Source organism: Pseudomonas cichorii (assembly GCF_003700275.1).
GTDB lineage: Bacteria > Pseudomonadota > Gammaproteobacteria > Pseudomonadales > Pseudomonadaceae > Aquipseudomonas > Aquipseudomonas cichorii_B.
Genome location: NZ_RBRE01000028.1, coordinates 55,773 through 112,426 on the forward strand (window position 1 = coordinate 55,773; position 56,654 = coordinate 112,426).

Genomic DNA, 56,654 nt, shown 5'->3' on the forward strand with positions numbered 1-56,654 from the left:
GCACAGCAAGAGCATGGCCGAAGCCATCGCCAAATGGGACATCACCCAGACTGACGACGAAGCCGTGCACACCTTCTTCAAGGCCGGTCCGGCAGGCATCCCGACGCAGACGGCCTTCAGCCAGTCGACCCGCTGGTCGAGCCTCGATGACGACCGTGAGAATGGTTGCATCCGCAGCTTCGAGCATGCGTATTCACAGGAAGGCGGTCTGGCCGTGCTCTACGGCAACATCGCCCTGGACGGCTGCGTAGTGAAAACCGCAGGCGTGGATGAGTCGATCCATGTCTTCGAGGGCAACGCCAAGATCTTTGAAAGCCAGGACAGCGCCGTGCGCGGCATCCTCGCTGACGAAGTGAAGGCCGGCGACATCGTGATCATCCGTTACGAAGGCCCGAAAGGCGGTCCGGGCATGCAGGAAATGCTGTACCCGACTTCGTACCTGAAATCCAAAGGCCTGGGCAAGGACTGTGCACTGCTCACCGACGGGCGCTTCTCGGGCGGCACATCGGGCCTGTCCATCGGCCACGCTTCGCCGGAAGCGGCTGCCGGTGGTGCAATCGGTCTGGTGCGCGATGGCGACAAGGTGCTGATCGACATTCCGAATCGCTCGATCAACCTGCTGATCGACGACGCCGAAATGGCTGCACGCCGTGCCGAACAGGACAAGAAAGGCTGGAAGCCGGTCGAAGTCCGCCCACGCAAGGTGACAACAGCACTCAAGGCCTACGCCCTGCTGGCGACCAGCGCCGACAAGGGTGCGGTACGCGACAAGGAACTGCTGGAAAAGCTGGTGCCATAAAAGCCAACCCGTAGGAGCGGATTTATCCGCGAAAGCTTCGCGAATGAATTCGCTCCTACAGGCTTTTCTTACTGAATCTCGTCCGGTTTGACGATCACCCAGTTCTTGTCGGCCGTGACCGGCAATCCTTCCTTGGCCTGCGCCTCAGCATTGGCCTTGATCATGCCGTCAAGCTGCTTCATGTACTTGTCCTTGCGGTTGATCCACAAATGCACGCCGCCCTTGTTGACGTCAACGCCGTGGAACAGCATGTAGCCATCGCTGGTGGGTGTGTCACCTGCAACCAGAACCGGCTTTCTCCACTGGTCGATGTAGGTCAGGATCGCCGCATGCTTGCCTGCCATCCAGGTTGCCGGTGTCCACAGGTAAGGCGTCAGTTCCAGGTCGAGATTGCTCTTCTGGTCATATTTGCCAGCCGTGATCTGCTTGCGGGCCGTGGTCAACTCGCCGCTCTTCCTGTCCTTGAGCAGCATGCTCACGCCAATCACGTTCTGCGGTTTGACGTTGTAGCCGTACTTGGGATCTGAAGCGACCATCCGCACCAGTTCTTCGGAAGCGGCGGTCATTACATAGACCTCGATGCCGTTTTCCATCAGCTTGTTGAACAGCTCTTTCTGGCCGGTGAAGATGCGTGGCGGCTCGACGTCGAGCTTCTTGACCACATCCCCTTCGTAGTAAGTCGCCGGTATGGTTTTGCCCGAAGCCATCAACTCGTCGACGTAACCTTTCAGCTCCTTGAGCGTAAAGCCCGAGAACACTTGCGCCACCCATGGGTAGCAGACCATGTCATCCAGCTCGCAGAGCCGGTAGTAGTAACTGAACAGGCTTTCCTTGTGCTCGGCGGTGTCCTTGAACGGTATCAGCTTCAGGGAAGGGTCCAGCTTCTCGCGGGTAATCAGGCCCTTGTTTTCCATGAACGGCAGCAGCGACTCTTCGAGATCGAAGCGGTAACTGGTGTTATCCATGTCAAAGACGGCGTAATTACCCTTGTTGGCGTTGGCCGCAATCATGCTGTCCAGGGCCTTGGCAGCAGGCTCTGGCCAGTGTTTCAGATCGGTAGCGAAAGCCTGGCTGGCAAGACCCAGGCACAACGCGGCGGCCAACAATTTTGGTGCGAACTTCATTAGTGGTTTCCCCCGAAAAATGTATGGGGTCGACCGTAACAAAATGATGTGACTGTTATCGTGCGTCAGCGACCCCGCATGTTCTGAGGGCGTCGTGCCAGGAATGGTTCGCGACAAGGCGATTTAATTGCGACATTTTCATGACATTTTCGCGAATGAGCGGGACGCCGCCGATTCGCGAAAACCGCTATCAGCGCCGCTCCCAGACCTCGAAGTGATAGGCAGGTTTTCCATCAGCGGCAGGGTTTTCCACAGTCGACACCAGCGCCCAGTGCTCGACATCGAACTCCGGAAACCATGCATCGCCCTCAGGGCTCAGTTCCACGCGAGTCAGGTAAAGACGGTCCGCCTGCTCCAGGCCCTGGGCATAAAGCTGCGCGCCGCCAATCAGCATGACTTCATCGACGCCCTGCTCCTGCGCCCACTGTTCGGCACGCACCACGGCGGCTTCCAGGGAAGAGAAGACTTCCGCACCTTCAAGCTGCAGATCGGCCTGGCGACTGACCACCAGGTTCAACCGACCGGGCAATGGCCGGCCCAGTGAATCCCAGGTCTTGCGACCCATGATGATCGGCTTGCCAAGGGTCGTGGCCTTGAAATATTTGAAATCCCCCGGCAAATGCCAGGGCATGGAATTGTCGACGCCGATCACCCGGTTTTCACCGAGGGCGGCAATCAGGCTCAAAGGGAGATGTTTTTTCATGGGCGCGAGAATAGCAGAGCAACGGAACTGATAGACACCGTGCAGACCCTAAGCATCACCGCAACGGTTATGCTTCCCGCTGAATTCATCGAAGAGACGCTGTGTGACTGCTCTTACCCCACTCGACACCCTGTGGCTGACCGAAGCCGTGCGCCTGCGCGAAGAACAGGCCGGTCAGCTTGACGATCTGGAAGCCAATCGCCGCGCCCGCGCCTCGGAAGGCGACCTGGGCAGCCGTATCAAGCTGCGCGCCTTGTGGCTGGCCGAACGTGACGGCATGCTCGGTGCCCTGCAGCACTGGAAGCAAGGGGCGCGTCTGGCGTTGATCGCGCTGGCCGTGATGGCGATAGTCAGCGGTGCCGGCCTGGCTTTCGCGGCCATGGGCAACGGTCAGGCTCCGGTCAACGTGTTCTGGGCACTGGGCAGCCTGCTGGGCCTGAATCTGTTGCTGTTGCTGAGCTGGGCACTGGGGCTGCTCTTCACCGGGCGCAGCGCCACAGGGCTGGGTCGGCTGTGGTTATGGGCAAGCGAAAAGCTCGCCCGCGATGCCCAGGCCGCGCAACTGGCACCCGCGCTGATTCTGCTGCTGCAACGCCAACGCCTCAATCGCTGGGTCTTGGGCCTGCTGGTCAACGGGCTGTGGCTGCTGGCCTTGCTCAGTGCGCTGCTCCTGCTATTGATGCTGATGGCGACACGACGTTACGGCTTTGTCTGGGAAACCACCATTCTGGGCAGCGAAACCTTCGTCAACCTGACCCAGACGCTGGGCATCATCCCGGCGCTGCTGGGTTTCAGCACCCCGGACGAACTGATGATCCGTGCCAGCGGCAATGGTGTATTGAGCCTGGAAAACGCCCGTCAGGCCTGGGCGTCCTGGCTGGTGGGCATCCTGCTGGTATTCGGCATCGTACCGCGCATGCTGTTGGCGCTGTTCTGCCTGTGGCGCTGGCAGCGTGGCCGGGCCGCCTTGAAGCTGGATCTGCAATTGCCCGGCTACCTTCAGTTGCGCGAACGCCTGATGCCCAGCAGCGAGCGCCTGGGAGTCAGTGATGCCGCGCCAGCGCAACTGCATCAGGTGCAACCCAATCCCGGCGCAACCAGCAGTGAAGGCGCCGTGCTGGTCGCCATCGAACTGGACGATCAGCATCCGTGGCCTCCGCAACGGCCGACCAGCGTGGCTGACGCGGGCGTGCTCGACAGCCGGGAATCGCGACAAAAACTGCTGGAACAATTGACCCACTATCCACCTGCCCGGCTACTTATCGCTTGCGATCCGCGCCGCTCGCCAGATCGCGGCAGCCTGGCACTGATCGCAGAACTGGCGCGATGTGCAGGAATGACGCGCATCTGGCTGCTGCCTGCGCCTGACGGCCAGGCACTGGACCCGCAACGCCTCGATGACTGGCAACTCGCCCTGCAACAGCTGGAACTGAGCTGGAGCGATAAACTGCCCGTGAACTGGCTGGAGACAGGCCATGACTGAATCGCCCAGGACTCGCCCACTCAAACTGGCTGTCGTCGGCCATACCAACGTTGGCAAGACGTCGCTGTTGCGCACCCTTACCCGGGATGTCGGTTTTGGCGAAGTCTCGCATCGCCCCAGCACCACACGCCATGTCGAAGGTGCGCGCCTGTCGGTAGACGGCCAGGCCCTGCTGGAACTGTACGACACACCCGGTCTGGAAGACGCCATCGCCCTGCTCGACTATCTGGAACGCCTGGATCGCCCCGGCGAACGCCTCGACGGCCCGGCCCGCCTGGCGCGTTTTCTGGACAGCAGCGAAGCCCGCCAGCGCTTCGAGCAGGAAGCCAAGGTCTTGCGCCAGTTGCTCGACTCGGACGCCGGCCTGTACGTGATCGATGCCCGTGAACCGATTCTGTCCAAATACCGCGACGAGCTGGCAGTGCTGGCCAGCTGCGGCAAACCATTGCTGCCAGTGCTGAATTTCGTCAGCAGCCCCCAGCAGCGGGAAGCCGACTGGCGTGAAGCGCTGTCGCGCCTCGGGCTGCATGCGCTGGTCCGTTTCGACAGCGTGGCGCCACCGGAAGATGGCGAACGCCGACTCTATGAAAGCCTCGCGCTACTGCTGGAAAGCGCTCGCCCACTACTGGAGCGGCTGATCCAGGACCAACAGGCGCAACGTCAGGCCAGACGCCACAGCGCTGCGCGCTTGATTGCCGAATTGCTCATCGATTGCGCAGCCTGTCGGCGCAGCGTGGAGACCAGCGCCGAGCAGGAGCAGCAAGCAATCGAGGAACTGCGCAAGGCCATTCGGCAACGCGAACAGAAGTGTGTCGAAGCGCTGCTCAAGCTGTATGCCTTTCGCGTGCAGGATGCCAGTGCCGCCGACTTGCCATTGCTCGATGGCCGTTGGGGCGATGATCTGTTCAACCCCGAAACCCTCAAGCAACTGGGCGTCCGGGTCGGCGGCGGTGTGGCAGCCGGTGCTGCAGCCGGCGCGGGTGTCGACCTGCTGGTGGGCGGAATCACTCTTGGCGCGGCGGCGCTGGTCGGTGCGATTGCCGGTGGTGCGCTGCAAACGGCGCGCAGTTATGGCGGGCGCTTGCTGGGCAAGCTCAAGGGGCAACGCGAACTGACAGTGGACGATGCCGTACTGCGCCTGCTCGCCATCCGCCAACAGCATTTGTTGCAGGCACTGGAGCTCAGAGGCCATGCTGCAATCGGCAATATCGAACTGCCTGCGCCACAGGACAAGACCTGGCGTGAAGGCAAACTCCCGGACGCCTTGCACAAGGCGCGAGCCCACCCGCAGTGGTCATCGCTCAATCCCGGTGCGAAATTGAACCAGACCGAACGCCAGGAGCAGATAGAAAGCCTGGCAAACTCCAGACTGTAGGAGCCAATTCATTCGCGAAGACGGCCTTCCAGGCGACTGATCATTGTTGAATGTGTTCGCGAATGAATTCGCTACGCGCGCCGACAGTCGCTTTGCTCATTTTTGCCTACGCTAAACCGGCCGGCCCCGGTATGATCGCGCGCCCGATACACCCGGAAACCTGAAGAAAATGAAATCCACCTTGATCGCAGCCGCAGAGATCGATCGTCTCGATACCTGGGCCAAATACTCCAGCCACATGTGCGGGGGCTGCATTTCCAGCTGCTGTACCTTGCCGGTAGAAGTGAAGATCAAGGATCTGATCCGCATCGGCATCGTCGACGAGTTCGAGCAGGGCGAACCGGCCAAGAACATCGCCAAGCGTCTGCAGAAAGAAGGGATTGTCGAGCGCTTCAACCAGAAATCGGGGATCTTCACCCTGCAGCGCATGAGCAACAACGACTGCCTGTATCTGGATCGCAAGAGCCGCCTGTGCACCATCTATGAAAAGCGCCCGGACACCTGCCGCAACCATCCGAAGATCGGCCCGCGCCCGGGCTATTGCGCGTACAAGCCCAAGGCTGTCGAGCGCCAGGGCAGTAGCACGTTGAACTCGAATTCCGGCCGGGTGCCTCTCAAGTTCTGATTGTTGCAGAAGATCGCCCGCCTTCCAGAAGCCGCGCTGTCGCGTAGCAAACCGGGTGTGCGTCTGGCGTTGAAGTATGCGCGGGGCAGAGGCTGCGCAGGAGAGAGCTGTGTGGAAGCGAATTCATTCGCTCCCACACAGTGAACCGCTATCAGAACAGAACGCGGCTACGGATGGTGCCTTTGATGTGTTGCAGCTTCTCTTGGGCAAGATCCGAGTAATCGGCGTCTACGTCGATGACCACGTAGCCGACTTTCTCGTTGGTCTGCAGGAACTGGCCGGAGATGTTGATGCCGTTTTCTGCAAAAACCTTGTTGATCTCGCTCAGCACGCCCGGAATGTTCTCGTGGATGTGCAGCAGGCGATGCTTGCCAGGGTGAGCAGGCAATGCAACTTCCGGGAAGTTGACCGACGACACCGAAGTACCGTTGTCGCTGTACTTGACCAGCTTTTCCGCGACTTCCAGACCGATGTTGGCCTGGGCTTCGGCAGTGGAACCGCCGATGTGCGGAGTCAGGATCACATTGTCCAGGCCGCGCAGCGGGCTCTCGAAGATGTCATCGTTGGAACGTGGCTCGACCGGGAATACGTCGATGGCCGCGCCGATCAGGTGCTTGTCCTTGATCGCGTCTGCCAGGGCATCCAGCTCGACCACGGTGCCGCGAGCGGCGTTGATCAGGATGCTGCCCTTTTTCATCGCACGGATTTCTTTCTCGCCGATCATCCACTGGGTTTCAGTGGTTTCCGGAACGTGCAGGGTCACGATGTCGGACATGCCCAGCAGCTCGGTCAGGCTGGCAACCTGAGTGGCGTTGCCCAGCGGCAGCTTGGTCAGCGTGTCGTAGAAGTAGACCTGCATGCCCAGGCCTTCGGCGAGTACCGACAGTTGGGTGCCGATCGAGCCGTAGCCGATGATGCCCAGTTTCTTGCCGCGAATCTCGAAGGAGTTGGCCGCGCTCTTGATCCAGCCGCCACGGTGGCAGGAAGCGTTCTTTTCGGGAATGCCGCGCAGCAGCAGGATGGCTTCGGCCAATACCAGTTCCGCGACGGAACGGGTGTTGGAGTACGGCGCGTTGAAGACCGCGATGCCGCGCTCACGGGCTGCGTCGAGGTCGACCTGGTTGGTACCGATGCAGAAGCAGCCGACCGCAACCAGCTTTTTCGCGTGGTCGAACAGCTCTTCAGTCAGTTGGGTACGCGAGCGGATGCCAATGAAATGGGCGTCGGCAATCTTTTCCTTCAGCTCGGCTTCCGGCAGAGACTTGGTGTGGTACTCGATGCTGGTGTAGCCGGCGGCCTTGAGGACGTCAACGGCGGATTGGTGGACGCCTTCGAGAAGAAGGAACTTGATCTTGCTCTTGTCGAGGGAAGTCTTGCTCATCTGCGTAAACCTGTGTCCCGAAGAAAAATGGCAGGGGGCCGGATCGGCGCGTAGGCTCGATTCACGGGGGGCGTATGCTAGCATATGCACCCCGCTAAACCCCATTCCAGAACGTGAACCGTTCTCAGGATGCCCATGAATTCTTCGAGAGTTGCGTCGATGTCCCATCCCGCTTTGATTGATGAGCTCAAGACCCTGGTAGAACCAGGCAAGGTACTGACCGACAGCGGTTCTCTGGAGGCCTACGGCAAGGACTGGACCAAGCAGTTCGCTCCCGCCCCCACGGCCATCGTGTTTCCCAAGACTATAGAGCAGGTTCAGGCCATCGTGCGCTGGGCCAACGAGCGTCTGGTGGCGCTTGTGCCTTCGGGTGGCCGGACCGGACTTTCCGCCGCAGCGGTAGCCGCCAATGGCGAGGTGGTGGTTTCGTTCGACTATATGAACCAGGTGCTGGAACTCAACCTGACCGAGCGCACCGCCGTCTGTCAGCCCGGCGTGATCACCCGGCAGTTGCAGACACTGGCGCAGGATAACGGCCTGTATTACCCGGTGGACTTCGCGTCTTCGGGTTCCAGCCAGATTGGCGGCAATATCGGCACCAATGCCGGCGGAATCAAGGTCATTCGCTACGGCATGACTCGTAACTGGGTGGCCGGCCTCAAGGTCGTCACCGGCAAGGGCGATCTGCTGGAGCTGAACAAGGACCTGATCAAGAACGCCACCGGCTACGACATGCGCCAATTGTTCATTGGTGCCGAGGGCACGCTGGGTTTCGTGGTCGAGGCCACCATGCGCCTGGACCGTGCGCCGCGCAACCTGACCGCCATGGTGCTGGGCACCAGCGATTTCAATTCGATCATGCCTGTGCTGCATGCCTTCCACGGCAAGCTGGACCTGACCGCGTTCGAGTTCTTCTCCGACAAGTCGTTTGCCCGGGTCATGGCCCGTGGCGATGTACCTTCGCCGTTCGACACGCCGTGCCCGTTTTATGTACTGCTGGAATTTGAAGCGACCACGGAAGACGTGGCCAACGATGCCCTGGCGACCTTCGAGCACTGTGTCGAGCAGGGCTGGGTGCTCGATGGCGTGATGAGCCAGAGCGAACAGCAGTTGCAGAACCTGTGGAAGCTGCGCGAGTACATTTCCGAAACCATCTCCCACTTCACGCCCTACAAGAACGACATTTCGGTCACGGTTTCCAGGGTGCCGGCGTTCCTGAGCGAGATCGATGCGATCGTTGCCGAGCATTACCCCGATTTCGAGGTGCTCTGGTACGGCCATATCGGCGATGGCAACCTGCACCTGAACATCCTCAAGCCCGAGCACCTCGACAAGAACGAGTTCTTCCAGACCTGCGCCAAGGTCAACAAATGGGTGTTCGAGACCGTGCAGAAGTACAACGGCTCGATTTCCGCCGAGCACGGTGTGGGGATGACCAAGCGTGACTATCTGACGTACAGTCGCTCACCCGCCGAAATCGAGTACATGAAAGCATTGAAGGCGGTCTTCGACCCTAACGGCATCATGAACCCGGGCAAGATATTCGCTGTTTGATCAGCCGAACCACCTATTCAACGAAGCCAGTATTACCAGACCCAGGAGACGTCATGAGCTACCAGCACAAATATGTCGATGGAACGAGCATCCACTTCCCGCTGGGCAAAGTGGTCTGTATCGGTCGTAACTATGCCGAACACGCCAAGGAACTGGGCAACCCGGTGCCGACCGAGCCGTTGCTGTTCATGAAACCCGGCAGTTCCGTGGTGGCCCTGGAAGGCGGATTCAGCATTCCGGCCGACCGTGGCTCGGTGCATTACGAAGCCGAAATCGTGGTACTGATCGGCAAGCCGCTGAGCAAGAACCCGTCCCGTGAAGAAGTGCTGGACGCCATCAGCGGCTTTGCTCCGGGCCTGGACCTGACCCTGCGTGACGTGCAATCGCGTCTGCGCGAGAAAGGCCTGCCGTGGGAACTGGCCAAGTGTTTCGACGGTGCTGCGGTCATCGCACCTTTCGTTCCGGCCGAAACCTATCCGGACCTGACCGACATCGGCATTCGCCTGACCATCAACGGCAAGGTTGTGCAGGACGGCAACAGCAGCCTGATGCTCAACCCGATCGTACCGATGATTCAGCACATGGCCGCCAACTTCTCGTTGCAGGCAGGCGACATCATCATGACCGGTACTCCGGCAGGCGTCGGCCCGTTCGAGGCCGGTGACGAAATCGTGCTGGAACTGAGCGGCCAGACCCCGTTTGCCAGCAGTGTCCGCTAAGCCTTAACGGGTTCAGAAAAACCGCCCGAGAGATCTTCTCTGGCGGTTTTTTCGTTTTATGGCAGCTATTCCCGCTCAGTTAGCGATTTTTTCACAACTGATCTGGATAATCCGCCTGCCTCTCGTCCGAGGGCTTTATGTCTGCTTGCGTCCTATCAGCTCAGGAACTCTTGAATGGCTAAGCTACCTCCGTCTCAAAGTCGCCGTTTCCGTCTGCCGGTCATGCGCTGGTATGCCTGGCTGCTGCTGATTCTGGTCATGGGCTACGGCCTGGCTTTTCTGATGCACTGGGATGATCGTGCGCGGCTCTGGGTTCAGGAGCGTTTCGAGAGCAAGGCGTCCCGCAACGCCAGCATCTGGCTGCCGGACTACAAGGTCGATATCGATGCCAGAAAATTGCCCGGCATGGAGAAGGACGAAGCTTCCGACCTGTCTTACGACCCGGTGAGCAAGACGCTGTTCTCGGTCATGGGCAAGAATCCGTTTCTGGTCGAACTGACCCTCAAGGGCGATGTATTGCGCAAGATCCCGCTGGTGGGCTGGAGCAATCCCGAAGGTGTTGCAGTGATGAAGGACGGTCTGATCGCGATTACCGACGAGCGCCGACATATGTTGAGCATCGTCAAGGTGACGGCAGAAACCACGACGCTGAACCTGGCCGACTTCCCGCAATATGATCTTGGCCCATCGAAAAACCAGAACAAGGGGTTCGAGGGCATTGCCTGGGACCCGACTCGCCAACAGTTGCTGCTCGGCGAAGAACGTCCGCCAGCGTTGTTCACCTGGAAAAGTGACGGCAGTGACGTATTGCAAGGCGAGAAGCAGAGAGTGCCCAATGTCTCGCTGGATGCGCGCAATCTCTCTTCCTTGAGTGTCGACCCGCGCACCGGACATACGTTGATGCTGTCCGCAGACTCGCACCTGTTGCTGGAGCTGGACGAGCACGGCGAGCAGGTCAGCTTCATGACCCTGCTCGGCGGCATGAACGGCCTGAAAGACACCATCCCCCGCGCAGAAGGTGTTGCGCTGGACGAGAACGGCACCCTGTATATGGTCAGCGAACCGAACCTGTTCTACTCGTTTCGCAAGCACTAAAAGGATAATGCCGCCTTTGTGCAGGAGCAGATTCATCCGCGAAAGCGCCGTTTGTGCCCGTTTCGCGAATGAACTTACTCCTGCCATGGCATTGCGCTATTAAGGGTAAATTCATATTCCCGTGATATTCATGCTGCCCCGATCAATCCTTGAGTCATCCCGATGCGTCGCCCTATCCGATCTGCCCTTCTGTTCTCCTTGATGATTGCACTGGCTGCCTTGTTGTTTTTTGCTGATCGGGAGTTTCGCTTTGTAAAACGCGCCTCGTTTGCCTGGCAGATGTACTGGCAACCGGATTCGATCAAAACCGTTGGCCTTGATCGCTACCGCGTGGTGATCGAAGGGCAGGTCATCGAAGGGCTTGAGGACGATGTCTCGGCCCTGAGCTTCGACCCGGACCGTAAAACCCTGTTCACGGTCACCAACCAGAAGAATGAAATGGTCGAGCTGAGCCTCGATGGCCATATCCTGCGTCGCATTCCCCTGACCGGTTTCGGCGATTCGGAAGCGATCGAGTACATCAGCCCGGGTGTCTACGTCATCAGCGATGAACGTCAGCAACGGCTGCTCAAGGTCAAGGTCGACGACACTACCCGCTCACTGAATGCCGCAGATGCCGAGCTGCTGACGGTGAGCGTCGATGTGGGCCGTAACAAGGGCTTTGAAGGCCTGGCCTACGACGTCAAGGGCCAGCGGCTGTTTATCGCCAAGGAAAGCGAGCCGGTACAGATCATCGAAGTGCGCGGGTTCCCCCAGAGCAACAGCAACCTGGGGATCATCTTTGACGGCAAGCGCGATGCCGGCCTGTTTGTACGCGACCTGTCCAGCCTGTACTTCGATGCGCCCACAGGCCACTTGATGGCCATGTCGGATGAGTCGAAAAAGATTCTGGAGCTCAACGATGAGGGGCGCCCGATTGCCAGCGCTTCGCTGAAAAAGGGCCAGATGGGCTTGAGCAAGAGCGTGCCGCAGGCCGAAGGGTTCACCATGGATGACGAAGGGACGCTTTACGTCGTGAGCGAACCGAACCTGTTCTACAAGTTTCGCAAACCGTAAGCCTTGCAACAGTCTGGGTTCCCATGACGCGTGGGAACCCAGTGCCGGGTCCGCTGCTTAGCGGGCCAGGGTTTTCACGCCTTCGGCGGTGCCCAGCAACAACAGGTCTGCCGGACGCGCCGCGAACAGGCCGTTGGTGACCACACCGACGATATTGTTGATCTGCGCTTCCAGCTCCACCGGGTTGCTGATGCTCATGTTGTGGACATCAATAATGATATTGCCGTTGTCGGTCAGGACGCCTTCACGATAGACCGGGTCGCCGCCCAGCTTGACCAGTTGGCGGGCAACATGGCTGCGCGCCATCGGGATGACTTCGACCGGCAGCGGGAAAGCGCCCAGTACTGGCACCAGCTTGCTGCCGTCGGCAATGCAGATGAAGGTCTTGGCCACGGCGGCGACGATCTTCTCGCGCGTCAGGGCAGCGCCGCCGCCCTTGATCAGGTTCAGGTGTTCGTCGCTTTCGTCGGCGCCGTCGATATAGAATTCCAGGTCGCTGACCGTATTGAGTTCATAGACCGGAATACCGTGGCTTTTGAGGCGCGCTGCGGTGGCTTCGGAGCTGGCGACCGCGCCGTCGAAGGCGGCCTTGTGCCTGGCCAGCGCATCGATAAAGCAGTTGGCCGTGGAGCCGGTGCCAACACCGATGATGCTCTTGTCGTCGATCTTGGGAAGAATGAAATCGACAGCGGCTTGAGCCACGGCCTGTTTGAGTTGATCCTGGGTCATGCTGGCTCCACGGTGCCAAAGATGCAAAAAGGGGCCGCATTATAGCGATGACTGCGCAGCAAAGCCCCGTCATTCGTATGGTCGTTGATCGGAGTGCGGGGTAGACTTCTCGACCTTGCCCTCTTCGCCAGTGATATCGCCCCGATGCTTGAACAGTACGTCAAGAAAATCCTCACCTCCCGCGTCTACGATGTCGCTGTCGAAACCCCGTTGCAGAGCGCTCGCCAGCTTTCCGAGCGGCTGGAAAACCAGGTACTGCTCAAGCGTGAAGACCTGCAGCCGGTGTTTTCCTTCAAGATTCGTGGCGCCTATAACAAACTGGCGCAGTTGAGCCCCGAAGAACTGGCGCGTGGCGTGGTCACCGCCTCGGCAGGCAACCATGCACAAGGCCTGGCGCTGGCAGCCAGGGTGCTGGGTATCAAGGCGACTATCGTCATGCCCAAGACCACGCCTGAAATCAAGGTCGAGGGCGTGCGTTCGCGGGGCGCTCAGGTGGTGCTGCACGGCGATTCGTTTCCCGAAGCGCTGGCCTACTCGCTGAAGCTGGTGGATGAACAAGGCTTCGTCTACATCCACCCGTACGATGATCCCGACACCATCGCCGGCCAGGGCACCGTGGCCATGGAAATCCTGCGCCAGCAGCCGGGCCAGCTGGACGCGATCTTCGTGCCAGTGGGTGGCGGCGGCCTGATTGCCGGGATTGCCGCCTACGTCAAATACCTGCGCCCGGATATCAAGGTAATCGGCGTCGAGCCGGACGACTCCAACTGCCTGCAGGCCGCCATGGCTGCCGGTGAGCGTGTGGTTTTGAGTCAGGTCGGGCTGTTTGCCGATGGCGTGGCGGTGGCGCAGATTGGTCATCACACCTTTGAAGTGTGCCGTCAGTACGTCGATGAAGTGATCACGGTCAGTACCGATGAAATCTGTGCAGCCATCAAGGACATCTACGACGACACCCGTTCCATCACCGAGCCGGCAGGTGCGCTGGGTGTGGCCGGGATCAAGAAGTACGTCGAGCAGCGCGGCATCAGCGGCCAGACGCTGGTGGCCATCGACTCCGGCGCCAACGTCAACTTCGACCGCCTGCGCCATGTCGCCGAGCGTGCCGAACTGGGTGAAGGCCGTGAAGCCATCATCGCGGTAACCATTCCCGAGCAGCCGGGTAGCTTCAAGGCGTTCTGCCAGGCCATCGGCAAGCGCCAGATCACCGAATTCAACTACCGCTACCACACCGACCGCGAAGCGCACATCTTCGTCGGTGTGCAGACCCACCCGGAAAACGACCCGCGCAGCGCCTTGATCGGCAGCCTGACGGAGCAAGGCTTCCCGGTGCTGGACCTGACCGACAACGAACTGGCCAAACTGCACATCCGGCATATGGTCGGCGGGCATGCCGAGCGGGTCAGCGACGAAGTGGTGCTGCGCTTCGAGTTCCCGGAACGGCCCGGCGCACTGTTCAACTTCCTGAATAAACTGGGCGGCCGCTGGACCATCTCGATGTTCCACTACCGCAACCACGGCGCCGCGGATGGCCGCGTAGTGGCCGGGCTGGTGGTGCCGGAGGAAGAGCGGCATCTGGTCGGCGCAGCGCTGGACGAGATTGGCTACCCGTACTGGGATGAGAGCCAGAATCCGGCTTACAAACTGTTTTTGGGATAAGCCCCGCGCCGCGCAACCTGTGCACATCATGTGGGAGCGAATTCATTCGCGAAGGGCCAGAACATCCGACATAAATATGTCGTTTTTTTCGCGAATGAATTTGCCCCTACTGTGGCTGTTCCGCTTCGGCAGGCTCGACCGGCTCGGCGCTGAAGGTCGCCGGTTCTACTGGTGCTGCCACAGGTTCACTGCCCGCTGCCGGGATTGGAGTTTCCGGGACTGCCTCGACTTTCGGTGCCTCCTCAACCGGCTTGGGCGCTACAGCGGCTGGAGCAACTGGAGCCGCAACCGGAGCCGGAGCGGCTTCAGGCACACCCAGGTCAGCCTTGGGTTTCTCGACGATATGCGCCGCCTGCTTCACTTCCGGAGGCAGGAAGTTTTCTACCAATCCGAAAAAGCGCTCATAGAACTTGGCCGAGGCAACCGTCTCACTGGCAACCTTGACCATCGAATCATCGGTAGAACCGATCGGCATCGATACCGACCCCAGCACACCTACCCCCAGGCTGGCCGAGTTATTGGTCTTCTTCAGCGCATAACGGTCCTGCAGGGCGTTGGCGAACATGGTCGAACCGGCCCCACCGACATCGGCGGCACAGACCAGATTGAAGCTGATCTCGATATGTGTCTCACCCGTCTGCTGGAAGCTCTTGCGACCGCTGATCATTTTCGGATCATTGCTGGTAATGATGTAGCCCTGGCTGAGCAAGGCACGTCGCCCGGCTTCACAGGACGAATCATCGCTGGCCGGATAGCTTCTGGAGAAAGTCCCTGCATCATCGAAATGCTCATGATCGTAAACGGCCTGCTTGGGCGACGAACAGCCAGCAGCGAGCAGCAGGACGGACGTCCAGCATGCAGTACGAAAGTTCAGTAACTTAAACATCGAGGATCCTGGGGAAGATAACTGTCAGCAGAACTGCAGACCGGGAAAACGTCGGTAAGTCTGCAACAAGGGCAGCGCAGGATCAACGCAGACAGTGAAAAGATGCTGATACAAATGGCGAAATATTCGTGTCCAGGCTTTGCAATGAGCAACCAGCGCTGTAATCCGCCCTATCTCAACCCCGATCCCACAGCGGCTCGGGGGCAAAGCGCTCAGCCAGGAAGTCCAGCAGCGCCCGCAAGGCCGAGGACATGTGTTTGCGGGAGGTGTAGACCGCATGGATGCTCAGTTCCAGTGGCTGGTACTGGCTCAGCAGCGGCAGCAACTGCCCGCTCTTGATGAGCGGAGCAGCCAGATACGTGGGTAATAGCGCAATACCTGCACCGCACAGCGCAGCTTGCAGGGACGTGATCGCGTCATTGGTGCTGAGGTTGCCCTTGACCGCGACGCTGCATGGCACTCCCTTATGGGTGAAATGCCAAAGGCTGCTGCTGTGATAGGAATGGGTCAGGCAATTATGCAGGGCCAGGTCTTCAATGCGCCTGGGCGTCGAGTGCGCCTGCAGATAAGACGGCGAAGCACAGACCACGGATCGGCATGTGGTCAGGCGTCGTGCAATCAGGTTGGGGTCCAGGTCGTTGGTGATGCGAATGGCCAGATCCAGGCGTTCGTCGACCAGGTTCACGGTCCGGTCCAGCAACATCATGTCGACACGCACCTGTGAATAACGGCCGACGAACTCGGTGATCGCCTGGGTCAGTTGAGCCTGGCCAAACGACGTGCTGGAGGTGATGCGCAACAATCCTTTCGGCTCATCTTCGGGGGCGGAAACGACTGCGCGCATGTCGTCCGCCAGATCCAGCATCCGCCGACACAACGGCAGGACCTCGGCACCTGCGGCAGTCAGGTTCAGGCGCCGCGTGGTGCGGTGCATGAGCCGCGCACCGGTCCACTCCTCCAGCTCGGCCAGAAACCGGGAGATGGCCGGCCGTGACACACCGAGTTTATCCGCAGCAGCGGTCTGGCTGCCGCAGTCGACAACGGTGACGAACGCCTGCATGGCCTGCAACTTGTCCATATTCGACCGATTTCAGAAACAAACATGGGCCTAATCTAGCGTTTTTCAGCTCATAAATCTCAACTAACCTGCTGACTCCCAACACAGTCCAATGGAGTCTTTCATGCTACCGCTACGTGCACGACGCTTGTTTGCCAGTATCGCCCTGCTCGGTTTCGCCAGCACCAGCCTGGCGGCCCAGCCTTTGAAACTGGACGTCTACAATCCCGGGACCGAGGCGATTTTTCCGGTGTCGTCGGTGCTGGTCAGCGCCGAGAAGGATGCCATCCTGGTCGATGCCCAGTTTGCCAAACCGCAGGCCGAACAAATCGTGGAGAAGATCCGCAAGAGCGGCAAGAACCTGACCACCATCTACATCAGCCATGGTGACCCGGATTACTATTTCGGCCTGCAAACCATTACCGAGGCCTACCCTGCAGCCAAAGTCGTCGCCAGCGCCAAAACCGTTGCCCATATCAAGCAGACCATGGACGGCAAGCTGGCCTACTGGGGACCGAAACTGGGTGACGGCGCGCCGAGCCGAATCATCGTCCCGGAAGTGCTCAAGGGCAGCCATCTGCAGCTTGAGGGGCATGAGTTACAGATCATTGGCCTTGATGGCCCGCAGCCTGACCGGACCTTCGTGTGGATACCGTCCATCAAGGCCGTGGTTGGCGGCGTAGTGCTGGCCAGCAACATTCATGTGTGGATGGCCGACACCCAGAGTGCCAAGTCGCATCAAGACTGGCTGGCAACCCTGGCCAGCATCGAAAAGCTCAGGCCTGCGATCATCGTGCCGGGCCATTTCCTGACCGGCGAACAGAAGCCGGAACAATCCCCCGCCTTTACCGCTGCCTATATCAAGACCTTTGATGCAGAAACCGCCAAGGCCAGGGACTCCGCAGAATTGATCAAGGCAATGAAAGCGCATTATCCAAAACTGGCGGAAGAGTCTTCGCTGGAACTGAGCGCCAAGGTAGCCAAGGGCGAGATGAAGTGGTGAGCATGCAGTGAACGGCGCCTGTCGAGAGGCAGGCTGCGTTCCTGAATCGCAGGCAAAAAAAAGCGACCGGTTAAGGTCGCTTTTTCTTTTGCTTCAAGGAGTTCAAGGCCTTGAAGCTTTGTATGGCGCAGCGGACGGGATCATGACTCATCCTCTAACTCATTGAACGCTCTAAATTTTTAAAAATTTTCGAATCAACGATGGACTTGATTGTGTACTTATAATGAGCGTCTGGCAATCTAAGAATTCTTTTTTGGGCAGGACGACTCAAACTCTCTCCCAGGGCAGTGGTAGTAGAGGACTTGCACCTCCAAGTTTAGAAGGGATCTAGCATGACGTGCGTGTTGTCGGTCTGCACCCAGGTGCTACCAAGACCGAACGTAAAATCTCTCAACCCCAAGCACGTGTGGCGAAAGAGCTTGGGGATGCTGGTCGTTTGGGAGGAGTACGTCGCCAAGTAGTCATAAGGTCGACTGGTTGAATCACAGGAGATTGCCAATACTGCGGTGGTTCTCTGCTCCCCTACCCGACCTCTTCCCACATCAATGCTTTACCGTGGACGGGAGTTCTACTGACGGAATGGTGTAACCAGTAGATCCAACCAAGCCCCAGACTCGGGTTGAATCGGCGCCAAGGGAACAGCACTCACCGATGCGCTGAACCACAGCGCTCGAGCCCTTCGCTCAACGGGTGATCTGGCGTACGCCAAGTCCGATAAGAAGCACACCACAAATGCGGTCGACAGTTCTCTTGGCGTTTTGGTAGGCCTTGGCAATGGTCGCATGCGACAGGACGAGCGCGACCAGTCCGTACCAGCACAGAGCCGTGGCGCCGACTGCCGCAAGCATCGCCAAAAAAGTAGCCGTCGATACATGCGCAGGTGCCGCTGAGGAAAATATAGCGGCGAAGAATGCTATAGATTTTGGGTTCATGGTATTCATGGCGGCACCTTGAAAAAAGGCAGCACGAAGGCCGGTTGATTTAGGCTTCATCTGTGGTTTAGCACCCGCGGTACGCGAAGCAATGATGAGCCTCAATCCAAACCATACCAGGTAGGCGCCGCCGGCGATCTTTACTGCCGCTGCGAGCCATGGGAAGAGCTTGAACACCATGCCGATGCCGAAAATCGCACAAGTGGCCCAAATCAGGTTGACCGCGACGATGCCCATTACGAATGCGATTGCATCAGTACGGCAGCCCGACACAGCCTTATGAACAACGGCAACGAAACTCGGGCCAGGAATCATCACACCTACTGCAGAAACCGTTAACACCGTTACGACAGCCGAAATATCAAACATCGCCATCTCCATCGAAGAAAGCTTCACCCAAGCCAGCTGGTATCTAAACATCCAAGTGTATCGCTGCCAATGATCGTGTCGACCTTCTGCGATTCAACCTCCCCCAGAAGCGATGCTAACACTCCCGGCTGCACGACAGCCATGCTGCCCCACGCGAGACAGCTCCTAGAAGCTGGACAGTCTGTTGATCTCATTGCAGCCCCCCCCGAGGCGGGATCGTCACTTGGCAGCTTCTCATCTGCTGGAACAAAAAAGCTCGGTTACATGGCTTTCACCTTGGCCATCTCACCGTTCCACTCACCGGCGATCACTTCCGTACTGGCTTCCTTCTCGAACGGCGTGTAGACAGCCGTGATCTGAGCATCCTTACTCGCCCCGCCGTACGAGATAACGGTGACGCTTTGTGCCATCGCATTCCCCGCGATTAGCCGCAGCACAGGACACTGGGTTGTTACCGAAGGTATTGAGGTAGCGAGCGGTACGGCCGAACTCTTCGACGACATCAGAGCGCATGACCGCGGCGGCGATCGGCTGACCATTACCCATGGTCACGATATCGGGATCGACGCCGTTGCGCTGGAAGCCCCGAAGATGGGAGCCAGTGCGCCCGAAGCCGGATTGGACTTCGTCGGCGATGTACAGCAGGCCTCCACATCGCAGTCACCGTTATTCCTAAAGGCATCGTCCGGGAAATGATTCGTCGTGCACCAGAATTTGTGCCTAACCCTGAGAGGCTCTTACCAGCTTTATGCAACCGTCGATGATGAACTTCTGGTGCTGGGGTACGGAGGCATCAACGATGCCAGATTGCCCCGACGGTTCAGCGCCTGAGCCAGCTCTACGACTCGATAACAACAGGATAACCGCGAATGCCCCCTAGCCCTTCCAACTCACGAACACGTTGTTGGCATGGGCTCTCACTCAAGCGCACAAGTGAGGCGAGTTTTTAGGATACTAGGCACAAATTCAGGGCCGCATGGCTTCAGCCTCATTCCAGGCTTGAGATTTTTCCAAGGCAAGTCAGCGGGATCCGCCAACATTGGCCCAGGGGCCTTAGCCACTAATACCGCTCGTGCGATCCCTTGGAAGTCAGCCCGGAAATGCACTGAGCTTTTGTTGACCAAAATATCCATTGATTCTGGCTGCACACCCGCAATCCTGTAGAGGTTTCGCTCCAGCATCTGAGCTTTTGTAGAGCTCACTACGACAGTGATTTCGCCAATTCGCAGCGCCGCGACAGGGCCTAATTGAGCGATCATTCCATGCTTCATCGGGCCATCGTAGCGGCATGCGCCATCTGAGAGTGATACGACCTCAAACAATCCGGTCAAGGCATCATCACCTTGCACTCCGCTTTTCCCTCCGAATGACAACTCCAGCTTGGCCCCCACCCCTGCTTGGTGGGCTTGCATCGCAATATCCGGCTCGTACATCAGACCGATGGCTGCATTTTTTGCTCCTGCGCTTATCAGCGCACGCAACATCCCCGCTGTATTTGAATCAGCACCAGCCCCGGGATTGTCCTGAGTGTCAGCAATGACCACAGGCCCGTCCCCACCTCCAACGTCAAGAATACGCATAGCCTCCAGGACTGCTTCCTCGGGCTCCATAAACGGAACCTGCCAGTGAGCTTCATTCATGAGCATCTCGGCATACAATGCCTCCACAGCGCTCGATGCTTGCCTACCATACCCCCAGATAACGGGCCCACATTCACAGAAGTCCGCTGCAGGAAAACCTGCCGCGAAGGAGACTGAATGCACCTGTCCTGACTCATAGTGTGCCACCCGCTCGTACATAGATTTCGCCGGATCAAGCAGCGTGCACATACTATTGATCGGAATCAGGAAAGGAAGGCGGCACACGGTCAAATCGCACTCAGCCTTGGAAAAAAGCTTTTCCAAAAGGTCAGCGCATCGCTCACCAGTTTCGGCCATATCAACGTGTGGATAGGTTCTGAATGCAACAAGCGCATTTGCGGACTCAAGCATCTGTTCGGTGACGTTGGCATGGAGGTCTAGAGATGCAACGACCGGAATACAAGCGCCCACTACCTTGCGGATTCTGGCGAGAAGCTCCCCTTCCCCATCGTCGAAATGCTCAGTGACCATTGCGCCATGCAAATCTAGGTACACAGCATCAAATCCGCCGAGCGATACAGCCTCTAAGATTTCGTTTGCAATGCGCTCGAATGCATCCTCAGTGACATGAGCCGATGGGCTTGCTCCAGCCCACACTACGGGTATTACCGTCCAGCCTCGCTCCTCGGCGGACTTGATGAAACCTCCTGCAGGAATATTTACATCACGAAGCGCAAGAAACTCTTCACCGCGCGGTAACGCAGGGTGACCCTCTCCCCGCTCAAAATTCAGAAATGCAGCTTTAGAAGGCGCGAAGGTATTCGTCTCGTGTTGAAACCCGGCCACTAAAACTTTCTTAGGCTCAGCTGCACTAGTAGTCATGTGACCTCCACAGATAAAATCTTTGAGCGGTATATACAATAAGGTGAAAGTAGCGATCGCATTGAGCGCCACCTTACTTACACCAAGAGTGGTGCGCTGCCACTAAGCAATCACTTGCTTAGGGATGGGAGCTTAATCAGAGAGAGCAAAAGTGCTCCAACAGCTAACAGTCCGACCATCACGTAAAGCCCAGCATGAAGGCTTCCAGTCACTGAAGTTGCCCACCCTATAATCGTCGGGCTGAAAAAGCCGCCCAACAAACCGATGGTATTAACCAGTGCGATTCCACCAGCCGCCACATCCCCTTTTAGGTATTTGGACGGGATAGACCAGAATACTGTGTATGCTGCGTACATCATCATCGTCGCAACAATCATGAAGAGTACTGACGCGACGATGCTGCTAGATAAATAGGTCGCCACACCCAAGCAAATTGCCGCTACTACGGCAGGCACTGCGCTATGCCATCGCCGCTCTTGATGCTTATCGGAGCTTTTACCGACCAAGAACATGCTCGCGATCGCGCCCAAGTAAGGAATGCTGGTCAGCAGACCGATGTGCATGGTATTAGAGACACCATTTTCTTTCAAAATACTTGGCAGCCAGAAGTTGACAGTGTAGATACCACAGATAAGACAGAAGTAGGCGCCTGCCATTACATAGATTCGTGGATCACCAAGTACGTGTTTAAATGAGTGATGCTTCGCCCCTGGCTGGCGAGTATGAGTTTCAAGCAAATCTTTCTCGCTTGGGGAAAGCCATTTGGCAGTATCGGGGCGATCAGCAAGTACATTCCAAACTACGAAGCCCAAGAATACGCAAGGAATACCTTCATAGAAGAACATCCACTGCCACCCGCTGAGGCCCATCATTCCATCGCAAGCAGTCATCAGCAAAGCAGACAAAGGCCCTCCGAGTACGCCTGAAATCGGGCCGGCCATGAGAACAAGTGCCAAGGCTCGTGCCATACGAGCCTCACCATACCAGTAGGTGAGATAGAAAATCATGCCAGGAGCAAAGCCTGCTTCGAAGACGCCAAGCAAAAAACGCAAGCAGTAGAACATTCCAATGCTGTTTACAAACATCATTGCCGCAGAGGTCAACCCCCACAGTATGAGTATTCGAGCAATTGTTTTTCTTGCGCCAACTCTGGGTAACAGTAAATTGCTAGGAATCTCAAACAGTACGTAACCGATAAAAAATATTCCCGCCCCCAGACCGTAAACAGCATCCGAGATGGATAGATCAACTTGCATTTGAAGCTTAGCAAAACTAATATTTTGTCTGTCTAGGCATGCAAAGAAGTAGCAAGCCATCAAAAGAGGGATGATTCGCCAGCTAACCTTACGGTAAAGCTGTTCAGAGGGTATATTGCCTACCGCTATTTTGGCATCGGAGAGAATTGTCATGAAGCTATTCCCGTATGTTCTCCAGCAATGATCGACTGCCGGAAAATACTAATTGTTGTTGTGCCCGATCGTGCTCGGGATGCTTCCATCATGTTTCCCAATGCCCTTACCAGCAAGAGCAACTGCGAGCCGAGACCGTTGCCCAGAAGGCAACACGAGGTTGAAAATGCGTGAGATCAATCAGCGACGTTTGCGTTATTTCTATGAAGTCCTGACACAGGGATCGATTCGTGGCGCAGCGGACAGCTTGAACACCGCAGCGTCCGTCATCACGCGGCAGATCAAGCTCCTGGAGAGTGAGGTCGGAGCAGCATTGTTCGAACGCGTGGCACGAGGTGTCGTTCCGACTGACGCGGCGCAGCACTTGCTGGAGTACTGGCAGGCCTGCCAAGGCGAGCAAGAGCAATTCGAGATGAAGATCCAAGCATTGCAGGGTCTCGAGCACGGCGGTGTGAGAATCGCTGCGAGTGAGGGTTACATCGAGAGCCTTATAGGCGATGTGGTGAGTGATTTTTCTACCGATTACCCACGCTTGGACGTGTGGGTCGATATTCTTCCCGTTAACAGCGTTGTGAGTGATGTAATCGATGGACGCGCTCATATCGGGCTTGCTTACAATCCTCCGGCTCATCCCGACATCGAATATTGTGCAACCGCGCCGCGACCGTTATCAGTCGTTGTACATCCTACACATGAATTGGCCAGCCTCAACCGCCCACTAAAGGCGAAAGACCTTGTCAATCACAGACTGGCTACAATGCCGTCTTCGTACGGCCTTCGGCAACTGGTTCAAATGTTGGAATATTCGGAAAATATAAAATTGAAAACAGGACTCACCACAAACTCTTTGGCGGTACTTAAACAGTTCGTGAAGAAAAGTAATGAGTTCACGTTATTAGGTAAGTTTTCCGTTCAAACAGAGATATCTAATGGCGAACTCATCGCAATACCTATCGAAAATCACCTACTACAGTCTACAAAGGCGCGCATGATGGTGCGTCATGGCCGTCCTCTTACCGCTGCAGCTAACGAATTGAAGAAACGCATGATCGAACGCATGCGGATCTTCGCCTAGTAATGCAGAATGAATCGCCCCGGACTCTCTAAACACCTTGCAAGCTCATTGTGTAAAGCTTTTAAAACTCTATCGGTGAAAGCTGATTGTTAAAATCATGGCGGCGTTTTACGTTGTAGAACATCTCAATGTAAACGAACATATCGCTACGAGCATCTTTTCGCGTGCTATAGATTTTTCGCTTGATCCGTTCCCGCTTAAGAAGCTGAAAAAAAAATGTTGGGTTCATGGAGCGCTTATGAAGAAAGGTCGCGCAGGCAACAGCACTTTCGGTTGGCCAGTTCACTTTGCCGGCGCCGCGCGGGTACTGGATTTCAACGCAGATATTTGATGATGCTGCGTGCGAATTTGCTACGGCCAGCTGCATGGGTAACTGAATGAATGCAGGTAGCAGCGCCGTGCTTTTCTGCACTTTCCTACGAATCCATTTGTGTACGAAGTTTGCGTTGAGGCTATGGCTGAGCGCGATGCTGGCAATTGAAGCTCCGGGCTCAACACACTCTTGAATGACCTGGGCTTTTAAGAACTTGGAGTAGAAACGGCGTTGTGGAATGCATGAAATACCCGCTTAAAAGGCTAGAACTGGTGTCCACTTAATTTTAAGTGCACACCATGTCCTGGCCTTGCGGGGCTGGGTAGATGACTTGGCCGGACGCATACATCAAAACGACAAACCAAGCTATTCAAAACAAGCAAACCTTAGGAACTTACCCATTAATCGCTTCAGAGCCGACACTTAAGCTAGCGGACTTGCGCCGATTTCGAGAGTAAAGACCCGCTAAAAGCAAGAACCAAATTGGCATTATAGATAGAGCCTGAGCCGTATCTGGTTCAAGCGCTAATAAGATTAGGATGAAGACGAAGAACAACAGGCACAACCAACTCATGACAATTCCGCAGGGCATCTTAAAATCAGAGCTTTTGTGCAGCTCAGGATTACGCTTACGGTAGATGAGGTACGCAACTACGATCATAGACCATACAAAAATAAACAAGATCGCGGAAATTGTAGTAAGGATAGTGAATGCGGTCATCACTTCAGGGATGATGAACAATAAGCCTAAACCGATGAGCATACACAGGCAGGAAAAAATCAAACCGAAGACAGGCACTGAAGACTTGGAAAGCTTCTGGAATAACTTTGCACCTCGCCCGTTAGCTGACAGACTAAAGAGCATACGGCTTGTGGCGAAAACACCGCTATTTGCCGCTGACATAGCTGACGTGATCACAACCAGATTTATGATCCCAGCAGCTGCTGGAAGACCAGCAAGTATAAACAGCTGAACAAATGGACTTTTATCTGCGGCAATTTCCCCCCAGGACGAGACTGATATAATGCAAGTGAGAGAAAGCACATAGAAGAACAAGACTCGCGCGGGTACCGAGTTGATCGCACGAGGCAGGGTGACCTTCGGATTTTTTGTTTCTGCAGCAGTGGTTCCGATCAACTCAATACCAGCGAATGAAAATACTGCAATTTGAAAACCTGCAAAAAATCCAGTTATCCCATGAGGGAATACAGCACCTTCTTCTAACAAGTGAGAGAGCGATGCGGTAACACCGACGGGTGATACGAAAGATATACTGACCATGATAAAGCCGGTTACGATTAACGCACCGATTGCGACAACTTTAATCAGCGCAAACCAAAACTCCATTTCGCCAAAAAGTCGAACTGCAACCAAATTGATTGACAGTAGGACGGCTAATACACCGAGCGCTGGTATCCAGGTTGGGAGTTCAGGATACCAAAAGCGAAGGTAACCGCCGATAACGGTGCAGTCTGCAATAGCGACGACCACCCAGGTCAACCAATACGACCAACCAATAAAATAACCTGCCCATGGGCCAATGTAGTCGCTACAAAAATCAGTGAACGAGTTGTATTTTAGATTTGAGAGTAGCAACTCCCCCATAGCTCTCATCACAAAAAATAGAAAAAAACCGATAACCGTATACGTCAGTATGATCGAAGTCCCTGAAACACCAATAGTCTTTCCGGAACCCATAAACAGTCCTGTCCCGATAGCGCCGCCTATCGATATTAACTGTATATGACGGTTGCTCAGCCCACGTCGAAGTTCGTCGCCACCTTCAATTTCTACAGTTTTCATAGCTTCGCCTTACGATAGTTGTATTTGTTAGAATTCAGCTTGGCAGTCTTATGCTTTCTTGTGCCCAGACACATGAGTGCCGAGCACGACTCTAATCCGTGAGCTCCATGGCGCTTCAATATTTATAGCAATAACAACATCAAGAGAACCAACTGCTCCTTGGATCATAAAAAAAGCACTGGACGGGGTGACCAAACCATATCCAATGCTAAAGACCTAACCAGATTATATTTACCCGCTCAATTAAGCTTATTTATACAAATCACCTTTGGTTGCGTCATATCTTCATATGCGAAGCGGACACCCTCTCGCCCTAAGCTCCCATATTTGAAACCACCAAAAGGCATTGCATCAAATCGATAGTCGGATGAGTCGTTAATCATGATTCCACCCGCCTCAATTCGGCGAGCAGCGGACAAGGCTTTGTTCAGGTCGTTGGTGAAAATTCCTGCATGCAAACTGTAGTCTGGCTCATTTGCAAATGCGATGGCTTCATCTAAACCTGTAACAGGCTCCAAAACTACTACCGGAGCAAAAACTTCGTTACACCACAGTAGCGAATTGTGACTTACATTTTCAAGCACTGTAGCAGCGTAACAGGCACCTTCCCGAAGATGTCCACACAACAGTTTTGCACCCTGCTGTAAAGCTTCACCTACTACTTTTTCTGCGTTCATCGCGGCTTGAGCACTGATCATTGGGCCAACATCTGTACTCTCCAACGCTGGGTTGCCAACTACCAGTTTCGAAGATAACGCAACGAAACGTTCGCGAAACTCTTCATAAATGGTCTCCTGGATCAGCAACCTCTGTGCGCCAATGCAGTTTTGTCCAGCAGCCCAGAAGGCACCCGAGACGCATGATTCGACTGCTGCCTCAAGATCGCAATCCTCCAATACGATCACTGGCGCGTTACCGCCCAGATCCATTGCTAGTTTCTTCAAACCGGCACCACGCGCAATGTGCTCGCCTGTTACGAAACCGCCAGTAAAAGAGATCATCCGAACCTCACGGGAGGCAACCAGTGCTTTCCCCAGTTCAGCGCCACCTGTTGCTACTGTGACCACCGATTGTGGCAGCCCGGCCTCAAACAAGTAATCCACCAACTTGATCGCAGATAATGGGGCAAGCTCAGACGGTTTTAGAATCACGGCATTCCCACCCGCGATTGCGGGGCCCAGCTTATGTGCGACCAGGTTCAGCGGATCGTTGTAGGGTGTAATTGCGACAATCAATCCCAACGGTTCCCTGGAAAACCAGCCTTGACGGGATTCGGAACCTTCGTATGCGTCAAAAGGCAGCACCTCACCAGCGTTGCGCCTAGCCTCGTCAGCAGAGAGCCTGAGAGTGTTGACGCATCTTTTGACTTCTTTTTCTGCCTGTTTAACTGTCTTGCCAGCTTCTTGAGTAATCAACTTGGCAAACGATTTTGCATCTCGCTCAATATTTTGCGCAGCCAGCTCAAGTATTTGCGAACGACGATAACGAGGCAGGGCTGCACAGATCTGCACGCCGATTCTGGCCTGTTCAAGAAGCATTTTTACGTCTGCTGCGTGAACCTCTTTTACTGTACCTATAATGCTTCCATCAAAAGGATTGAATACTTCAATTTGGTCACAGACATTTGCAATAGCAAGGTTTGAATTAGCCATCTCTAGTCCTTCCTATTTCTTGTAAGCTGTATGAATGTTGATGATATCGGAAAGGAGTGCAAACGCTGTTTCGATTCTTCCTGCGCCTGGCCCCGAGACAGTGACTGCACCCAAGAGCTCGGTATTGAACGAAATTGCGTTAGTGGCACCAGAAATTCCAGCTAGTGGATGTTCGCTGCTCAAAAGCTTCGGCTCAACGGTGCCAGAAACCGAGCCATCAGCGTTGCGTTTAGCAGAGCCAATAAGTTTCCAGTGCGAATTATTTTGACGTGCGTCATCAATATCGTTGGCAGTCAGACCGGAGATTCCGACGCAGCTAACGTCACTAATACTTAGTTTTGCACCAAGCAGTTCGTTCGCGAGAATTACCACCTTCAAACGAACATCGTAGCCTTCAACATCTGCCGTAGGATCCGCTTCGGCATATCCCAGTTTTTGGGCTTCAGCTACAGCTTCAGAAAATGCTAGCCCACTTTCCATACGCGTCAGAACGTAATTAGAGGTGCCGTTGAGAATGCCTTCGAAGCCTACGATTTCACTTCCAGCCAACGACTGCTTAGCGAGCCGAATGACAGGAGTACCGCTCATTACTGATCCTTCATACTCAAAGGCCATATTATTCTTAAGCGATAGCTCTTTGATTGTGGCAGCATGAATGGCGATTGGCCCTTTGTTAGTGGTTACGACATGTTTGCCACCCTCCAGTGCCCAGCGACAGAAGGTGGTCGCAGGCTCACCATCGATAGGGTTGGTAAAAGTCGCTTCCGCAATGATGTCTGCACCCGAATTTTTGATGACCGTTTCGTTAAACGCTTCGACGGTACCACCTGGGATTTGCGCTAGTGCTCCTTTAGTTGCTGGCAAGCTCACCAGCGCACCAGCGTCCAACCCGTCGCGATTGATTACAGAGCCGAGGAAAAGGTCAGTGACACCGACAATTTTCAGGGTAAAACCCAGACTCTCTTTCCAAGACGTATTGCGCTCTGAAATGAGTTGAGCCAAAGCCCGGTTAACACCACCAAAACCTACCAGTGCTATTTTGTATTCCGTCATTTCTTGTTATCTCCGATCCGTTAGGTTAGCTATGGCCCCTAGCTTAGGACGGAGGTGCCGGCAGTAAAATATGCCGAAAAGCATTATTTTTTGAGCGTTTTGACTGTTCCGTCGCCAAAATGGCCAGCCGCAAAGAGCCAGATCCATCGGCTCTTTAGGGTATTCACATCCTTAGATAACGTTCAGCAGAACGAAAGAAGTTATTGTGTTTTCCACGCCTGGCATCGCAGAAATTTCGTTCCAAACTTTGTGTACGCGCTCTGGGCTGGAAGCACCGACACGTACCATCAAGTCATACTCACCACTCATGACTTCACACTGAAGGACTTCCGGCATTTTTCTCAATGCTTCCAGTACTTCTGTCCCACGCATGCGGTCATAGCGATAGACAAACATGACAGCGTTTATGAGTGAAGATGGTGTCTGCCCCTCCGGTCTACGTAAGGTATATCCTTGTATCGCGCCGTCGCGCTCCAGCCTTTCAATGCGTTGGCGTACAGCATTTCTCGATAGGTTAACTTTTATAGCAAGCTCTGCATGGGTAGCCCTGCCATTCAGAGTCAGCTCTGCGATTATGCGTTCATCGAGTGAGTCAAGAACTCGTTTCACTTATTCACCCGCTTATCTACTTTGTTATTTTTCAGATGCTGCTGAGCACTTGATTTATAGTGCCAACGTCGTCTGGGTTTATTCGATACAATCTTAGTGAGCAGCTACTCTGTACAGGCGTTACCTTCGGTATAGGTACGATGCCAAGCTTAGCAAGTAGTATAGCCGACTTTATTGGTGAAACCTCCCCGAGAGTGACCATCGGAGCCACCATGCTGCGTCTATAGAGTCTAGCGGCGAGCACCCCCGTCGCCGTGTGCGGGTCAATTATATAGCCAGTATCGTGATGCATGCTCTTTATCTCCGCTAAGGTTTCTTCATCGCTTACGGAGTAAGAGTCAATAATCATTCGTGCTTGCAGCCATAGCTTATTGTCTATGACCATTTCTCCGTTTTCCTCAAACTCCTCCATCAGCTTACTCACAGCAACGGAATCCTTACCATAGAGCTCCCATAGTAATCGTTCCAGATTTGAAAAAACCGAAAGATCCATTGCAGGAGATAAACTCCTATCAGACTTGATTCTGGAATAATGATTTTTCAAAAACAATTGATGCAAAGCATCATTACGATTGGTAGCAACAATCATTTGAGTGATCGGCAACCCCATTTTCTGCGCAATGTACCCTGCATAAACTTCAGAAAAGCTTGATGCCGGAACACTGAACCCAATAGTTCTTTGCCCCCCACTGAGTTGAAGTGTGGCATAGAAGTAGAAAACCAACTGCGCCATGACATTAACCCAATTACTCGAATTAAAGCTAACTGCCGTGTAATTTGACTGCCAATTTCTAAACAGTTTCGAGACAATCATTTGACAGTCATCAAAGCTCCCATTTACTGCGAAGCGATAAAGGTTAGGATGGTCTGACGCATGCAATCGCATAATCTGCTCATCTGGAGAACCCGATTCTGGAAAAAATGCAACAACAACCGAACTTTGACTATTCTTAAAAGCTTCAATGGCGGCAAGTCCAGTGTCTCCATTCGTCGCCCCTACAATCAGTGCCCGGCGCTTCCGTTTTGCAAGGAAGTACTCCACAAAACGGACTTGCAACTGGGCTGAAAAATCTTTCGAAGAGCGAGTCGGCCCGTGAAACAACTCAAGTACCCATTCATTCCTATCGACCTGTTGTAAGGGCGCAATAGTGCGATGATCGAATTCACTATAAGCATCTTTAAGAAGCTGCTTTAGATCCTCTTCTGGGATCGTCTGACCAACGAATGGCTTTATAACTCGAAAAGCCAGTTCGTCATAGGTGAGCATCGACCAATTCGCTATCTCCTGAGCACTAAACTCCGGTGGAGCACTTGGCATATACAATCCACCATCCTCAGCGACTCCAGATAGTACAACCGTTTCAAAGTCAGCCTTGGTAGCAGAATTGCGGCTACTTACGTATTGCATTATTAACTCCACCTACTGTTTTTGAATGCTAACCTATCTGATTTTGGGCTTATCTTGAGGGAGCATTTCGTCCGCTTCGATCGCCTTAGCCGACCCGCTGCTAGTAGCTTACCCCAACGTTCCAAAGACTCACTACGATGCAGGGAAGATGCTGGACAGAAGCGATTCCTCCGCACTGTACCCTTTGGAACCTGGCGCTTGAATACTAGATTAGGACGTGTCTCAAACTTAACAAATATAGCGCTTCGCTTTATTTTATGGTCGATCTGACCAATTTTGATCGATTTGACATAAAAAACTTCAAATACTAGTGCAAATTGTAATTATCGGATTAGCTGTCTGATCCAATATATCTCATTTATCAGCACCAGCTCGTAAGCTTAGCCAGCTGGTCATGCTGGCAGCCATGTAATGAAAAAAATCCCTTGAACAGACTGTGTGAAAACGCACTGGAGACCAGCACAACAAACGCCCCTACTAGTGCGGGGCGTTTGTTTTTGTGCGGACGACAAACGAAAACGCCCTTCAGTCTATTAGCGCCATCAATTGGCGGGCCCCGATTACACTAATTGCACGTTTTAGGTTGTAGGCATTCACTGCCAAGGCGATTTCCGCTCTCGCTCCCTCCAGTTGACGCAACAGGAAGCGAGAGTCGCCAAACACCCATTCAGGTTGCCGAAGGGGTGCTCAACGTTGGATCTTCGGTTGGCCATTATATGCGGCTGGGCCAGCACTATTGCTCCATTCGCTCAACGCTTCCTCATTGGCATGGTGTGAGACGTAGCTGCGCTGAGCGCCAGTGATTGAGATTTGAGTGGGCAGGTAGCACAGTCGTTGCATCTGCCTGTTAGATCCGATCGCCCTTGTCGCGCTGTTTGAGCTATCACCACTTGCACTGCGGTAAAACCGGACGAAGGCCCGGCACGTCGCCTCAAAGGCGAGTTTATTGTTTTTACGAAAGTCGGCGATGTTCTTGACGTCGGGCTTAAGCCGGTTAATCAATCACATCACTTCGATGTTGCGCAGGCACTCGGCTTTGAGACGCTGCGATGAGCGAATCCGGCGAAACTAGCCGTAGAGGCAGAGTTTGAGCTGGTCGGCACGATCATAAGAGGGGTGCCCCGTGCTTTTGGCCAGCGTTTTATCAAAGCCCAGTTGAACCAGATCCAACTTTGATGTGTAGATCGTTTGGCGTCTGCCGTGAAGCGGTGCTGGCTCAGCAGGTCATCCACGCCGATGAACGCCGGTGCAGATGCTGGCACCTGGCAAGCAGAAAACGCTGAGAGCTTGTGTCTTTGCCTACTGCAACATGCCGCTCTCGGCGTTCAAAGCCGTGGTCTATGACTTCAGCCCCAGCCTTGCTGGTGAGCACGCGCCCAATTATATAGGCTTGTGGAACGGCAAGTTGGTGTGAGACGACCATCGGGGCTCTACTTGCCAAGCTGCGAGAGTTGATCAAGACCAACAAAACAATACGGCAGGCTAACTTGATAGGTTTGCTCAACCCGGTTCTACGAGGCTGGGCGAACTATCACAGTCATGTCGTCACCAAGAAGATCTTCAACCCTGGGGCTTGGGACTAGTAGCCGGCGCACTGATCGCACGACAGGTCGCAAAGCGGCTGCCCAAGGTTCATTTTGGCTACCTCATCGCCTCCGGATACATGGGCTACTTGTTATGGACCCAGGGCTTGTCCAGCTCCATCGCCCTGGCTAACACCGATACCAACAGCCCTATTAACGTCATTTATCAACTGACCGGCATGACGTTCCCTTTCAGCCTCACGATTTTCCAGCCCTACAGCTGGATTTCCGCTGCTTCACGCATTGCGGAGTGTCTAAACATTATCACGGCGCCCACGCCCGAGCTAAAACCATGAGGCATGAACCAGCGCCTCGCCTGATAAGAAACCAGGAAGATTCGCAACGTTAGGTTACAATATCGGCTCCAGCCTGCCCCCCAGGGGCCGATATCACTGTTGGCAAGGAACTTTTCGCGTGTCTGCTTGCGTCTGTTGGATGCTGCGGCAGTGTTGTTCGACAAGGCGTTCCGATATCTGACCCGTATCCCGGCTCAACGCGTTCATCAACAGATCTGCGAATATTTCTCTGTCCCTTCCGCTGAAGACTGTCCCGGTATCCGAATCCCATGGGGTGATGAATTTGGTCCGATGATTGAGGACGGCGTTCGTTGTGCGGAGAGCTGGCTTGACGATTCATCACTACCGCTATGGTGGGCACTGGCGCAGAACCGAAAACGTCATTGTCTAGGGGACTCTCTGGAAGCTTTTGAGGCCGGTTTTCTGCTGTGTTTGCAGCAGAGTCTGATCAACTTTCGTGAAGCCGCTGCATCCCGACCAACCAGTTTTGATGCTTAAGGTTGTATTTGACGTTTGAGATCTGAATTAACCGCTCAGGCCACTAGACGTTGATTGTTCGGGTGTATGCATCGCGGGATGCCACCTGCAGATTTAACAGCAGGCACCAAGGCCGAAAACACTGGGCATCTCGCCCGCAGCGGCCGGAAAGGCGAGAAACATCGGTGCTCAGCGAGCTACCATCCCAGCGGCTTGTTCGGTAGCCTCCGTAGTACGCGTTGCGAGTTTACGAACCTCGTCAGCCACGACAGCGAAACCGCGCCCAGCCTCTCCTGCGCGCGCAGCCTCAATAGCCGCATTTAGGGCCAGGAGATTTGTCTGACTTGCGATGCCCTGTATCGTACCTACAATTTGCGACAACTGGGCGATGTTGGTTTCCAAAGTCCGCTGATGCCTAACCTCTGCGTCTCTCAACTCTTTCTGCTCGTGCTGCAGATGGACGTCCACGAGAGCGCCAACCACGTGAAGTGGAGAGCCAAGCGGATCGCGCCGGGTCTGACCGCGACCCCTGAACCAACGATAATCGCCACTTTTCATCTTCAACCGATACTCGATGTCGAATGGAGTCTTTCCTGACTTATCATTCAAGTGAGCAACGAAAGCGTTGAGGCTTCGGTCTTTATCATCCGGATGCAGCCTAGAAACCCAGCTATCCAAAACATCTGGAAACTCTTCAACAGTTTCAAAGCCGAGCAGTCTTCGGAACTGAGGCGACCACCAGAAGGGGTTTTGTGCATTCACAGGATCTCCGGCGATCACTTCCATATCCCACAATCCATCGGAGAGCATTTCTCTAGCAAGTTCAAACCTGGTGATGATGACGTCGTGTTCCTGATCACGTTCCAACTGATCATGAATATCCCTTAGCGAGCCAGCTACTCGGATCGGAGTTCCTCGCTCGTCACGAAGTGTTTCACCTTGAGCGTGGAACCATCGATAGGAACCGTTCTTCATTGCGAGCCGGTACCTTATCTTATATGGCGTGTTCCCGGACTTGTCGTTGAGATGACGAGCAAAGGCGTCGAGTGTACCCTGCTTGTCCTGTGGATGAATGCGATCCGCCCAACTGGCCAAGACATTTGGGAAATCACGTTCGTCACTAAACCCCAAAAGGTTTCGAAATTGCGACGACCACCAAAAGCTGTTCTTCGGATTAACGGGGTCGCCAGCAACAACATCCATGTCCCAAAGGCCCTCACTAGCAGCCCGATTCACTAAGTCGAATCTGATTTCATGGGCTAAGGCAGAAGCTGTTGACTCGCGAAGTAATTCACGAGCAGCTTCAAGCTCGTATTCAAGTTGGCTAATGCGCGATTGGGACTCACGATTTGATGATTCGAGAAACTCCCAGGCATCAAGGATTGATGGGGCCTCTTTGCAACCGTTGACCTGAGGTACCTTCCCGCTCCTGATAGCAGCTATTAACTGCTGAAGGGCAAAACGGTCACGACGCAAGAATGGAAAAGGGGGCATGGTATGAGACTCAATAAACGTTACGGGCACATTGATAAGGGGCAAGGTAAAACAAAACGATCGCAGCCTATGGCTGTTCCTACGTTGGAACGCGTACGCCTGAGGCTGCCGAAGGCTGCGATCTTTTCAGGGTTTAGAAGTAATACCCAATGTTCATGTACAACTGGTTTTCCCACTGGTTGCTGCCACCTGCCCCCAGACTCTGGGTGTAGCTGCTGCCACCGATGTACGGATCGTTCTTACCGTATAGCCACTCCGTGGCGATCCACAGTTTGCTGACGGAGAACGATGTGCCGAAAATCATCCGCTGCGAGGTCTTGAAGTCGTCGTCGGATTTGTCGAAGGCGCTGTAGTTGGCGTACAGCTTCACGCCGCTGATCTGATCGAACAGGTACTTGCCGCCAACGTCGTAGCTCACGTCCGCCACGTAAAGGTTGCCGCGACTGGCGACGTTGAAGGTGCCGTCGAAGCCGCCGAGGGTCACCAGTTCATCGGTGCCGGGATTGCGCGGGGACATCTGCTGCCGCGCCGCTTGCAGTTGCACGCCCCATGGACCGTTCTTGCCGATGTAGTGCACGGCCACGGCATTGCGCCGGCCGTCGTTGTTGGTGTCCTGGTTCTCCAGGGTCGAGGTCAGGCCGGAGATCCCGACTTCGGATTTCCACGGCCCCAGGTCCAGCGCCTTGGCCACCCGCAGCACCACCGTATTGCGCTCCTGGTTGTTGCTGCCATCGGCGACGTAGCTGTCGGCTTCAGACACCACGCTGGAGTAAGTATCACCCTTGCTGGTGCCTTTACCCTGCCATGCAGGGCGCAGGTAGTAGCCGGCCTGGATGTTCCAGTCGCCACTTTGCTGAATGTACTTGGCACCGATTTCTGACAGGTCTTCCAAGCCCACGACGTTGCCGAGGGTCTCGAAGAAGGTGCTGCCGAAGTATGGCTGCAAACCGAACGGCACCTGATTCAGGCCGACCTGGACCTGCTGGTCGGGGTTGAACTTGTAGCCGATCCACGCCGATTCGGCGAACTGGATGTCACCGACATTCTTTGTGTACTGATAAGGATAGGCCCGCCCATAGAAGCGATATTTGGCCGCTCCGATCCAGGTGTCAGAATTAAACTTGGCGCTGAGAAACGCGGTGTCGAAGTTGAACTTCTGGATGTCACGATCCGGGTCATAATCCCAGCGCGCACGGACCGCGCCGCCGAGGTCAAGGTTGTCGGTCACCTGAACCGCCATGGCCGGTGCCGCAAAAGCGCCGAGCAGCGGAATTAGAGCAATGGAACGGATAGCACGAGGGGTGGTTGTGCGCACAGTGATACTCCCGATTTTCTGATTATTGTTGGGAACAGCAGCCCGGGCCGCAGCGAACGCTGCGACATGAGTAAAGGGTTATAGAGTCATTTGGCTTGAGGTCGGATCAGCCTTCCAATGCCCGCCTTCCATTGTTGGAGCCGGTTGGTCTGGAAGGTATTACTGCAAAATCCTACTCTGCCGACTTCAACCGTAACCGGCTTCGATGGGACAAGCCTGCCTGCAATGCAAATGCAACGATCACAGTCGAGGGTGCGGAAAAGCTGCTCAGGCCAGGGCCGGAGAACATCAGTGCCAGTCCCAATGCGGTGGCGCCAAACCAGGCGCTCAAGCCCGCCGAATTGAACGCTTTCACCCGTTCGAGCGCCGCCACTTCACTGCGTCCGTAAAGAATCTGCGCCAACGCCACACCCACCCAGGCCACCACGAAAATCCCCTGATAGGCCAACGCTTTAAGTAAGTAAGTAAACACGTCCGCGAGCATCAGGCCGTACACGATCACCCCAACCGTCAGCGCCCACATCAAGTACGAACCGCGGATGCCAAAGCGGGCAAAGAACGCCTGCATGTTCATCGTCGCCAGATAGTAATTGGCCGTGTTGATCCGGGTTTGCGTGGCCCAGACAAACAGCAACCCCCACAAGCCCATCAACTGTAAAATTGCCATCACCACCGAGACTTCGTTCAGCGCGCCTTCGTGGGGAATGCTGCTGACCAGGTAGATGCCCGCCGCGCCGTTAAGTAGAAACGTCACCGCGTAGAACGGCATGCCGAAGTTCCAGCGGCCGTGATACTCGGCGTCTTTAGGCTTGCCGAAACGGGCGTAGTCGAAGGTGAACAGCATCAACACCCAGATGCCCATGTACGCAACAAAGCAATCCCACCAACCGAAGGCACTGGGGGTTGCCGGGCCGAAATCCAGCCATTGCGGCTGGTAGCCATAACGACTGATCGACAGCCCCACCGCCACCAGCAAGCCACCCAGGTACACCGGCAGCAACACGCCGTTGAGCTTGTCCAGCCAGTGCTGCACGCTGCCCAGGATCATCGGCACGCTGTACAGCACCACCAGCAACGCGGCCAGCGGGAAGACCAACTGCGGATACAGGTGATTGAGCGCCACGGCGATCACCGAGCCTTCGAATACTGCGTAATAGATGGCCGTCGAGAAGAAGATCAAAGTCGCCAGGCACGCCCCGGTGCTGCCGAACAGCAACCGTGAAAACAACGCCACCGACAAACCGCTGCGGATGGCGAAGCGACTGAGCACCGAGTTGACCAGGCCGTAGCTGATCACCGACAGCACCATGCCGATCAGGGCATTGCGGGCGCCGTACGACAACGCCAGCGATGCGCCGACCACGATGTAGAACATTGCACTGCAGACCGCCCACCAGGCCATGGTCAGGGACAGCCGCCCCATGCGTGCGTCGGCGGGAACGGGGTGATTGGCCGGGTCTTGCCCGGTTTGACTCGATTGCGATAAAGCAGCCATATGCGTGAACTCCAAAACCAGTCAAAGGTTGAAGCGCGGGCAGCCGTCACCGCACTGAAGTGCGACGTTGGCTTGCCGTTTAGCATTACCCGCGCGATGCGGCGGGCAGAATCAGGAAGGGAACAGCTTGCTCAGGCAGCTGAGTTTTTTCTTATAGGAACGTCGCGCTTCCAGCGCCTCTTCGAGGGTCACCGCGACAAAGCGGGCCTTCTGGTTGGGTTGCATCTGGCCGATCAGGTCGAGGTCGGCGCTGATCACCGTGCCAATCATCGCGTAGCCGCCACCGGACACGGCGTCGCGGTGCAACACAATCGGTTCGAGCCCGGCCGGGACCTGAATCGAGCCGATCGGGTAGCAACTGTCGACGATGTTCGATGGATCGGAACCGGCGCCGAACGGTTGCTCTCGCGGCTTAAAATTCAGCGCGCTGCCGCCCTTGAAGCGATAGCCGATACGGTCGGCTTCAGAGCCGACCGTCCACGGCTCGGCGAAAAAGCTTTTCGCCGCCGATTCGGTCAAGCGGTGGTAGTACAGACCGGGCACCACCCGCAGGGTGATTTCGCCACCCAGCGCCTGGCGCAATGCCATGGGCAAACTGGCCCCTGCGCGGCTCTTGCCCCTGGCGATACCGATCGGCAATTCGTCGCCCGCGATCAACCGACGCCCCTGAAAACCGCCCAGCGCGCCGAGCGCATAGGTCGAGCGACTGCCAAGTACGATCGGCACATCAATGCCACCGGCCACCGCCAAATAAGCTCGGGCACCGGCCTTCGGAAAGTCAAAGCGCAACACTTGCCCGGCCTTCACCGCGAACGCGGTGTCGTGGTGCATTTCCACGCCATCGACCCGTGCCGTCATGAGCGCGCCGCAGACCGCCACCAGTGCATCCTGCTGAAACTCCAGCTCCGGTCCAAGCAACGTGCATTCCAGCGCCGCCGAACCAGCCGGGTTACCAACCAGTTGATTGGCCGCGCTCAAGGCGTATTGATCGAGCGCACCGGAAGGTGGAATGCCCAAGTGGTAATAACCTTCGCGGCCCAGGTCCTGCACCGAAGTCGCGAGGCCGGGTTTGAGGATCTTGATCATGCCAACACCTCCTGTAGCGACTTGGGATAGCCGACGGGATCGGCCAGAAAGGCATCCAGGGAAAATTCTACCGGCCGGATCCGCAGATCGAAGCGCCCGGCTTCCACGTCGGCCACCGCCTGGTCATAGGCCTCACGGTCCATCGGTTTGAATTGCACGATGTCGCCCGGACGGAAAAACACCATGTGCTCCTTGAGGTACGCCAGGTTCTGCTGCGGGTCGTAGATCGGTGCCGGCGTGACGCCGAACATCTGGTAGCCGCCGGCACCGCGCACCGAGTAGATGCAGCCGAAGCAACCGCCATGCCCCAGGGTCAACTTCGGCGTGTCGGTGCGCGGTCGCAGGTATTTGGGCACCTGTAACTGACGCTCGCGCTCGACCATCTGGAACATGAACGGCAGACCCGCGACGAAGCCGACCATAGAGACAAACCACGGCGCACCACTGTGGGCGGCGATGAACGCATCGACGTCTGCCAGGCCGTTAATTCGCGCGGCGTATTCCAGGTCCGTGGCGCTCGGGTCTTGATGACGGTCGCGAAAACGCATCAAGATTTCGTGGGTCCAGGGGTCGTTATAGAGCACCGGAATCTCGATGATCCGCGTCTGCAACGTGCGCTCGGCGACGGCCCCGGCCTCGGCGATTTTTACCGCTTCGAGCAAGCTGTGTGGGGCGATGCGATCCGGGTCAAAACGGATCTGAAATGACGCGTTGGCCAAACACACATCGAGCACACCATCGAGCGCCAGACGTTCGACTGCGCGGGTAACCGCCATGCCTTTGAAGAAGGCTTCAAGGGACATGCTGTCGCTGACTTCGGCAAACAAATGTTCATCGGCGCCGAAGCTGTAGCGGATTGGAGTGCTCATGCTTGACCTCCACGGCCACGCTCGGCCAACCAGGTTTCCAGGGTGCCGGTGTGGAAGTCGGCGCTGTGCAACCACGGTTGTTCCAGCAATTCGCCGTGCAGCGACAAGGTGGTGGCCATGCCGGAGAGCGTGGTGTGCTTCACTGCCAGCCGTGCGCGAGTCAAGGCCTCGGCACGATCACGACCATGGACAATCAGCTTGGCCAGCAGCGAGTCATAGTACGGCGGCACGCGGTAGCCTTGATAGAGATGGGTGTCGACCCGAACGCCCTCGCCTTGCGGCCAGATCAACGATTCGACCAGACCGGGGCTGGGGAAGAAATCCCGCTCCGGGTCTTCGGCGTTCAGGCGCATTTGCAGGGCGGCACCATTGAGCTGGATGTCGCTTTGCTTGAAGCCCAGCGGCTCGCCACCGGCAATGCGCAACATCGCCTGAACTAGGTCGATGCCGGTTATCAGTTCACTGACCGGATGCTCGACCTGAATCCGCGTGTTCATCTCGATAAAAAAGAACTCGCCGGTCACGTCATCATATAGGTATTCCAGTGTGCCGGCGCCCTTGTAGCCCAGGGACTCGGTGAGGCGCACGGCGCTGGTGCAGAGCGTCTCGCGTTGCTGCGGGTTGAGGGCCGGCGATGGCGCTTCCTCGAAAATCTTCTGCCGACGACGTTGCAACGAACACTCACGCTCAAACAAGTGCACCGCGTGCTGACCGTCGCCCAACACTTGAACTTCGATGTGCCGTGCGCGGCTGATGAAGCGCTCCAGGTACACCGCGCCGTTGCCGAACGCAGCCTGGGCTTCGCGCTGGGATCGGGGGAACTCTTCAGCCAGTTGTTCGGCGTTTTCCGCCAGGCGAATACCCCGCCCGCCACCGCCGGCCGAGGCTTTGATCAACAGTGGAAAGCCAACGGCTTCGGCGGCCTTGAGCGCCGATTCGACATCGAACAGTTCACCGGGCGAACCGGGCACCACGGGCACGCCCGCTTCCTGCGCGGTGCGCCGGGCTTCGGCCTTGTCGCCCATGCGCCGGATCGTCTCCGGGCTCGGGCCGACGAAAATGGCCCCGGCCGCCAGCACCGCCTCGGCGAAGTCGGCGTTTTCCGAGAGAAAGCCATAACCCGGATGGACCGCGTTGGCGCCCGTGGCTTTCAGGGCGCCGAGCAATGCCTCGACGTTCAGGTAACTCTTGTCAGCGCGGGCCGGACCGAGAAGGTGCACCTCGTCGGCCATGCGCGCCGCCCGGGAATCGACGTCCGCTTCGCTGCACGCGGCAACCGTGGGAATCCCCAGTGCTTTGGCAGCACGGATAATCCGCACAGCGATCTCGCCACGGTTGGCGACCAGCAATTTTTGAATGGCTTGCGTCATGATCGCGCCCTCACTCGTCGTCGAGTGTTGCGACGACTTGACCCGGTTCCACCGGATCACCGTCTTCCGCCAGGAATGCGCTGAGGCGACCGGCCGTCCCGGCGGTCAGTTCGGAAAACTGCTTCATAACCTCGATCAAGCCAATCACCGTGTCGGCGCTGACCTGCGCGCCGACCTCGACGAAGTTCGCCGATTCAGGGGTGGCTTTGCGGTAGAAGGTCCCCGGCAACGGGGTGATTACAGTGTGTTCGGCCATGTCTGTTCCTCTTGGAATAGTTGTAGAAAGGCAGGCAAAAATGAATCGGTGTGCAAACCTGGCGTCTGCGTGCCAGGCGTTTTCGTCTAATATCAGCGCGGCGCGCGAACCTTGATCCCGGCGCCATCGAGCGCATTGCGGGTGGCTTCGACCAACGCCAGCGCGCCCGGTGTGTCGCTGTGCAAACAGATGGAATCGAATGCGATCGCCAGGTCTTCGCCCTCGACGGTGCGCACCACGCCTTCCTGACAGGCCCGCAGGACCCGCGCCGCGACCTGCGCTGGATCGTAGGCACGCACGTTGCGGGTAAAGACGATGGAGCCGCTGAGGTCGTATTCGCGGTCGGCGTAGAACTCGCGGATCACTGGTTGGCCGAGTTCCGTAGCAACCCGCCAAATTACCGAATCAGGCATGCAATACAGCAGCAGCTCAGGCTCCAGGCGCTGCAGGTTTTCCACCAGCAAGCGCGCCGCTTCTTCGTCCCGAGCCAGGTGCATATAGAGCGCGCCGTGGGGTTTGATGTGTTGCAAGGCCACGCCCTGGACCCTGGCGAGTTCACGCAAGGCGCCGAGTTGATAAAGCATGTCGTCCACCAACTCCTGCGCCGGTGCATTGATGTGCCGGCGGCCGAAACCGACCAGGTCGCGGAATCCCGGATGGGCGCCGATGGCGACGCCCAGGCGCTTGGCCTGCTCGACCGTGCGACGCATAGTGCCGGGATCGCCGGCATGGAAACCGGTGGCGATATTGGCCGAGCTGATAAAACTCATCAGTTCATTGTCAACGCCATCACCGATGGTCCATGGGCCAAAGCCTTCACCCATGTCCGAGTTAAAATCTACTGCCTGCATGACGCTTGCTCCCGACGCTTGTGACTTCATGCAGGTCAAGCTAGATTACCGCGAACCCCTTGGGAAGATCTATTATCAGATAGGCCATCTTCTGAAAAACAGATACCTAATCGCCCGGAGTGCTCATGTCCCTAACCCTGCGCCAGATCCGCTATTTCGTCGCCACGGCCGAAGTCGGGCAAATCTCTCAAGCTGCGATTCATCTGAATATTTCCCAGTCGGCCGTGACTACGGCGATCAAGGAACTGGAAGGCATCATTGGCGCGCTGCTGTTCCAACGCTCGGCCCAGGGCATGAGCCTGACAGACGCCGGGCGGCACTTTCTGAATCGGGCCTATGTGATTTTGCGCAGCGTCGATGACGCGTTGAACAGCCCGTTGCCGGACATCCGCGCTAGCGGCGTGTTGCGGTTGGCGGCGAGCTACACGGTGATTGGTTACTTCCTGCCGCACCATTTGCAGCGGCTGGAGCATTGGCATCCGGATGTGACCATCGAAGTCCACGAACAAGAACGGACGGCCATCGAAGAAGGTCTGCTCGAAGGTCGCTTCGACATGGCAGTGGTGCTGACCGCAAACCTCACGCTCCCGGACATCGTTTCGGAAACTCTCTTCAGCTCCGAGCGGCGGTTGTGGCTGCCCAGCCACCACCCCCTGTGCGAACGCTCAGCCGTAAGCCTCGCTGACGTGGTGAAAGAGCCCTACATCCTGCTGACAGTCGACGAGGCCGAACAAAGTGCGATGCGTTACTGGGAACACGCACATCAACAACCGAACGTCAAGGTGCGCACCAGTTCCGTCGAGGCGGTGCGCAGCATGGTCGCCAATGGCAGCGGCGTAGCGATCCTCTCTGATCTAGTGCACCGTCCCTGGTCACTGGAAGGCAAACGCATAGAAACACTGACCATCACCGAACAGGTGACACCGATGAGCGTCGGACTGGCGTGGCATCGCGAACGTGAATTCAGCCCGGCGATGCACGCATTTCGAAATTATTTCCACGATGCATTTTTGGCACCCCAACAGCATTCCGCACGACGCTGAAAGATACGTAAAAGTAATCCACCGGCTTGACCTCATAAACGGTCATATCAGGGATTGAAAAAATGCAGTTAACTGAAAATTGGCGAGTTGCATCCGATGATAAAGGCGCCCTTCAAGCAAGTCTTTCCAAGTAGCGAGGCACTTCAGGCTCCGGAAGTACGGATAGCACCTTCAGGCGCTGCAAGGTTCGCTCGCGGGCTTTGGATATGTGGTCTCGAAGGCAGGAGCAGGCTGAGTCAACTGTTCCGTAAAGCAGTGCCTCAAAAACTAGCCTGTGCTCTACCAGCATGGCCTCATCGTTGCTTGTGTTCAGAGACTCGTGCAGAACACGTCCGACATTCAACGGAATCTGACACTGGCGAATGACTGCAGCCATTCGAGCGTTACTCAACCCTGCTAGGCAAGTGACGTGCAGATCCTGTTCGAGCTGTTCTATGTCTACTCGTTGGACACCTCGCCCAGCTTCTTGCGCCCTGATTATTCGCCCCAACATATTTTCAAGGTCGCCGCGTGGGACATGCTCTACACCTTGGCGAAGTGCATCAGGCTCAAGAAGCATGCGCAGCTCATAGTCCTGTTTGACTGCCTCTGCAGTTAACGGCCCTGCCAACCATTGAGAGTAAGGCTCCTTTTCTACCAAGCCTTTATCCCTGAGACGCATCAGAGCTTCCCTGACCACGTTTCTGCTGACGTTCAATTCTTCAGATGCGCTTTGCTCATCTATTCGGTAGTGCCCAAAGACCATAAAGCGAATAACCGTTTCCGCCAAGTGATCGTAAATGCGCTCACCTAGAGGTCGATAATCGATCAAATCTTCCTGAGGTTCTAGTCCGAGCAACTCACGTGTCAGCGGGACGCGTATTGGGGCTTTGCTCCGACCATCAGGATCAATGAGAAATCCACGGCCTTCAAAGCGACGGATCAAGCCCTCCTCATGCAAGAGATTGAGTGCCTGGCGCACCGGTACGCGGCTAGTACCGAAGAGTTCGGCTAGAGGTGCTTCTACCAATACAAGTCCAGCAGTCGCTTGCCCGCTAAGAATCGCTTCACGCAGCGCGTTGCGGATGGTTTCGTAGCGTGAGGCCGGTCGATCTTCGGTCGGTAGTGCTGCAGGCATCAAGACTGTTCTCAAGAAACGGGGGGTGGGTGAGTTTCTCACACGATAAGCGAGATGTGATCGCGATCGGTAACACCTCATTGATCAGTTTTAGGGCGAGCGTGTTACCAAAAACCCCAAAATGGATCATTTTATTAAAAATACAATTTTCAAGCCATGGCCTGACAGGATGCTGTGTCCCTCTACCAACCTCCCGGCGCTGAGCCATCTGCCGCATTATGTGTTGAGCAAATACGCGACTTGGCACGGTCGATGCTTTTGGTAATGTATGTATTAATAAAATATACATTTTAGAGGTCTACCATGCTTGCCGATGCCTTTTCCTTGGCTCAGAAATTTGCCGACGGAACGTCCGACCCTGTCACGGCCCTTAAAGATGCGTTGAAACTCAGCGCAGACGCGCCTGCTGCATTCATCACATTTTGTGAGGATCGAGCGCAGCGTGAAGCTGCAGCTGCACAGGCACGCTGGAAAGCCGGGCAGCCCTTGTCTCGATTCGACGGCGTCCCGGTAGCTTGGAAAGATCTATACGACCTGGCCGGATATGTGACTACCGCAGGCGCGAAAGTACTTTTACATACCCCCCCTGCTTCACACGACTGCGCGCTGGCTGTGGCACTTAGCCGCGCAGGTCTTGTGAGCATAGGGAAAACCAACCTGAGCGAATTGGCATACTCAGGCCTGGGACTCAATCCCCACTTTGGCACGCCGGTCAATGCCGCGTCGAAAGATGAAGTGCGCGTACCTGGTGGATCCTCATCAGGATCTGCTATCGCTGTGGCGCGAGGCATCGTACCTATCGCCATGAGCACCGATACAGCGGGATCAATACGAGTGCCGGCAGCTTTCAATGGCTTGGTTGGCTATCGAAGCAGCTCGCGCCGTTACTCGTTTGCTGGGGTCATGCCCCTTGCACGCACGCTTGACTCATTGGGGCCTATCACTCACAGCGTTCGCGACGCTATTGCGGTCGATAACCTTTTGCTGGGCGATCGACGAGGGCTGTCCTTCGAGACTACAGGCCTTCCAGTAGCAGGGCTTAGGCTCCGTGTGGACATCAAGGTGCTCAATGACACACGTATTCAGCCAGCAGTGAGATCTAACCTTCTTACCGCAGTTGAGAAGCTGGCTCTGGCAGGAGCAGTAATCGAAGAAACGCCGGTTCTCGCGTTCCATCAAGCGCTGGAACTCATAGAGCAGGTGGGGTGGCTTGGAAGTGCTGAGGCCTTCGCACTCCATCAAGAGCTCCTAGATAGCCCAGCGGCAGAGCAACTTGATCCAAGGGTTCGAAAGAGGCTTGAGACCGCCCGAACATTTCCTGCCAGCAAGCAGGTGCGCTTGTACCAGGCCGCTGAGGCGCTGAAAAAGCAAATTACGAGCGAATTGGACGGCGCCTTCTTGATCACTCCTACCGTCGCGCATGTTGCCCCCCTACTTACGCCTCTTGAAGAAGATGCCAGCATCTTTGCTGCCACCAACCTGGCGACGCTACGGCTAACGATGCCGGGAAGCATGTTGGACATGCCTGGCGTTGCGCTGCCCAGCGGGATCGGTGATGCCGGGATGCCTACCAGCCTGCTTCTTTCGAGCTTCAGCGGAAATGACGAAGAGCTGCTCCGAGCCGCTTTAACCGTCGAGTCATACATTCGAGTCACTGAATAAATACGCATGGGATGCGGGGCTCTTACACCTGCATTCAATTGAATAACAAAGAGGTATGAATCATGGCGAAGGAAATATTTGTATCAATCGGCGTTGACGTAGATGCGGTCGCAGGGTGGCTGGGCTCGTATGGTGGCGAGGACTCCCCTGACGATATTTCCCGTGGTCTTTTCGCTGGTGAAGTGGGTTCACCAAGGCTTTTAAAACTGTTCGAAAAGTACGACCTGCGTACTACTTGGTTCATTCCAGGACATTCCGTAGAAACCTTTCCCAAGCAGATGAGGGCGGTTGTTCAGGCCGGTCACGAAATCGGGGTGCACGGATATAGCCATGAGAACCCTATTGCGATGACTCCAGAACAAGAAGAAATAGTTCTGGATAAATCGATTGAAATTATCACCAAGCTGGCTGGCAAGCGACCCACTGGCTACGTGGCGCCATGGTGGGAATTCAGCAACGTTACAAACGAACTTCTTCTGAAGAAAGGTATCAAGTACGACCACAGTTTGATGCACAACGATTTTCACCCTTACTACGTTCGTGTGAAGGACAGCTGGAACAAGATTGACTATAGCCAACACCCAGATACCTGGATGAAGCCGCTGGTGCGCGGTGAAGAGACCGATTTGGTTGAAATTCCGGCCAACTGGTACCTCGACGATCTACCTCCGATGATGTTCATCAAGAAGTCGCCTAATAGCCACGGCTTCGTAAATCCACGCCATTTAGAAGAGATGTGGCGTGATCAGTTTGACTGGGTATACCGCGAACACGACTACGCGGTGTTTCCAATCACCATTCACCCGGACGTTTCGGGTCGCCCTCAAGTGTTGCTGATGCTCGAGCGACTCATTGAGCACATGAAAAGTCATGAAGGCGTGAAGTTCGTCACGATGGACGAAATAGCCGATGACTTTATTCGTCGTCAGCCTCGAAACGGCTGAGTGTTTTGCTGCGGGTAACTCCTCCATCACGAGTTCTACAAAAACAAGAGAAATGCCAATATGACCACTACACAGACAATATCAACGACGCAAGTAAATGAGTCCGGTGCTTGGAAGCCCGTACAGCTTGAATCCAAGGATGTTACTTACGCCACATGGATCGCATTCTTCGCGTGGGTATTTGCTGTCTATGACTTCATCTTGTTTGGCACGCTGCTGCCAGTCATGGGTGGTCATTTCACATGGAGTGAGGCTGAGCAGGCGCAAATCGCCACTTATGTAGCTGTAGGCGGTGCAGTCATCGCTTTTATCGTTGGCCCGCTGGTAGACCGAATCGGACGCCGCGGGGGAATCATCTTGACCATTGGCGGCACCGCAATTTGCTCGGCGCTGACTGCGGTCTGTGCGGGTATGGGCAAAGCGCCGCTGATTGCAGTTCGTTCAGTTGCCGGTCTGGGCTACGCCGAGGAAGGGGTCAACGCGACGTACCTTACCGAGGTTTATGCCGCGTCTACTGATCCGAAGATAATCAAGCGCCGGGGTTTTGTGTACAGCCTGGTGCAGAGTGGCTGGCCGGTTGGTGCACTCATTGCTGCGGGCCTGACCGCTCTGCTGCTTCCGCATATTGGTTGGCAAGGTTGCTTCATCTTTGCAGCAATACCCGCACTCGTGGTAGCGATCCTCGCTCGCAAGCTGAAAGAAAGCCCACAGTTCCAGGTTCATCAGCGCATTCACCAACTGCGTAAAGCTGGAGATGAATCTGGGGCGCGCAGCTTGGCTCTGGAATACCATGTCGATTATGACGAGCACTCCAAAGCCGGAGTTGCGGCAGCCTTCCGGGGTGCAGCACTCCGTCCAACGCTGGTGTTGAGCCTGGCGATTCTTCTCAACTGGTCTGCCATTCAAGTCTTCAGCGTTTTGGGGACATCAGTAATCGTGAGCGTCCACCAGCTTTCGTTCCAGAATTCATTGTGGATCCTGGTTCTGTCCAACCTAGTTGGTTTCATCGGCTATCTGTTTCACGGTTGGCTGGGTGACCGATTTGGTCGCCGAAACACTGTTGCATTTGGGTGGATGTGTGGAGGGCTGGCGTTTTACGCCATGCTCCAGGCACCTAGTGAGCTGACGACCGTTGTTGCGTTGTACAGCCTGGGACTGTTCTTCCTCACTGGCCCCTATTCAGCAATGTTGTTCTTTATGGGCGAAAGCTTCCCCACCAGCATCCGCGCAACAGGCGGAGCAATTGTTCATGCCATGGGCCCAATTGGCGCCATCGTCGCCGGCCTAGGGATTACCAGCGTGTTAACGACAGGTGGTCAGTGGCATAGCGCAGCGCTTTGGTTCGGCGCGCTGCCCTGTTTCTTGTCCGGCTTAGTGATGCTGGCAGCCCGACACGTAGAACCTCATTCCGTAAAATAAGAAGGAGCTGGAATCATGTCTAAACCTGTAGCTTTGATCACGGGAGCCGCCAGCGGCATTGGCGAAGCCGTTGCCCTTGCGTATGCGAAGAAGGGCGTACGTGTGGTAGGTGGATACTTAGCAAGTGCTCCTCATGATCCACTTCATACTCAGCGACTCGTCGAAGAGGCAGGCAGTGAGTGCTTGATGATCCCTATGGATGTCACTGACAGCGCCTCACTGGACGCCATCGCCGCCGCCGCTGTGGAGCGCTTCGGGCGACTCGACTATGCCGTGGCAAACGCGGGTCTCCTGCGTAAAGCGTCACTACTAGAGATGTCGGATGAACAATGGAATGAGATGCTCGATGTCGACCTCACAGGCGTGATGCGTACCTTCCGTAGCGCGAGCCGCTATATCGGTGAAGGCGGTGCATTGGTCGCAATCTCGTCAATTGCCGGTGGTGTATATGGGTGGCAAGACCACTCGCATTACGCAGCTGCGAAGGCGGGTGTACCTGGGCTTTGTCGCTCGCTGGCAGTAGAACTTGCCGCCAAGGGGATTCGTTGCAACGCGGTCATTCCTGGTTTGATTGAAACCCCTCAGTCGCTTGATGCGAAAAACTCTCTGGGAGCAGATGGGCTGGCGAAAGCAGGTAAAAGCATTCCACTGGGCCGGGTAGGCCGTGCAAGCGAAGTTGCGGATTTAGTGTGCTATTTGACAGGCCCTGACTCCAGCTACATCACCGGGCAAAGCATCATCATCGACGGTGGTCTGACTGTGCGTTGGCCTGAATAAAATTAAATGTGCCGCATGTCCTGGGGTGCGGCATTGAGGACAACAAAAATGAAGCCATTGCAAAACCGCCGAGCTGTTATCACAGGTGCTGGAAGTGGTATCGGCGCCGCCATTGCTTATGCGTATGCAGACGCCGGCGCGAAGCTCGTGTTATGTGACCGCGATGCAGAGCGCCTGTCTCTTGTGTCGAACAAGTGCCGCGATCAAGGCGCTTTGGTGATCGAATGCATCGCCGATGTGGGCAGCAGAGAGGGAGCTCAAGCAGGTGTCGATGCTTGCGTAAACGCGCTTGGTGGCATCGATATCCTAGTAAACAATGCAGGCATGCTGACGCAGGCTCCTTGCGTGGACATCACCCAGGAAATGTGGGACGACATGCTCCGCGTTGATCTGACCAGTGTTTTTGTTGCCAGCCAGCGCGCGTTGCCACACATGGTGGATCAGAAGTGGGGGCGCATCATCAACGTCTCGTCACAGCTGGGTATCAAGGGAGGCGCTCAGCTCACTCACTATGCCGCCGCTAAAGCCGGCGTCATCGGGTTCACAAAGTCCCTTGCGCTGGAGGTAAGCAAAGATAATGTTCTGGTCAACTCAGTCGCCCCTGGGCCCATTGAAACGCCACTTGTAGAAGGTATCAGCCAAGAGTGGAAAGCAGCGAAAGCCAAAGAGCTTCCCCTCGGTAGATTTGGCAGAGCTGAAGAGGTAGCGCCCATCGTGGTATTACTAGCCTCAGAGCCCGGTGGTAACCTGTTTGTAGGTCAGACCCTTAATCCCAATTCAGGCGACGTAATGCCTTGAGGTGAAACATGTGTGGACTTTGTGGCCTGATAGGAGAGGATGCTCACTGGAGCGATCCATTAGAGAAAAGCATCCCCGGCCGACGTGAACGTTTGCGTAGAATAGCTTCGATCAATCGGGTGATTGCTCCGCTCAGGCTCAAGGTCAGCGATTTTCAAGGCTCCTCTTATCTCATCCAAGGGGCTACAGGGAAACAGGGATTAGCTTCAGGACTTGATCAGCTTTGGCAGGTGGCTGAAGAGCTCGTGAGCCATAAGCTCGATCCTCTGGACCCTAGGATTCTAGATCATCTTGAGGAAATGCTATGAGCTTGCAGATCAATGTCTTGACCGGTTTTCTGGGGAGTGGCAAGACCACCCTCCTACAACGGGTTCTGGCAAATGAAGACATGGGGCAGACGGCCCTACTGATCAACGAATTCGGTGAAGTAGGTATCGATAATCTGCTTGTACAGGAAATTGCCCCCAACACCATATTGCTGCCAAGTGGATGTGTCTGCTGCTCGGTGCGCGGGGACTTGAAACAGGCTCTCATTGATCTGCATGGAAAGCGTAATCGTGGCGAAATTCCGGCGTTCCGTCGAGTGCTCCTGGAAACCACCGGCTTGGCGGATCCGGCCCCGATCCTGTCTACCTTGCAGCGTGATCCACAGCTTCGGGGTCGTTACCATCTTGGCCTGCTCGTAACAGTCGTTGACGCTCAGCATGCTTCGCTACAAGAGCGCCTTCATCCTGAATGGATCGGGCAGGTCACCGCAGCCGATCGCCTTCTAGTGAGTAAGGCGGATCTTGTTACTCCTGAGTCACTTGACAAAGTATTTGCCCATTTGAAAACGCTCAACCCAACAGCGTCAGTGGCGCTCACCAGCTCTGTGCTGGAGGGTGATGAGCAGCTTTTGGGGGAAGGACTAAGGAGCATGGTGCCGGATGAAGAAGTCGCTGGGTGGCAGCTCTTTGCCCCCACGAAACAACCTCAACACGGTAATGCGCAAGTGTGCGCGCTTGAGTACGAAAAACCGCTCGACTGGTTGGCCTTCGGGATTTGGCTATCGATGCTGCTAAGATGCCATGGCGAGCGCATTCTCCGAGTCAAAGGGATTTTGAATGTGATCGATACAGAGCAACCAATAGTCATTCATGGCGTCCAGCACTGCCTTCACCCACCGGTACACCTCACCAGTTGGCCAAATGGACAGCGACGTTCACGATTGGTGATCATTGTGCGTGACCTTGATATTCGGATATTACGCAGATCTTTTGACACGTTCTTGCACAGTCTGGGGCGTGCAGCATGAGTGGCCCGGTAACATTGCGCGTGCTCGGGACTTCGGTAACGCTGCTTGAGTCAATTCGATTGCGAGCCGAGCAGGAACTAGGCATTCGGATCGAATACCAGGTTCACGACGTGCAGACAGTGCAGCGCATTGCCCTAATGAATCCTGAAAGCTATGACCTTTATGATCAGTGGTTTCATAGCATGGATTTCGTGTGGCCTGCTGGCGCGATTCAGCCCATCGATGTACGCCGTATTGCGCTTTGGGATGAAATAAATGATCTGCCCAAGCGAGGCAGACTCCATCCTGACCATCCACTGTCTGGAGGTAGCCTGCCTTGTGACCGACTCTACGTTCAGCACGATGGTAGCTTGGCCAACCGTCCAACTCATCTGATCAGTATGTTGCCCTTAACGCATAACGCAGACAGTTTTGCTTACCGGCCAGACCTGCTGCCACCTGGTTTTTCGGCGGAAAATGAAAGCTGGTCATGGCTTGTAGATCCTCATTGGTGTGGTCATGTTGCGTTGCAAAGTGACGCTGCCATCGGCGCGCTCGATGCAGCCCTAGCAGTTCAAGCCAAGGGGCTCGCTTGTTTCGATGTCATTGGAAATTTGAGGTTGGATGAGATCGATGATCTGGCCAATGTCCTCGTTAAACTCCAGCGACAAGGGCACTTTGCTGCGTTTTGGTCTGATGATCGTGAGGCAGGCAAACTCATGCTGGGCCCTGATGTATACATTGAGAGCGTCTGGTCGCCGGCACTCATGCAGCTTCATCGTGAAGGGATTCAGTATCGGCAAGCAGTCCCCAAAGAAGGGTATAGGGGCTGGTTCGGAGGACTATCCCTGTCACGAGCTGTGGACGGAGCCGTCAAAGACGCAGCCTACGCTTATCTCAACTGGTGGCTGGCAGGCTGGCCCGGAGCGATGATGGCGCGCCAGGGTTTTTACATTTCCAACCCACTCCGTGCCCGTGATCATCTATCAGTTGCGGAATGGAATTATTGGTACGAGGGTCAACCCGCCTCGGAACGACTTCTAGGCAGTGATGGGGAGCCACTCATCGAACCCGGCGAAATTAGGGAAGGAGGTTCATATGCTGAGCGAGTAAGTCACATCAGCGTCTGGAACTCTGTGATGGATGAGCACAATTACCTTGTGCGCAAATGGGCCGCTTTTCTGAAAGCAGGCCGGTCTCAAGGTGCATGACCTGGATCTAATTCAACTGCGCAGCCACCCTCTGGTGCAATTAAAATCTGGCCTAGCTTATCGAGGAACGCTTTAACTCGGTATGGCACCTGTTGTCGCGTTGGGAGCAAGGCAGTAATGGTGAGGTGTTCAGGCAATGCGTCAGTTAGCTTGATCTCCTGCAGGCTTCCGTCGGCTAGGTCTGACCGAACATCCCAGTAAGAGAGCATCACCACACCTAAGCCCAACTTTCCAGCCGCCCTTACTGCTTCCACGCTGTTGGCGCTAAACGGTGCGTCGGCCTTGACTGAAAATCGCTCACCACCTTTTATGAGTGGCCAGTACGGCATTGAATGCAGGCCGATGCAATCATGCATCCTGAGTTTTTCCAGGGTATTTGGTACTCCTCTACGCCGCAGATAGGAAGGGCTTGCACAGATGACGCGAGGGTTAGGAGCTAGGTGGCGAGCGATCAAAGCGGAGTCTCGGAGTGTGGCAATTCGGATGGCCACGTCGATACCCAATCCGACGATATCTATGATGCTGTCCGACAGGATCAGATCTACTTTTAGAGACGGGTTTTCTTCAAGGAGGGCCGGAATCATAGGCAAGATAACCGTCTGGCCGAACACAGTTGGAGCCGTTACTTTTAGGACGCCACTGGCGGCCCCAGCAAATGTGAGTATCGCAGCCCTCGCGGCTTCATCTGCTTCGAGCATAGCCTTCGCATAGGGCAGGTATAACTCCCCCTCGGGAGTCAGTGACACAGACCTGGTTGTTCTGTGGACGAGCCTTACTCCCAATTGTTCTTCCAGCGACGCGAGCCGTCTAGAGATCGTCATCGGCAGGACGCTAAGTCTACGTGCCGCTCCCGACAAGCTGTCACTGGCCGCGATGGCGACAAATGCTTCCACTTCGGCGACTTGCATCTTCATATCCTATAACGATAAGCCGCCTTATCGGACGGCACGGCTTCTGCTAGCCCCGCAAGGAGGATACCTTCGTCAGCAACCCAGCTTTCTATCCTAACTGACGGGAACATGAGATGACTATCAGCAGCGACCAGATTTTAACTCCTTTCGATATTGGCCAGGTGAGCCTGAAGAACCGATTTGCGGTAGCACCTATGACTCGCATCAGTGCGAGCGAAAAAGGCCTAGCCTCCCAGCGCCAAGTTGACTACTACGAGCGCTTTGCTAAAGGTGGTTTCGGTCTCACTGTGACCGAGGGTATCTACACCGATCAAAAGTTCTCGCAAGGTTACTTGTTCCAGCCGGGGATTACTGATCTAGAGCAGGCTGAGGCATGGCGAGCCGTGACGAGCGCTGTTCACAAGCATGACGGCAAGATTTTCGCGCAGTTGATGCACGCCGGCGCTCTCAGTCAGGGCAACCGATTTTCGCAAATCACCGCTGGTCCATCAGCTGTACGCCCCAGGGGTGAGCAAATGGGCTTCTACTACGGCACCGGCCAATACCCCACACCCTCGGCAATGACCGAGGAAGATATCGCTGATGCAATCGATGGCTTTGCAAAATCAGCCCTACGCGCTGTCGAAATTTCTGGCTTTGATGGTATTGAGATCCACGGTGCCAACGGTTACTTACTTGACCAGTTCCTTACCGATGTCTCCAATCAAAGGACTGACAAATGGGGCGGTGAGGTGAAGAACCGTATTCGTCTCATCCTGGAGGTTTATAGCGCAGTACGGAAAGCGGCTGGTAACGCTACCGTCGGTGTTCGTATTTCTCAGGGTAAGGTGAACGACTTCTTCCACAAGTGGGCCGAAGGCGAAGCCGGGGCGGAAATGGTATTCGGGTCTCTGGCAGATGCCGGCGTGGACTTCATCCACGTTACTGAGTTTGAAGCATGGAAACCTGCTTTTGCGCAAGGTAGCGATAGCTTTGTAAAGCTGGCTCGTCGCTATGCCCCTAACCAAGTGATCATCACCAACGGCAGTTTGCATCAAGTAGATCACATACAAGATGTAATTAACGACGGGGCAAATATCATCGCATTGGGCAAAGGCGCCCTAGCGAACCCAGACTTCCCAAATCGCTTTGCGAATGGTGATTCCTTGGTTGAGTTTGATCCCTCGATCCTTGGTCCGGTTGCTGACATCAAAGACAGTGAGTTTGGCTAAGTTATTACCCAACTAGGCAGACCAGCGGCACGTATACGTCGTGCGTGCCGTTGTCTTCACTCCCAATAAATATGCCTCGATTATCCATATTCTAGCGTCTTGACGGCGAATTTCATACAGGTGATATATGAAGCTAATTGATGACACTCTGCGCAAAAATGAAACCCTCAAAATAAAAGTCTGGATCGACTTTGTATGTCCTTATTGCCTGCTCGGAAAAAAGGTCTTGGAAGAGGCAGCAAGCGGACTGGATGTCAATATAGAGATGATGCCCTTTGAACTCCGCGCTTATCCAGCACCCACCTTACGACCAGAAGATGAATATCTCCCATCTGTCTGGAAACATGGTGTGTATCCTGCGGCAGAGAAGTTGGATATCGCTATCAAGCTTCCAAGCGTGTCACCCCAACCTTATACCCGTGACGCATTTTTAGTTCTTCAATATGCTAAAGACCAAGGCGTTGGGAATGAATATGCTGACGCAATGCTGCGAGCGTTTTTTCAGCAAGACCGTGATATAGGTGACCTTACAGTAATCAAAGATGTCGCGGCTTCAGTCGGACTGCCAATCGAGCCTTTGGAAGAAATCCCGAAATCCCCTCTCCACTCACTACGTCACGATAACGAGCTAAAATACGCTTCTAGAATTGATATTCGTGCTGTCCCTAGCATAGCTATCGGCAATAAAATTTATTCCGGAATGCTTGACTCTCAAGAGCTTAGAGAAGTTATCCTCGCAAATATGCCGGCCGGGAAGGTTTGTACAAGCCTCGCTGAGTGACGCCTCATCTACCCATAAAATTTATTATCGTCACGACAACTGCTCTCGCACGTCGAGGAAGACTCTAGCTGACGAATTAAAAAAAGAATCCTCAGCATAGAGGGAGGTTCATTCAAAATCAGAGCAATGACTTCGAGTAATAGTCAAAAATGGAATGACCTCATTGAGCTAAAAACATGAGCAAAGAGCCACTATCATTAGTTAGGCTCGTATAAAGGTATTTAGCGAGAGGCCTACCCAATAGGAATGGAGGTCCGTCGTTATTATGTCTTTTCCATGTTTTAATCCACACGCCAAAACCTTCTATCGTCCAATCGACGCAGCGCTGCGTTGGTGTAACCTCATTCGTTACGAGGCACAAATAGTCGAAGCTGCATGGTCTCGTCCCGAGGAGCTTGCCTACCTATTTCCACAATGGCCATTCTTGCATGCTGCTATAGAAAAAATCTACGACGCGATACGTAACGGAGAACTACCTTACGGCTGCCTTGGTATTTCGGTTCCCATTGGAAGTTACGTGGAGCCATGTCAGCTAACGATACGCCACTCCGATTTACGCCACTGGATGGAGATTTATTATTCAGATCAGAAGCCTGGCTTTTTGTTTGAATCAGGCGGAGAAGCTTATGAAAAAGTCAGCCTAGGGAACTTCCTTGCTCTACAAGCGGATCGGGATACTCTCTTACGGGAATTGAACACGTTACAGTATCACCTCAAAGATATTATGGCAGATCTCCAGGCCATCGGACTTGAACGAGATAAACTCAAAGCAATGGTCAAAACGCATGGACAACTCAGCGAACGTAGCGAACTCACCTATCAGAACATCATCGGTGCTTTGCTCAGCCTTTTTCTGGACCAATCGCCTGCTGGCAAACCTCTATCCGTGTTCAAGAGCCAGTCTGCGATCGTCGATGCTGTTATCGCACGCTATTGCGATATTCCGGGTCTGAGCAAACGAACACTGGATGAAAAATTCGCTGCTGCAAATCGCAGCATCAAGAAAAGCAAACAAGGTTAAGAATTGCAATGCAATCCCAACGATTGCAATGCAATGACTCCATGGCTTTTCTGCTGTTCAATTCAAGTCACTTCCCACCACGCGCCAAGCGGCGCCAGGAGTGACCAGCATGTCCAGCTCATCCGTCTCGCGCGCTGACAGCCCTCAACCACCGGCCGAACGTCACATCATGCGTCGTGAAGAGGTAGAGCGGAAAACCGGCTTCAAGCGTGCGCACATCTACAACCTGATGAAGGAAGGGAAATTCCCGCAAGCCAAACGCATTGGACTGCGCGCGGTCGGCTGGGACTCGCTGGAAATCGAGCAGTGGGTTGTTGAGCGCTTAGGCCAGCAGGACTGATGTCATGCGTGTGGTCTCGGTGGTTTCCACCAAAGGTGGGGTAGGCAAAACCACAGTAGCGGCCAATCTCGGCGGTCTGTTGGCGGATGCGGGCCTACGCGTCCTGCTGCTCGATCTGGATAGCCAACCCACCCTCTCCAGCTATTACGCGTTGAGCCAGAAAGCTGTTGCTGGTGCGTACGAGCTTATTGCGCTCAACCAGACAGATCCTGCGCAGATAATTTCCACGACGGAGGTCGTCGGTCTCGACCTGATCCTTTCCAACGATGACCAAGGCAGACTGAGCACTTTGCTACTGCACGCCCCTGATGGGCGATTACGGCTGCGCAATTTGCTCGACGATTTCCGCCCCCGTTATGACCTGCTGTTGATCGACACCCAAGGGGCACGTAGCGTGCTGCTGGAGATGGCCATCCTCGCCTGCGATATCGCCCTCTCCCCCATTACACCGGAAATGCTCGCCGCCCGCGAACTGCGCCGCGGCACTTTGAAGCTGCTGAGTGAACTCGAACCATTCCGCCACCTGAGCATTCCACCGCCCCCCTTGCGTCTGCTACTGAACCAAGTGAACGCAATTCGGGTGGACGCACGGATGATCATCCGTGGCCTGCGCGAGGCTTTCGCCGAGTCCACCAACATTTCGGTTCTAGATACCGTAGTTCCAGACCGAGTGGCTTATCTCAATGCTGCCTCACTTGGACTCCCCGTCCACCGAATCGA

At 55.2% G+C, this 56,654-nt stretch carries 52 protein-coding genes and 7 pseudogenes (2 of these 59 cut by a window edge); 29 read left to right on the forward strand and 30 right to left on the reverse strand.

Annotated features, from left to right (window positions below):
• A protein-coding gene (gene ilvD, locus ALQ04_RS06720) for a dihydroxy-acid dehydratase (RefSeq protein WP_122315050.1) crosses the window boundary here: on the forward strand, positions 1 to 799 show its 3' end. Its footprint begins 1,049 nt before the window's first position; the window shows 799 of its 1,848 coding nt (coding positions 1,050–1,848); the start codon falls outside the window, past its left edge; its stop codon occupies positions 797 to 799.
• Positions 800 to 867: 68 nt separating this feature from the next.
• On the opposite strand, the gene ALQ04_RS06725 is transcribed toward ilvD, so the two are convergent.
• Together ALQ04_RS06725 and ALQ04_RS06730 are read right to left on the reverse strand one after the other, a co-directional pair.
• Positions 868 to 1,923, reverse strand: coding sequence for a haloacid dehalogenase-like hydrolase (locus ALQ04_RS06725; protein WP_122315051.1), 1,056 nt, complete (start codon positions 1,921 to 1,923; stop codon positions 868 to 870).
• A 190-nt stretch (positions 1,924 to 2,113) separates the two neighbouring features.
• Positions 2,114 to 2,626, reverse strand: coding sequence for a dihydrofolate reductase (locus ALQ04_RS06730; RefSeq protein WP_122315052.1), 513 nt, complete (start codon positions 2,624 to 2,626; stop codon positions 2,114 to 2,116).
• A gap of 103 nt (positions 2,627 to 2,729) precedes the next feature.
• On the opposite strand from ALQ04_RS06730, the gene ALQ04_RS06735 reads away from it, so the two are divergent.
• The 3 genes from ALQ04_RS06735 to ALQ04_RS06745 all read left to right on the forward strand — a co-directional run bounded on the left by ALQ04_RS06735 (position 2,730) and on the right by ALQ04_RS06745 (position 6,109).
• Entirely contained in the window at positions 2,730 to 4,109 is a 1,380-nt protein-coding gene (locus ALQ04_RS06735) for a DUF2868 domain-containing protein (RefSeq protein WP_122315053.1), read from the forward strand.
• Entirely contained in the window at positions 4,102 to 5,484 is a 1,383-nt protein-coding gene (locus ALQ04_RS06740; RefSeq protein ID WP_122315054.1) for a GTPase/DUF3482 domain-containing protein, read from the forward strand. Before ALQ04_RS06735 ends, ALQ04_RS06740 begins: the two co-directional genes overlap by 8 nt.
• Positions 5,485 to 5,653: 169 nt before the next feature.
• Positions 5,654 to 6,109 carry a YkgJ family cysteine cluster protein gene (locus tag ALQ04_RS06745; RefSeq protein WP_122315055.1) on the forward strand — a complete coding sequence of 152 codons (456 nt, stop codon included), beginning with the start codon at positions 5,654 to 5,656 and terminating at the stop codon, positions 6,107 to 6,109.
• Between the two features lie 151 nt (positions 6,110 to 6,260).
• On the opposite strand, the gene serA is transcribed toward ALQ04_RS06745, so the two are convergent.
• Positions 6,261 to 7,490, reverse strand: a complete 1,230-nt coding sequence (gene serA, locus ALQ04_RS06750) for a phosphoglycerate dehydrogenase (protein WP_122315056.1) — start codon at positions 7,488 to 7,490, stop codon at positions 6,261 to 6,263.
• Between the two features lie 159 nt (positions 7,491 to 7,649).
• Here serA and ALQ04_RS06755 point away from each other — a divergent pair, with 159 nt between their 5' ends.
• The 4 genes from ALQ04_RS06755 to ALQ04_RS06770 all read left to right on the forward strand — a co-directional run bounded on the left by ALQ04_RS06755 (position 7,650) and on the right by ALQ04_RS06770 (position 11,914).
• Positions 7,650 to 9,044, forward strand: a complete 1,395-nt coding sequence (locus tag ALQ04_RS06755) for an FAD-binding oxidoreductase (RefSeq protein ID WP_122315057.1) — start codon at positions 7,650 to 7,652, stop codon at positions 9,042 to 9,044.
• Between the two features lie 53 nt (positions 9,045 to 9,097).
• On the forward strand, positions 9,098 to 9,763 hold the full coding sequence (locus tag ALQ04_RS06760; protein ID WP_122315058.1) for a fumarylacetoacetate hydrolase family protein: 666 nt from the start codon (positions 9,098 to 9,100) through the stop codon (positions 9,761 to 9,763).
• A gap of 174 nt (positions 9,764 to 9,937) precedes the next feature.
• Positions 9,938 to 10,858, forward strand: coding sequence for an SdiA-regulated domain-containing protein (locus ALQ04_RS06765; protein WP_122315059.1), 921 nt, complete (start codon positions 9,938 to 9,940; stop codon positions 10,856 to 10,858).
• 162 nt (positions 10,859 to 11,020) lie between these two features.
• Positions 11,021 to 11,914, forward strand: coding sequence for an SdiA-regulated domain-containing protein (locus ALQ04_RS06770; protein WP_122315060.1), 894 nt, complete (start codon positions 11,021 to 11,023; stop codon positions 11,912 to 11,914).
• A 57-nt stretch (positions 11,915 to 11,971) separates the two neighbouring features.
• Here ALQ04_RS06770 and rpiA read toward each other — a convergent pair whose 3' ends face one another.
• Positions 11,972 to 12,643 (reverse strand): ribose-5-phosphate isomerase RpiA, encoded by a 672-nt coding sequence (gene rpiA, locus ALQ04_RS06775; protein WP_122315061.1) that lies wholly within the window; start codon positions 12,641 to 12,643, stop codon positions 11,972 to 11,974.
• A 144-nt stretch (positions 12,644 to 12,787) separates the two neighbouring features.
• Here rpiA and ilvA point away from each other — a divergent pair, with 144 nt between their 5' ends.
• The gene (gene ilvA / locus ALQ04_RS06780) at positions 12,788 to 14,302 is read left to right on the forward strand and encodes a threonine ammonia-lyase, biosynthetic (protein WP_122315062.1); all 1,515 of its coding nucleotides are present in this window, start codon (positions 12,788 to 12,790) and stop codon (positions 14,300 to 14,302) included.
• 106 nt (positions 14,303 to 14,408) lie between these two features.
• Here ilvA and ALQ04_RS06785 read toward each other — a convergent pair whose 3' ends face one another.
• Both ALQ04_RS06785 and ALQ04_RS06790 read right to left on the reverse strand, forming a co-directional pair.
• Positions 14,409 to 15,188 carry a DUF2242 domain-containing protein gene (locus tag ALQ04_RS06785; protein WP_122315063.1) on the reverse strand — a complete coding sequence of 260 codons (780 nt, stop codon included), beginning with the start codon at positions 15,186 to 15,188 and terminating at the stop codon, positions 14,409 to 14,411.
• Positions 15,189 to 15,363: 175 nt separating this feature from the next.
• Complete coding sequence (locus ALQ04_RS06790; protein ID WP_122315064.1) at positions 15,364 to 16,266, reverse strand: LysR family transcriptional regulator; 903 nt, start codon at positions 16,264 to 16,266, stop codon at positions 15,364 to 15,366.
• 103 nt (positions 16,267 to 16,369) lie between these two features.
• On the opposite strand from ALQ04_RS06790, the gene ALQ04_RS06795 reads away from it, so the two are divergent.
• The gene (locus ALQ04_RS06795) at positions 16,370 to 17,248 is read left to right on the forward strand and encodes an MBL fold metallo-hydrolase (RefSeq protein ID WP_122315065.1); all 879 of its coding nucleotides are present in this window, start codon (positions 16,370 to 16,372) and stop codon (positions 17,246 to 17,248) included.
• Positions 17,249 to 17,931: 683 nt separating this feature from the next.
• On the opposite strand, the gene ALQ04_RS06800 is transcribed toward ALQ04_RS06795, so the two are convergent.
• The 5 genes and pseudogenes from ALQ04_RS06800 to ALQ04_RS06820 form a co-directional block, all read right to left on the reverse strand.
• Complete coding sequence (locus ALQ04_RS06800; protein WP_012723266.1) at positions 17,932 to 18,549, reverse strand: LysE family translocator; 618 nt, start codon at positions 18,547 to 18,549, stop codon at positions 17,932 to 17,934.
• A gap of 260 nt (positions 18,550 to 18,809) precedes the next feature.
• Entirely contained in the window at positions 18,810 to 18,959 is a 150-nt protein-coding gene (locus ALQ04_RS27620) for a hypothetical protein (RefSeq protein WP_158309469.1), read from the reverse strand.
• Positions 18,960 to 18,978: 19 nt separating this feature from the next.
• Positions 18,979 to 19,197, reverse strand: a pseudogene (locus tag ALQ04_RS06805) (aminotransferase class III-fold pyridoxal phosphate-dependent enzyme); the annotation flags it as partial.
• 269 nt (positions 19,198 to 19,466) lie between these two features.
• A complete protein-coding gene (locus tag ALQ04_RS06815; RefSeq protein ID WP_224265903.1) occupies positions 19,467 to 21,083 on the reverse strand; it encodes a M81 family metallopeptidase in 1,617 nt (538 codons plus the stop codon).
• Positions 21,084 to 21,121: 38 nt separating this feature from the next.
• Entirely contained in the window at positions 21,122 to 22,420 is a 1,299-nt protein-coding gene (locus tag ALQ04_RS06820; protein WP_012723264.1) for an MFS transporter, read from the reverse strand.
• Between the two features lie 166 nt (positions 22,421 to 22,586).
• Here ALQ04_RS06820 and ALQ04_RS06825 point away from each other — a divergent pair, with 166 nt between their 5' ends.
• On the forward strand, positions 22,587 to 23,495 hold the full coding sequence (locus tag ALQ04_RS06825; protein ID WP_043205098.1) for a LysR family transcriptional regulator: 909 nt from the start codon (positions 22,587 to 22,589) through the stop codon (positions 23,493 to 23,495).
• Positions 23,496 to 23,556: 61 nt separating this feature from the next.
• On the opposite strand, the pseudogene ALQ04_RS26875 reads toward ALQ04_RS06825, so the two are convergent.
• The 8 genes and pseudogenes from ALQ04_RS26875 to ALQ04_RS06865 all read right to left on the reverse strand — a co-directional run.
• A pseudogene (locus ALQ04_RS26875) lies at positions 23,557 to 23,709 on the reverse strand (IS3 family transposase); the annotation flags it as partial.
• A 258-nt stretch (positions 23,710 to 23,967) separates the two neighbouring features.
• Positions 23,968 to 24,057: pseudogene (locus ALQ04_RS27625) on the reverse strand (hypothetical protein); the annotation flags it as partial.
• Positions 24,058 to 24,202: 145 nt separating this feature from the next.
• On the reverse strand, positions 24,203 to 25,612 hold the full coding sequence (locus tag ALQ04_RS06840) for an amino acid permease (protein WP_012723262.1): 1,410 nt from the start codon (positions 25,610 to 25,612) through the stop codon (positions 24,203 to 24,205).
• Between the two features lie 239 nt (positions 25,613 to 25,851).
• Complete coding sequence (locus ALQ04_RS06845; protein ID WP_012723261.1) at positions 25,852 to 27,264, reverse strand: aldehyde dehydrogenase family protein; 1,413 nt, start codon at positions 27,262 to 27,264, stop codon at positions 25,852 to 25,854.
• A 12-nt stretch (positions 27,265 to 27,276) separates the two neighbouring features.
• Positions 27,277 to 28,317: a homoserine dehydrogenase gene (locus ALQ04_RS06850; protein ID WP_012723260.1), complete on the reverse strand. Its 1,041-nt coding sequence runs from the start codon at positions 28,315 to 28,317 to the stop codon at positions 27,277 to 27,279.
• A gap of 171 nt (positions 28,318 to 28,488) precedes the next feature.
• On the reverse strand, positions 28,489 to 28,926 hold the full coding sequence (locus ALQ04_RS06855; protein WP_012723259.1) for an Lrp/AsnC family transcriptional regulator: 438 nt from the start codon (positions 28,924 to 28,926) through the stop codon (positions 28,489 to 28,491).
• Between the two features lie 31 nt (positions 28,927 to 28,957).
• On the reverse strand, positions 28,958 to 30,334 hold the full coding sequence (gene thrC, locus ALQ04_RS06860; protein ID WP_012723258.1) for a threonine synthase: 1,377 nt from the start codon (positions 30,332 to 30,334) through the stop codon (positions 28,958 to 28,960).
• Between the two features lie 525 nt (positions 30,335 to 30,859).
• A pseudogene (locus tag ALQ04_RS06865) lies at positions 30,860 to 31,519 on the reverse strand (transposase); the annotation flags it as partial.
• A gap of 14 nt (positions 31,520 to 31,533) precedes the next feature.
• Here ALQ04_RS06865 and ALQ04_RS06870 point away from each other — a divergent pair.
• The 4 genes and pseudogenes from ALQ04_RS06870 to ALQ04_RS26885 form a co-directional block, all read left to right on the forward strand.
• Positions 31,534 to 31,745: pseudogene (locus ALQ04_RS06870) on the forward strand (transposase); the annotation flags it as partial.
• A 10-nt stretch (positions 31,746 to 31,755) separates the two neighbouring features.
• Positions 31,756 to 31,917: a group II intron maturase-specific domain-containing protein gene (locus tag ALQ04_RS06875; RefSeq protein ID WP_224794393.1), complete on the forward strand. Its 162-nt coding sequence runs from the start codon at positions 31,756 to 31,758 to the stop codon at positions 31,915 to 31,917.
• Entirely contained in the window at positions 31,908 to 32,213 is a 306-nt protein-coding gene (locus tag ALQ04_RS06880) for a TIGR00366 family protein (RefSeq protein WP_043205095.1), read from the forward strand. The genes ALQ04_RS06875 and ALQ04_RS06880 overlap by 10 nt, the downstream gene beginning before the upstream one ends.
• A gap of 126 nt (positions 32,214 to 32,339) precedes the next feature.
• Positions 32,340 to 32,711, forward strand: a complete 372-nt coding sequence (locus ALQ04_RS26885; protein WP_158309468.1) for a LasR-specific antiactivator QslA — start codon at positions 32,340 to 32,342, stop codon at positions 32,709 to 32,711.
• Between the two features lie 177 nt (positions 32,712 to 32,888).
• Here ALQ04_RS26885 and ALQ04_RS27630 read toward each other — a convergent pair.
• From ALQ04_RS27630 to ALQ04_RS06925, 9 genes and pseudogenes are all read right to left on the reverse strand, one after another.
• A pseudogene (locus ALQ04_RS27630) lies at positions 32,889 to 33,173 on the reverse strand (methyl-accepting chemotaxis protein); the annotation flags it as partial.
• Positions 33,174 to 34,184: pseudogene (locus ALQ04_RS27475) on the reverse strand (PAS domain-containing protein); the annotation flags it as partial.
• 133 nt (positions 34,185 to 34,317) lie between these two features.
• The gene (locus tag ALQ04_RS06895; RefSeq protein WP_012723254.1) at positions 34,318 to 35,499 is read right to left on the reverse strand and encodes a hypothetical protein; all 1,182 of its coding nucleotides are present in this window, start codon (positions 35,497 to 35,499) and stop codon (positions 34,318 to 34,320) included.
• A gap of 172 nt (positions 35,500 to 35,671) precedes the next feature.
• Positions 35,672 to 36,994 carry a cytosine permease gene (locus ALQ04_RS06900; RefSeq protein WP_012723253.1) on the reverse strand — a complete coding sequence of 441 codons (1,323 nt, stop codon included), beginning with the start codon at positions 36,992 to 36,994 and terminating at the stop codon, positions 35,672 to 35,674.
• A 111-nt stretch (positions 36,995 to 37,105) separates the two neighbouring features.
• Positions 37,106 to 38,080 carry a biotin-dependent carboxyltransferase family protein gene (locus ALQ04_RS06905; RefSeq protein WP_012723252.1) on the reverse strand — a complete coding sequence of 325 codons (975 nt, stop codon included), beginning with the start codon at positions 38,078 to 38,080 and terminating at the stop codon, positions 37,106 to 37,108.
• Positions 38,077 to 38,949: an allophanate hydrolase subunit 1 gene (locus ALQ04_RS06910; protein ID WP_012723251.1), complete on the reverse strand. Its 873-nt coding sequence runs from the start codon at positions 38,947 to 38,949 to the stop codon at positions 38,077 to 38,079. The genes ALQ04_RS06905 and ALQ04_RS06910 overlap by 4 nt, the downstream gene beginning before the upstream one ends.
• Entirely contained in the window at positions 38,946 to 40,319 is a 1,374-nt protein-coding gene (locus tag ALQ04_RS06915) for an acetyl-CoA carboxylase biotin carboxylase subunit (protein WP_012723250.1), read from the reverse strand. The genes ALQ04_RS06910 and ALQ04_RS06915 overlap by 4 nt, the downstream gene beginning before the upstream one ends.
• A gap of 10 nt (positions 40,320 to 40,329) precedes the next feature.
• Positions 40,330 to 40,575 carry an acetyl-CoA carboxylase gene (locus tag ALQ04_RS06920; protein ID WP_012723249.1) on the reverse strand — a complete coding sequence of 82 codons (246 nt, stop codon included), beginning with the start codon at positions 40,573 to 40,575 and terminating at the stop codon, positions 40,330 to 40,332.
• A 92-nt stretch (positions 40,576 to 40,667) separates the two neighbouring features.
• A complete protein-coding gene (locus ALQ04_RS06925; RefSeq protein WP_012723248.1) occupies positions 40,668 to 41,426 on the reverse strand; it encodes a 5-oxoprolinase subunit PxpA in 759 nt (252 codons plus the stop codon).
• Positions 41,427 to 41,551: 125 nt separating this feature from the next.
• On the opposite strand from ALQ04_RS06925, the gene ALQ04_RS06930 reads away from it, so the two are divergent.
• Entirely contained in the window at positions 41,552 to 42,469 is a 918-nt protein-coding gene (locus ALQ04_RS06930) for a LysR family transcriptional regulator (RefSeq protein ID WP_012723247.1), read from the forward strand.
• A gap of 112 nt (positions 42,470 to 42,581) precedes the next feature.
• On the opposite strand, the gene ALQ04_RS06935 is transcribed toward ALQ04_RS06930, so the two are convergent.
• Positions 42,582 to 43,586, reverse strand: coding sequence for a GntR family transcriptional regulator (locus tag ALQ04_RS06935; RefSeq protein WP_012723246.1), 1,005 nt, complete (start codon positions 43,584 to 43,586; stop codon positions 42,582 to 42,584).
• A gap of 303 nt (positions 43,587 to 43,889) precedes the next feature.
• Here ALQ04_RS06935 and ALQ04_RS06940 point away from each other — a divergent pair, with 303 nt between their 5' ends.
• The 8 genes from ALQ04_RS06940 to ALQ04_RS06975 all read left to right on the forward strand — a co-directional run bounded on the left by ALQ04_RS06940 (position 43,890) and on the right by ALQ04_RS06975 (position 51,670).
• Positions 43,890 to 45,248, forward strand: coding sequence for an amidase (locus tag ALQ04_RS06940; RefSeq protein WP_012723245.1), 1,359 nt, complete (start codon positions 43,890 to 43,892; stop codon positions 45,246 to 45,248).
• A gap of 62 nt (positions 45,249 to 45,310) precedes the next feature.
• Entirely contained in the window at positions 45,311 to 46,192 is an 882-nt protein-coding gene (locus ALQ04_RS06945; RefSeq protein ID WP_012723244.1) for a polysaccharide deacetylase, read from the forward strand.
• 60 nt (positions 46,193 to 46,252) lie between these two features.
• Positions 46,253 to 47,611, forward strand: a complete 1,359-nt coding sequence (locus ALQ04_RS06950; protein WP_012723243.1) for an MFS transporter — start codon at positions 46,253 to 46,255, stop codon at positions 47,609 to 47,611.
• 15 nt (positions 47,612 to 47,626) lie between these two features.
• On the forward strand, positions 47,627 to 48,388 hold the full coding sequence (locus ALQ04_RS06955) for an SDR family NAD(P)-dependent oxidoreductase (RefSeq protein WP_012723242.1): 762 nt from the start codon (positions 47,627 to 47,629) through the stop codon (positions 48,386 to 48,388).
• Between the two features lie 48 nt (positions 48,389 to 48,436).
• Positions 48,437 to 49,186, forward strand: coding sequence for an SDR family NAD(P)-dependent oxidoreductase (locus ALQ04_RS06960; RefSeq protein ID WP_012723241.1), 750 nt, complete (start codon positions 48,437 to 48,439; stop codon positions 49,184 to 49,186).
• A gap of 8 nt (positions 49,187 to 49,194) precedes the next feature.
• Positions 49,195 to 49,494: a hypothetical protein gene (locus ALQ04_RS27170; RefSeq protein WP_012723240.1), complete on the forward strand. Its 300-nt coding sequence runs from the start codon at positions 49,195 to 49,197 to the stop codon at positions 49,492 to 49,494.
• Positions 49,491 to 50,480, forward strand: coding sequence for a GTP-binding protein (locus ALQ04_RS06970; RefSeq protein ID WP_012723239.1), 990 nt, complete (start codon positions 49,491 to 49,493; stop codon positions 50,478 to 50,480). Before ALQ04_RS27170 ends, ALQ04_RS06970 begins: the two co-directional genes overlap by 4 nt.
• The gene (locus ALQ04_RS06975) at positions 50,477 to 51,670 is read left to right on the forward strand and encodes a PotD/PotF family extracellular solute-binding protein (protein ID WP_012723238.1); all 1,194 of its coding nucleotides are present in this window, start codon (positions 50,477 to 50,479) and stop codon (positions 51,668 to 51,670) included. Before ALQ04_RS06970 ends, ALQ04_RS06975 begins: the two co-directional genes overlap by 4 nt.
• Here the strand turns inward: ALQ04_RS06975 and ALQ04_RS06980 are convergent.
• Positions 51,658 to 52,578 (reverse strand): LysR family transcriptional regulator, encoded by a 921-nt coding sequence (locus ALQ04_RS06980; RefSeq protein WP_012723237.1) that lies wholly within the window; start codon positions 52,576 to 52,578, stop codon positions 51,658 to 51,660. The genes ALQ04_RS06975 and ALQ04_RS06980 overlap by 13 nt on opposite strands.
• Positions 52,579 to 52,694: 116 nt before the next feature.
• Here ALQ04_RS06980 and ALQ04_RS06985 point away from each other — a divergent pair, with 116 nt between their 5' ends.
• From ALQ04_RS06985 to ALQ04_RS07005, 5 genes are all read left to right on the forward strand, one after another.
• Positions 52,695 to 53,792, forward strand: a complete 1,098-nt coding sequence (locus tag ALQ04_RS06985) for an NADH:flavin oxidoreductase (RefSeq protein ID WP_012723236.1) — start codon at positions 52,695 to 52,697, stop codon at positions 53,790 to 53,792.
• A 127-nt stretch (positions 53,793 to 53,919) separates the two neighbouring features.
• Positions 53,920 to 54,573, forward strand: coding sequence for a DsbA family protein (locus ALQ04_RS06990; protein ID WP_012723235.1), 654 nt, complete (start codon positions 53,920 to 53,922; stop codon positions 54,571 to 54,573).
• Positions 54,574 to 54,838: 265 nt separating this feature from the next.
• The gene (locus ALQ04_RS06995) at positions 54,839 to 55,594 is read left to right on the forward strand and encodes a hypothetical protein (protein ID WP_012723234.1); all 756 of its coding nucleotides are present in this window, start codon (positions 54,839 to 54,841) and stop codon (positions 55,592 to 55,594) included.
• Positions 55,595 to 55,703: 109 nt separating this feature from the next.
• Positions 55,704 to 55,934, forward strand: a complete 231-nt coding sequence (locus ALQ04_RS07000) for an AlpA family transcriptional regulator (protein ID WP_012723233.1) — start codon at positions 55,704 to 55,706, stop codon at positions 55,932 to 55,934.
• Positions 55,935 to 55,938: 4 nt separating this feature from the next.
• A protein-coding gene (locus ALQ04_RS07005; RefSeq protein WP_012723232.1) for a ParA family protein crosses the window boundary here: on the forward strand, positions 55,939 to 56,654 show its 5' portion. It continues 127 nt past the right edge of the window; the window shows 716 of its 843 coding nt (coding positions 1–716); its start codon is at positions 55,939 to 55,941; the stop codon falls past the right edge of the window.

What these genes read in the sequence shown, in the direction of transcription:
- ALQ04_RS06725 (WP_122315051.1), bottom strand. Translation starts at nt 1,923, where the DNA reads ATGAAGTTCGCACCAAAATTGTTGGCCGCCGCGTTGTGCCTGGGTCTT.
- ALQ04_RS06730 (WP_122315052.1), bottom strand. Translation starts at nt 2,626, where the DNA reads ATGAAAAAACATCTCCCTTTGAGCCTGATTGCCGCCCTCGGTGAAAAC.
- ALQ04_RS06740 (WP_122315054.1), top strand. Translation starts at nt 4,102, where the DNA reads ATGACTGAATCGCCCAGGACTCGCCCACTCAAACTGGCTGTCGTCGGC.
- ALQ04_RS06745 (WP_122315055.1), top strand. Translation starts at nt 5,654, where the DNA reads ATGAAATCCACCTTGATCGCAGCCGCAGAGATCGATCGTCTCGATACC.
- serA (WP_122315056.1), bottom strand. Translation starts at nt 7,490, where the DNA reads ATGAGCAAGACTTCCCTCGACAAGAGCAAGATCAAGTTCCTTCTTCTC.
- ALQ04_RS06755 (WP_122315057.1), top strand. Translation starts at nt 7,650, where the DNA reads ATGTCCCATCCCGCTTTGATTGATGAGCTCAAGACCCTGGTAGAACCA.
- ALQ04_RS06760 (WP_122315058.1), top strand. Translation starts at nt 9,098, where the DNA reads ATGAGCTACCAGCACAAATATGTCGATGGAACGAGCATCCACTTCCCG.
- ALQ04_RS06765 (WP_122315059.1), top strand. Translation starts at nt 9,938, where the DNA reads ATGGCTAAGCTACCTCCGTCTCAAAGTCGCCGTTTCCGTCTGCCGGTC.
- ALQ04_RS06770 (WP_122315060.1), top strand. Translation starts at nt 11,021, where the DNA reads ATGCGTCGCCCTATCCGATCTGCCCTTCTGTTCTCCTTGATGATTGCA.
- rpiA (WP_122315061.1), bottom strand. Translation starts at nt 12,643, where the DNA reads ATGACCCAGGATCAACTCAAACAGGCCGTGGCTCAAGCCGCTGTCGAT.
- ilvA (WP_122315062.1), top strand. Translation starts at nt 12,788, where the DNA reads ATGCTTGAACAGTACGTCAAGAAAATCCTCACCTCCCGCGTCTACGAT.
- ALQ04_RS06785 (WP_122315063.1), bottom strand. Translation starts at nt 15,188, where the DNA reads ATGTTTAAGTTACTGAACTTTCGTACTGCATGCTGGACGTCCGTCCTG.
- ALQ04_RS06790 (WP_122315064.1), bottom strand. Translation starts at nt 16,266, where the DNA reads ATGGACAAGTTGCAGGCCATGCAGGCGTTCGTCACCGTTGTCGACTGC.
- ALQ04_RS06795 (WP_122315065.1), top strand. Translation starts at nt 16,370, where the DNA reads ATGCTACCGCTACGTGCACGACGCTTGTTTGCCAGTATCGCCCTGCTC.
- ALQ04_RS06800 (WP_012723266.1), bottom strand. Translation starts at nt 18,549, where the DNA reads ATGTTTGATATTTCGGCTGTCGTAACGGTGTTAACGGTTTCTGCAGTA.
- ALQ04_RS27620 (WP_158309469.1), bottom strand. Translation starts at nt 18,959, where the DNA reads ATGGCACAAAGCGTCACCGTTATCTCGTACGGCGGGGCGAGTAAGGAT.
- ALQ04_RS06820 (WP_012723264.1), bottom strand. Translation starts at nt 22,420, where the DNA reads ATGACAATTCTCTCCGATGCCAAAATAGCGGTAGGCAATATACCCTCT.
- ALQ04_RS06825 (WP_043205098.1), top strand. Translation starts at nt 22,587, where the DNA reads ATGCGTGAGATCAATCAGCGACGTTTGCGTTATTTCTATGAAGTCCTG.
- ALQ04_RS06840 (WP_012723262.1), bottom strand. Translation starts at nt 25,612, where the DNA reads ATGAAAACTGTAGAAATTGAAGGTGGCGACGAACTTCGACGTGGGCTG.
- ALQ04_RS06845 (WP_012723261.1), bottom strand. Translation starts at nt 27,264, where the DNA reads ATGGCTAATTCAAACCTTGCTATTGCAAATGTCTGTGACCAAATTGAA.
- ALQ04_RS06850 (WP_012723260.1), bottom strand. Translation starts at nt 28,317, where the DNA reads ATGACGGAATACAAAATAGCACTGGTAGGTTTTGGTGGTGTTAACCGG.
- thrC (WP_012723258.1), bottom strand. Translation starts at nt 30,334, where the DNA reads ATGCAATACGTAAGTAGCCGCAATTCTGCTACCAAGGCTGACTTTGAA.
- ALQ04_RS06900 (WP_012723253.1), bottom strand. Translation starts at nt 36,994, where the DNA reads ATGGCTGCTTTATCGCAATCGAGTCAAACCGGGCAAGACCCGGCCAAT.
- ALQ04_RS06905 (WP_012723252.1), bottom strand. Translation starts at nt 38,080, where the DNA reads ATGATCAAGATCCTCAAACCCGGCCTCGCGACTTCGGTGCAGGACCTG.
- ALQ04_RS06910 (WP_012723251.1), bottom strand. Translation starts at nt 38,949, where the DNA reads ATGAGCACTCCAATCCGCTACAGCTTCGGCGCCGATGAACATTTGTTT.
- ALQ04_RS06915 (WP_012723250.1), bottom strand. Translation starts at nt 40,319, where the DNA reads ATGACGCAAGCCATTCAAAAATTGCTGGTCGCCAACCGTGGCGAGATC.
- ALQ04_RS06920 (WP_012723249.1), bottom strand. Translation starts at nt 40,575, where the DNA reads ATGGCCGAACACACTGTAATCACCCCGTTGCCGGGGACCTTCTACCGC.
- ALQ04_RS06925 (WP_012723248.1), bottom strand. Translation starts at nt 41,426, where the DNA reads ATGCAGGCAGTAGATTTTAACTCGGACATGGGTGAAGGCTTTGGCCCA.
- ALQ04_RS06930 (WP_012723247.1), top strand. Translation starts at nt 41,552, where the DNA reads ATGTCCCTAACCCTGCGCCAGATCCGCTATTTCGTCGCCACGGCCGAA.
- ALQ04_RS06935 (WP_012723246.1), bottom strand. Translation starts at nt 43,586, where the DNA reads ATGCCTGCAGCACTACCGACCGAAGATCGACCGGCCTCACGCTACGAA.
- ALQ04_RS06940 (WP_012723245.1), top strand. Translation starts at nt 43,890, where the DNA reads ATGCTTGCCGATGCCTTTTCCTTGGCTCAGAAATTTGCCGACGGAACG.
- ALQ04_RS06945 (WP_012723244.1), top strand. Translation starts at nt 45,311, where the DNA reads ATGGCGAAGGAAATATTTGTATCAATCGGCGTTGACGTAGATGCGGTC.
- ALQ04_RS06950 (WP_012723243.1), top strand. Translation starts at nt 46,253, where the DNA reads ATGACCACTACACAGACAATATCAACGACGCAAGTAAATGAGTCCGGT.
- ALQ04_RS06955 (WP_012723242.1), top strand. Translation starts at nt 47,627, where the DNA reads ATGTCTAAACCTGTAGCTTTGATCACGGGAGCCGCCAGCGGCATTGGC.
- ALQ04_RS06960 (WP_012723241.1), top strand. Translation starts at nt 48,437, where the DNA reads ATGAAGCCATTGCAAAACCGCCGAGCTGTTATCACAGGTGCTGGAAGT.
- ALQ04_RS27170 (WP_012723240.1), top strand. Translation starts at nt 49,195, where the DNA reads ATGTGTGGACTTTGTGGCCTGATAGGAGAGGATGCTCACTGGAGCGAT.
- ALQ04_RS06970 (WP_012723239.1), top strand. Translation starts at nt 49,491, where the DNA reads ATGAGCTTGCAGATCAATGTCTTGACCGGTTTTCTGGGGAGTGGCAAG.
- ALQ04_RS06975 (WP_012723238.1), top strand. Translation starts at nt 50,477, where the DNA reads ATGAGTGGCCCGGTAACATTGCGCGTGCTCGGGACTTCGGTAACGCTG.
- ALQ04_RS06980 (WP_012723237.1), bottom strand. Translation starts at nt 52,578, where the DNA reads ATGCAAGTCGCCGAAGTGGAAGCATTTGTCGCCATCGCGGCCAGTGAC.
- ALQ04_RS06985 (WP_012723236.1), top strand. Translation starts at nt 52,695, where the DNA reads ATGACTATCAGCAGCGACCAGATTTTAACTCCTTTCGATATTGGCCAG.
- ALQ04_RS06990 (WP_012723235.1), top strand. Translation starts at nt 53,920, where the DNA reads ATGAAGCTAATTGATGACACTCTGCGCAAAAATGAAACCCTCAAAATA.
- ALQ04_RS06995 (WP_012723234.1), top strand. Translation starts at nt 54,839, where the DNA reads ATGTCTTTTCCATGTTTTAATCCACACGCCAAAACCTTCTATCGTCCA.
- ALQ04_RS07000 (WP_012723233.1), top strand. Translation starts at nt 55,704, where the DNA reads ATGTCCAGCTCATCCGTCTCGCGCGCTGACAGCCCTCAACCACCGGCC.